General features: G+C 71.5%; 52 protein-coding genes, 1 tRNA gene, 1 other RNA gene and 1 pseudogene (2 of these 55 only partly in view). 18 read left to right on the top strand and 37 right to left on the bottom strand.

The genetic code is table 11. The features are described 5' to 3' along the window. A protein-coding gene (locus OG811_RS16005) for a class I SAM-dependent methyltransferase (protein ID WP_406075283.1) crosses the window boundary here: on the bottom strand, nt 1–874 show its 5' portion. It extends 470 nt beyond the left edge of the window; 874 of the gene's 1,344 nt are visible here — the first part of the coding sequence; the start codon lies at nt 872–874; the stop codon falls past the left edge of the window. Then, nucleotides 871–2,268: an FAD-binding oxidoreductase gene (locus tag OG811_RS16000; RefSeq protein WP_406075281.1), complete on the bottom strand. Its 1,398-nt coding sequence runs from the start codon at nt 2,266–2,268 to the stop codon at nt 871–873. The genes OG811_RS16005 and OG811_RS16000 overlap by 4 nt, the downstream gene beginning before the upstream one ends. A 93-nt stretch (nt 2,269–2,361) precedes the next feature. On the opposite strand from OG811_RS16000, the gene OG811_RS15995 reads away from it, so the two are divergent. Together OG811_RS15995 and OG811_RS15990 are read left to right on the top strand one after the other, a co-directional pair. Next, nucleotides 2,362–2,832: an aminoacyl-tRNA deacylase gene (locus tag OG811_RS15995; protein ID WP_406075279.1), complete on the top strand. Its 471-nt coding sequence runs from the start codon at nt 2,362–2,364 to the stop codon at nt 2,830–2,832. A 98-nt stretch (nt 2,833–2,930) separates the two neighbouring features. Beyond that, entirely contained in the window at nt 2,931–3,644 is a 714-nt protein-coding gene (locus OG811_RS15990; protein ID WP_406075278.1) for an RICIN domain-containing protein, read from the top strand. A 19-nt stretch (nt 3,645–3,663) separates the two neighbouring features. On the opposite strand, the gene OG811_RS15985 is transcribed toward OG811_RS15990, so the two are convergent. Continuing rightward, nucleotides 3,664–5,019 carry an MFS transporter gene (locus tag OG811_RS15985; RefSeq protein ID WP_406075277.1) on the bottom strand — a complete coding sequence of 452 codons (1,356 nt, stop codon included), beginning with the start codon at nt 5,017–5,019 and terminating at the stop codon, nt 3,664–3,666. A gap of 1 nt (nt 5,020) precedes the next feature. Here OG811_RS15985 and OG811_RS15980 point away from each other — a divergent pair, with 1 nt between their 5' ends. Beyond that, nucleotides 5,021–6,028, top strand: a complete 1,008-nt coding sequence (locus tag OG811_RS15980; RefSeq protein WP_406075275.1) for a GlxA family transcriptional regulator — start codon at nt 5,021–5,023, stop codon at nt 6,026–6,028. Nucleotides 6,029–6,393: 365 nt separating this feature from the next. Here OG811_RS15980 and OG811_RS15975 read toward each other — a convergent pair. Beyond that, a pseudogene (locus OG811_RS15975) lies at nt 6,394–6,720 on the bottom strand (hypothetical protein); the annotation flags it as partial. Nucleotides 6,721–6,894: 174 nt separating this feature from the next. Between OG811_RS15975 and OG811_RS15970 the strand changes: the two are divergent. Beyond that, nucleotides 6,895–8,766, top strand: coding sequence for an FAD-dependent oxidoreductase (locus OG811_RS15970; RefSeq protein WP_406075757.1), 1,872 nt, complete (start codon nt 6,895–6,897; stop codon nt 8,764–8,766). A 72-nt stretch (nt 8,767–8,838) separates the two neighbouring features. On the opposite strand, the gene OG811_RS15965 is transcribed toward OG811_RS15970, so the two are convergent. The 11 genes from OG811_RS15965 to OG811_RS15915 form a co-directional block, all read right to left on the bottom strand. Then, nucleotides 8,839–9,222 (bottom strand): DoxX family protein, encoded by a 384-nt coding sequence (locus tag OG811_RS15965; protein WP_405426987.1) that lies wholly within the window; start codon nt 9,220–9,222, stop codon nt 8,839–8,841. Nucleotides 9,223–9,357: 135 nt separating this feature from the next. Beyond that, a complete protein-coding gene (locus tag OG811_RS15960; protein WP_406075274.1) occupies nt 9,358–10,542 on the bottom strand; it encodes an NAD(P)/FAD-dependent oxidoreductase in 1,185 nt (394 codons plus the stop codon). 245 nt (nt 10,543–10,787) lie between these two features. Continuing rightward, complete coding sequence (locus tag OG811_RS15955; protein WP_406075273.1) at nt 10,788–11,858, bottom strand: CapA family protein; 1,071 nt, start codon at nt 11,856–11,858, stop codon at nt 10,788–10,790. A 40-nt stretch (nt 11,859–11,898) separates the two neighbouring features. Beyond that, a complete protein-coding gene (locus OG811_RS15950; RefSeq protein WP_406075272.1) occupies nt 11,899–12,360 on the bottom strand; it encodes a hypothetical protein in 462 nt (153 codons plus the stop codon). A gap of 28 nt (nt 12,361–12,388) precedes the next feature. Then, on the bottom strand, nt 12,389–14,341 hold the full coding sequence (locus OG811_RS15945) for a VWA domain-containing protein (protein WP_406075271.1): 1,953 nt from the start codon (nt 14,339–14,341) through the stop codon (nt 12,389–12,391). A 2-nt stretch (nt 14,342–14,343) separates the two neighbouring features. Beyond that, nucleotides 14,344–15,804, bottom strand: a complete 1,461-nt coding sequence (locus OG811_RS15940) for a magnesium chelatase (protein ID WP_406075269.1) — start codon at nt 15,802–15,804, stop codon at nt 14,344–14,346. A gap of 57 nt (nt 15,805–15,861) precedes the next feature. Further along, entirely contained in the window at nt 15,862–16,938 is a 1,077-nt protein-coding gene (locus tag OG811_RS15935; RefSeq protein WP_406075268.1) for a hypothetical protein, read from the bottom strand. Nucleotides 16,939–17,014: 76 nt separating this feature from the next. Then, nucleotides 17,015–17,665, bottom strand: a complete 651-nt coding sequence (locus tag OG811_RS15930; protein ID WP_406075267.1) for a response regulator transcription factor — start codon at nt 17,663–17,665, stop codon at nt 17,015–17,017. Beyond that, nucleotides 17,662–18,915, bottom strand: a complete 1,254-nt coding sequence (locus tag OG811_RS15925; RefSeq protein WP_406075266.1) for a histidine kinase — start codon at nt 18,913–18,915, stop codon at nt 17,662–17,664. Before OG811_RS15925 ends, OG811_RS15930 begins: the two co-directional genes overlap by 4 nt. A gap of 54 nt (nt 18,916–18,969) precedes the next feature. Then, nucleotides 18,970–19,467 (bottom strand): hemerythrin domain-containing protein, encoded by a 498-nt coding sequence (locus OG811_RS15920; protein WP_406075264.1) that lies wholly within the window; start codon nt 19,465–19,467, stop codon nt 18,970–18,972. A 5-nt stretch (nt 19,468–19,472) separates the two neighbouring features. Beyond that, a complete protein-coding gene (locus OG811_RS15915) occupies nt 19,473–20,453 on the bottom strand; it encodes an aldo/keto reductase (protein WP_406075262.1) in 981 nt (326 codons plus the stop codon). A gap of 70 nt (nt 20,454–20,523) precedes the next feature. On the opposite strand from OG811_RS15915, the gene mgrA reads away from it, so the two are divergent. The 3 genes from mgrA to OG811_RS15900 all read left to right on the top strand — a co-directional run bounded on the left by mgrA (nt 20,524) and on the right by OG811_RS15900 (nt 24,292). Then, nucleotides 20,524–21,519: an L-glyceraldehyde 3-phosphate reductase gene (gene mgrA, locus OG811_RS15910; RefSeq protein ID WP_406075260.1), complete on the top strand. Its 996-nt coding sequence runs from the start codon at nt 20,524–20,526 to the stop codon at nt 21,517–21,519. 152 nt (nt 21,520–21,671) lie between these two features. Then, on the top strand, nt 21,672–21,794 hold the full coding sequence (locus OG811_RS15905; RefSeq protein ID WP_406075258.1) for a 50S ribosomal protein L36: 123 nt from the start codon (nt 21,672–21,674) through the stop codon (nt 21,792–21,794). 407 nt (nt 21,795–22,201) lie between these two features. After that, on the top strand, nt 22,202–24,292 hold the full coding sequence (locus OG811_RS15900) for a cellulase family glycosylhydrolase (protein WP_406075257.1): 2,091 nt from the start codon (nt 22,202–22,204) through the stop codon (nt 24,290–24,292). Nucleotides 24,293–24,428: 136 nt separating this feature from the next. On the opposite strand, the gene OG811_RS15895 is transcribed toward OG811_RS15900, so the two are convergent. Beyond that, nucleotides 24,429–25,253, bottom strand: a complete 825-nt coding sequence (locus OG811_RS15895) for a tetratricopeptide repeat protein (RefSeq protein ID WP_406075756.1) — start codon at nt 25,251–25,253, stop codon at nt 24,429–24,431. Here OG811_RS15895 and OG811_RS15890 point away from each other — a divergent pair. From OG811_RS15890 to OG811_RS15880, 3 genes are all read left to right on the top strand, one after another. Next, nucleotides 25,143–25,427: a hypothetical protein gene (locus OG811_RS15890; protein ID WP_406076029.1), complete on the top strand. Its 285-nt coding sequence runs from the start codon at nt 25,143–25,145 to the stop codon at nt 25,425–25,427. The genes OG811_RS15895 and OG811_RS15890 overlap by 111 nt on opposite strands. An 88-nt stretch (nt 25,428–25,515) precedes the next feature. Next, nucleotides 25,516–25,980: a transposase family protein gene (locus OG811_RS15885; RefSeq protein ID WP_406075256.1), complete on the top strand. Its 465-nt coding sequence runs from the start codon at nt 25,516–25,518 to the stop codon at nt 25,978–25,980. A gap of 12 nt (nt 25,981–25,992) precedes the next feature. Beyond that, nucleotides 25,993–26,358: a transposase family protein gene (locus OG811_RS15880; protein WP_406075254.1), complete on the top strand. Its 366-nt coding sequence runs from the start codon at nt 25,993–25,995 to the stop codon at nt 26,356–26,358. Here the strand turns inward: OG811_RS15880 and OG811_RS15875 are convergent. The 5 genes from OG811_RS15875 to OG811_RS15855 all read right to left on the bottom strand — a co-directional run bounded on the left by OG811_RS15875 (nt 26,341) and on the right by OG811_RS15855 (nt 31,543). After that, nucleotides 26,341–27,081: a hypothetical protein gene (locus tag OG811_RS15875; protein ID WP_406075252.1), complete on the bottom strand. Its 741-nt coding sequence runs from the start codon at nt 27,079–27,081 to the stop codon at nt 26,341–26,343. The two genes, OG811_RS15880 and OG811_RS15875, sit on opposite strands and share 18 nt — an antisense overlap. A 450-nt stretch (nt 27,082–27,531) precedes the next feature. Further along, nucleotides 27,532–28,002: a GNAT family N-acetyltransferase gene (locus tag OG811_RS15870; protein ID WP_406075250.1), complete on the bottom strand. Its 471-nt coding sequence runs from the start codon at nt 28,000–28,002 to the stop codon at nt 27,532–27,534. Between the two features lie 65 nt (nt 28,003–28,067). Then, nucleotides 28,068–30,596, bottom strand: a complete 2,529-nt coding sequence (locus OG811_RS15865) for an FtsX-like permease family protein (RefSeq protein ID WP_406075249.1) — start codon at nt 30,594–30,596, stop codon at nt 28,068–28,070. 1 nt (nt 30,597) lies between these two features. Next, complete coding sequence (locus OG811_RS15860; RefSeq protein WP_406075247.1) at nt 30,598–31,374, bottom strand: ABC transporter ATP-binding protein; 777 nt, start codon at nt 31,372–31,374, stop codon at nt 30,598–30,600. A gap of 37 nt (nt 31,375–31,411) precedes the next feature. Then, on the bottom strand, nt 31,412–31,543 hold the full coding sequence (locus OG811_RS15855) for a hypothetical protein (RefSeq protein WP_406075245.1): 132 nt from the start codon (nt 31,541–31,543) through the stop codon (nt 31,412–31,414). Between the two features lie 137 nt (nt 31,544–31,680). Here OG811_RS15855 and OG811_RS15850 point away from each other — a divergent pair, with 137 nt between their 5' ends. After that, complete coding sequence (locus OG811_RS15850; RefSeq protein ID WP_406075243.1) at nt 31,681–31,938, top strand: hypothetical protein; 258 nt, start codon at nt 31,681–31,683, stop codon at nt 31,936–31,938. Here OG811_RS15850 and OG811_RS15845 read toward each other — a convergent pair. From OG811_RS15845 to OG811_RS15835, 3 genes are all read right to left on the bottom strand, one after another. Next, complete coding sequence (locus OG811_RS15845) at nt 31,935–34,937, bottom strand: AfsR/SARP family transcriptional regulator (protein ID WP_406075242.1); 3,003 nt, start codon at nt 34,935–34,937, stop codon at nt 31,935–31,937. The two genes, OG811_RS15850 and OG811_RS15845, sit on opposite strands and share 4 nt — an antisense overlap. A 129-nt stretch (nt 34,938–35,066) precedes the next feature. Then, a complete protein-coding gene (locus OG811_RS15840; protein ID WP_406075241.1) occupies nt 35,067–36,143 on the bottom strand; it encodes a flavin-containing monooxygenase in 1,077 nt (358 codons plus the stop codon). A 23-nt stretch (nt 36,144–36,166) separates the two neighbouring features. Continuing rightward, nucleotides 36,167–36,364: a heavy-metal-associated domain-containing protein gene (locus OG811_RS15835; RefSeq protein WP_406075239.1), complete on the bottom strand. Its 198-nt coding sequence runs from the start codon at nt 36,362–36,364 to the stop codon at nt 36,167–36,169. Nucleotides 36,365–36,581: 217 nt separating this feature from the next. Here OG811_RS15835 and OG811_RS15830 point away from each other — a divergent pair, with 217 nt between their 5' ends. Continuing rightward, complete coding sequence (locus tag OG811_RS15830) at nt 36,582–39,821, top strand: heavy metal translocating P-type ATPase (protein ID WP_406075237.1); 3,240 nt, start codon at nt 36,582–36,584, stop codon at nt 39,819–39,821. 32 nt (nt 39,822–39,853) lie between these two features. Then, the gene (locus OG811_RS15825; RefSeq protein WP_406075235.1) at nt 39,854–40,489 is read left to right on the top strand and encodes a DJ-1/PfpI family protein; all 636 of its coding nucleotides are present in this window, start codon (nt 39,854–39,856) and stop codon (nt 40,487–40,489) included. Nucleotides 40,490–40,871: 382 nt separating this feature from the next. Here the strand turns inward: OG811_RS15825 and OG811_RS15820 are convergent. Both OG811_RS15820 and OG811_RS15815 read right to left on the bottom strand, forming a co-directional pair. Further along, a tRNA-Ala gene (locus tag OG811_RS15820) sits at nt 40,872–40,944 on the bottom strand. An 89-nt stretch (nt 40,945–41,033) separates the two neighbouring features. Beyond that, the gene (locus OG811_RS15815; RefSeq protein WP_406075234.1) at nt 41,034–41,624 is read right to left on the bottom strand and encodes a YqgE/AlgH family protein; all 591 of its coding nucleotides are present in this window, start codon (nt 41,622–41,624) and stop codon (nt 41,034–41,036) included. 172 nt (nt 41,625–41,796) lie between these two features. On the opposite strand from OG811_RS15815, the gene OG811_RS15810 reads away from it, so the two are divergent. Next, nucleotides 41,797–42,600, top strand: coding sequence for an S-methyl-5'-thioadenosine phosphorylase (locus OG811_RS15810; RefSeq protein WP_406075232.1), 804 nt, complete (start codon nt 41,797–41,799; stop codon nt 42,598–42,600). A 154-nt stretch (nt 42,601–42,754) separates the two neighbouring features. Continuing rightward, the gene (gene mdlC / locus OG811_RS15805; protein ID WP_406075231.1) at nt 42,755–44,350 is read left to right on the top strand and encodes a benzoylformate decarboxylase; all 1,596 of its coding nucleotides are present in this window, start codon (nt 42,755–42,757) and stop codon (nt 44,348–44,350) included. Between the two features lie 10 nt (nt 44,351–44,360). Here mdlC and OG811_RS15800 read toward each other — a convergent pair whose 3' ends face one another. The 9 genes from OG811_RS15800 to pruA all read right to left on the bottom strand — a co-directional run bounded on the left by OG811_RS15800 (nt 44,361) and on the right by pruA (nt 52,595). Further along, nucleotides 44,361–45,314, bottom strand: coding sequence for a hypothetical protein (locus tag OG811_RS15800; protein WP_406075229.1), 954 nt, complete (start codon nt 45,312–45,314; stop codon nt 44,361–44,363). Between the two features lie 45 nt (nt 45,315–45,359). After that, nucleotides 45,360–45,929 (bottom strand): hypothetical protein, encoded by a 570-nt coding sequence (locus OG811_RS15795; protein WP_406075228.1) that lies wholly within the window; start codon nt 45,927–45,929, stop codon nt 45,360–45,362. 312 nt (nt 45,930–46,241) lie between these two features. After that, nucleotides 46,242–46,617, bottom strand: a transfer-messenger RNA (tmRNA) gene (gene ssrA / locus OG811_RS15790). A 103-nt stretch (nt 46,618–46,720) separates the two neighbouring features. Next, nucleotides 46,721–47,200, bottom strand: coding sequence for an SsrA-binding protein SmpB (gene smpB, locus OG811_RS15785; RefSeq protein ID WP_406075227.1), 480 nt, complete (start codon nt 47,198–47,200; stop codon nt 46,721–46,723). 148 nt (nt 47,201–47,348) lie between these two features. Continuing rightward, complete coding sequence (ftsX, locus tag OG811_RS15780) at nt 47,349–48,224, bottom strand: permease-like cell division protein FtsX (protein ID WP_406075225.1); 876 nt, start codon at nt 48,222–48,224, stop codon at nt 47,349–47,351. A gap of 67 nt (nt 48,225–48,291) precedes the next feature. Next, nucleotides 48,292–48,972 carry a cell division ATP-binding protein FtsE gene (gene ftsE / locus OG811_RS15775; protein WP_406075223.1) on the bottom strand — a complete coding sequence of 227 codons (681 nt, stop codon included), beginning with the start codon at nt 48,970–48,972 and terminating at the stop codon, nt 48,292–48,294. Nucleotides 48,973–49,090: 118 nt separating this feature from the next. Further along, nucleotides 49,091–50,212, bottom strand: a complete 1,122-nt coding sequence (gene prfB / locus OG811_RS15770; protein WP_406075222.1) for a peptide chain release factor 2 — start codon at nt 50,210–50,212, stop codon at nt 49,091–49,093. A gap of 64 nt (nt 50,213–50,276) precedes the next feature. Continuing rightward, nucleotides 50,277–50,792 carry a PadR family transcriptional regulator gene (locus OG811_RS15765; RefSeq protein WP_406075220.1) on the bottom strand — a complete coding sequence of 172 codons (516 nt, stop codon included), beginning with the start codon at nt 50,790–50,792 and terminating at the stop codon, nt 50,277–50,279. A gap of 174 nt (nt 50,793–50,966) precedes the next feature. After that, entirely contained in the window at nt 50,967–52,595 is a 1,629-nt protein-coding gene (pruA, locus tag OG811_RS15760; protein WP_406075218.1) for an L-glutamate gamma-semialdehyde dehydrogenase, read from the bottom strand. A gap of 371 nt (nt 52,596–52,966) precedes the next feature. On the opposite strand from pruA, the gene OG811_RS15755 reads away from it, so the two are divergent. Continuing rightward, the gene (locus OG811_RS15755; RefSeq protein WP_406075217.1) at nt 52,967–54,076 is read left to right on the top strand and encodes a hypothetical protein; all 1,110 of its coding nucleotides are present in this window, start codon (nt 52,967–52,969) and stop codon (nt 54,074–54,076) included. Nucleotides 54,077–54,101: 25 nt separating this feature from the next. Here OG811_RS15755 and OG811_RS15750 read toward each other — a convergent pair whose 3' ends face one another. Continuing rightward, nucleotides 54,102–54,611, bottom strand: a complete 510-nt coding sequence (locus tag OG811_RS15750; protein ID WP_406075215.1) for a DUF6912 family protein — start codon at nt 54,609–54,611, stop codon at nt 54,102–54,104. Nucleotides 54,612–54,828: 217 nt separating this feature from the next. Here OG811_RS15750 and OG811_RS15745 point away from each other — a divergent pair, with 217 nt between their 5' ends. Together OG811_RS15745 and OG811_RS15740 are read left to right on the top strand one after the other, a co-directional pair. After that, nucleotides 54,829–55,056: a helix-turn-helix domain-containing protein gene (locus tag OG811_RS15745; RefSeq protein ID WP_091393976.1), complete on the top strand. Its 228-nt coding sequence runs from the start codon at nt 54,829–54,831 to the stop codon at nt 55,054–55,056. A gap of 93 nt (nt 55,057–55,149) precedes the next feature. After that, complete coding sequence (locus OG811_RS15740; RefSeq protein ID WP_406075213.1) at nt 55,150–55,743, top strand: Rv3235 family protein; 594 nt, start codon at nt 55,150–55,152, stop codon at nt 55,741–55,743. A gap of 221 nt (nt 55,744–55,964) precedes the next feature. Here the strand turns inward: OG811_RS15740 and secA are convergent, their stop codons facing one another. Then, nucleotides 55,965–56,471, bottom strand: the 3' portion of a protein-coding gene (gene secA / locus OG811_RS15735) for a preprotein translocase subunit SecA (RefSeq protein ID WP_406075211.1). 2,421 nt of this gene lie beyond the right edge of the window; only the last 507 of its 2,928 coding nucleotides appear in the window; the start codon falls outside the window, past its right edge — the gene reads right to left on this strand; the stop codon is at nt 55,965–55,967.

Below are 56,471 nucleotides of genomic sequence, written 5' to 3'. Positions count from 1 at the left end.
ACCCGATCGAGGAGACGGCGTCGAACTGCTCCGTCGGCGCGTCCCGGTAGTCCATGTGCCGCACCTCCGCCAGCCCGGTCAGCCCCTCCCGGTCGATCGCGGCCTGCGCCCACTGCGCCTGCGCCTTCGACAGGGTCACGCCGAGCGCCTTGACGCCGTACTCGCGTGCGGCGTGCCGCACCATGCCACCCCAGCCGCAGCCCACATCCAGCAGCCGCATCCCCTTCTTGAGCGCCAGCTTGCCGGCCACCAGGTCGTACTTCGCCGCCTGGGCCTGCTCCAGCGTGTCGTCCGGAGACCGGTAGACCGCGCAGGTGTACGTCATCGACGGGCCGAGCACCTTTTCGTAGAAGGCGTTGGAGACGTCGTAGTGGTGCGAGATCGCCGTGCTGTCGCGGACCCGCGAGTGCCGCAGCCCGTTCATCACCCGCTTCCACCGCGGCTGTGCCTCCTGCGGTGGCGCCGGCGGCGGCATCAGCCGCTCCCAACCCAGCCCCCGGACCAGCGCCAGCCCATCGGCCAGCGACGGTGGGCGCAACCGCAGCTCGTCCTTGAGCACCCGCAACGCCTCGTACGGGTCACCCGGGTGCACCCCCTGCAACGCCAGGTCGCCACTGACGTAGGCCCGCGCCATGCCCAGGTCGCCGGGCGCGGTGAGCAGGTACGACAGCCCTCGCTCGGAACGAATCGCCAGGGTGAGGCCGGCGTCGGACGGGCCAACGGAGCTGCCGTCGTACCCGGTGATCCGCATCGGCAACGACCCCGTGGTGACCGTGCGGATGACATCCGCCACGGTCGGAGCGGTGCGTCCGCCCCCCGCTGGCGGGGTGGCGGGGACGCTCGCCGCCCCCTGATCTCTGTCGGTCAGGCTCATGCTCGTGCTACCGCCTTTTCGTACAGTCCCGTCAGCCGGTGGTCCGGGTCGTAGCGGTCTTTCACCGCTCGCCACGTGTCGCCGCCGTACAGACGATCGAAGGCGTCCCGGTCGTAGTACGCGTCGGAGTAGAGCGACTTGTGCCCGCCCAACTCCGACACCCTGCGTTCGATCGTGCGGTTGACGTCGCCGTCGGCGGCGCCCGGGGCGATCGGCACGCTCCCCCAGAACCCGATGTTGACGTAGTCCTGCCCCGCGTGGAGTGGATACAGCGGCCACGACCGCGCCGAGCCGGGGCCCGTCGGCTCCCGCAGTCGCAGCGGGCACAGCCACACCGGGTTCATCCCCACCCTGGCCGCGAACCAGCGCAGGAAGTCGGCCGTCTGGTTCAGCGGGATCTCCACGTCCTGCACGACCCGCTCCCGGGCCGGCTGCCCGCGCAGCCGGTCGATCCGGGCCGCCACCTGATGCCGGTGCTCAAGCCGGACCAGCCGATGGTAGAAGTCGCTGCGCCGGTAACGCGCCGGCCAGAACCTGCGCACGACCGGGTGCTGCGCGCCGAACGCCGCCGAGCACCAGAACCAGTCGGTGTCCCAGCGCCAGAGATAGTCGTACGTGGTGAGCACGTCCCGGGTGCGCTGGCGCAGCGACCGGTAGTAGATCGCCTGGCCGGTGTAGTCGCTCGGCGGGTCGGCCGTGTCGGTGAACGTGGCGAACACCAGGTACGCCTCGCCGGGGCTGAACATCACCCCGTCCATCGCGTCGACCGGCTCCCCGGCCCAGGACCGGGTCGCGCTGACCTCGGCGATCGCGTCGGTGAGCGCCGCCAGTTGGGTGAACCGGACGTTGCGCAACGCCACGTACCGGCCAACCGGTTGCAGCTCGATGCGTAACCGGGTGGCGTAACCGAGGCTGCCCAGCGAGTTGGGGAACGCGGTGAACAGATCGGCGTGCTCGCCGTCGGGCCGGGCGGTGATGATCTCGCCGGAGCCGGTGAGCACGTCCAGCTCCCGCACCGACTCGTGCGGCAGGCCGTTGCGGAACGACGTCGACTCGATCCCGAGGCCGGTCACCGCGCCGCCCAGGGTGATGGTGCGCAACTGCGGCACCACCAGTGGCATCAGCCCGTGCGGCAGCGTCGCGTCGACCAGGTCCTCATAGGTGCACATGCCCTGCACATCGGCGGTGCGGCCGGTCGGGTCGACCGACAACACGCCGTTCAGGCCACTTACGTCGAGCCCCGGAACCCGGGGAGCGGATCGAGGGCGGAACAGGTTGGACGTGCGTTTGGCGAGCCGGACAGGCTCACCCGTGGGCACCGCGGCGTACGACCGCCGCAGCGTGTCCACCGCTTGATTATGGTCAATTGGGTGATCCACACGCTCAGCGCGCATGTGATCACCTTACGCTCGCCTTTCAGGAAACCGTGGGATGTCAGCGATGGGTGTTTCCCGTCCGCGACAGGCCCGACGATTACCGTGGCGGGCATGCCGTCGCCCGCGATTGCCGCCCTGGACTCCGCCGGCCTGCCCTACCGGCTGATCCCGCACGGCGCGGTCGGCAGCCTGGCGGAGGCCGCCGCCGTCCGCGGTGTGGCCGTCCCCGACGTGGTCAAGACGATCGTGGTCCGCCGGGCGGCGGACGACCACCTGTTCGTGCTCACCCCCGGCGACCGGGTCATCTCCTGGCCCAAGCTGCGCGCCCTGCTCGGGGTGCACCGACTCTCCATGCCGGACGCGGCGGGCGCTCTCGCCGCCACCGGCTACGAACGCGGCACCATCACCCCGTTCGGCGCGAGCACCGCCTGGCCGGTGATCGCGGACGAGCGGCTGCGCGGCCGGGAGATCACCCTCGGCGCCGGCGAACGCGGCCTCGCCGTCGCGGTCGACGCCGACGCGGCGATCGCCGCCCTCGACGCCACCGTGGCCGACGTCACCGACCCGCAACCCACCCGCTGAGCCGTCGCGACCGATGTCGCCGTCGGCGCCACGCCCTTCGGGTCGTCGACTGACGCCGGACTGGCACCGGCCCGCTGACGTGGGTGAGGATGGCGCCCATGTCCGCACCCGAGGAACGCCCCAACTCCGCCGGCACCATCTACGGCGGTCGCCAGGCACCCCGCCCCGGGCCGCTGGCCGATCCGCTGCTGCGGGTCGCGTTGGCGGTCGGGGTCGTCGGCGTACTCCTGGGGGTGGTCTTCGCGACCGGGCTGTTCGGCGGTGACGACGAGCCGGTCGTGCCGGCGACGGTCGGCGCACCATCCAGCGCGGCGGAGCCCACCACCCCGGCGGCCGAGCCGAGCCCGACCGCGCCGGCCGAGCCGTCACCGAGCCCGTCGGCCAGCACCCCGGCCGCCCCGCCCACCGGGCCCAGGGTGCTGCGCGCCGCCTCGGGGCTCTGCCTGGGGCTCGACGGCGACGGCGAGAAGGCGGAGGCCGAGTTGGCCGCGTGCAGCGGCGGCCCGGAGCAGCAGTGGGTGGTCAACTCGGCCGGCGCGGACGTGCTGACGTTGACCAACGCCGCGCACGGGCAGTGCCTCGACGTCGAGGGCGGCAGTACGGACGACGGCGCCCGGATGATGCAGTTCACCTGCCACGGCCAGGCCAACCAGCAGTGGCGGCTGAGCCCTACCGGCACCGGCCCGGTGCTACTGGTCGCGGCGCACAGCGGGAAGTGCGCCCAGGCCGACGACGACGGCGTCGAAGCCGGCGACGAGATCCGGCAGCGGCCCTGCGACGGCCGGACAGCCCAGCAGTGGACCCTGGGCTGAACGGCCGACCCATGCCATCTCAGCCCCGGAAGCTCCAGTCCCTGGGTGCGGTCGCGGCGGCCAGCACGGCCTCCGGCACCGGCCGGCCCGGTCGCCGGAGCAGCAGCAACGACAGCCCTGCGGCACCGATCGACAGGGCGCCCGCTACGTACCAGGCCATTGCGTAGTCACCGAGCCGGTCCCGGACCAGCCCCGCACCGGTCGCGGCGACCGCCGCGCCGAGCTGGTGGGCGGCGAACACCCAGCCGAACACCACCGCCCCGGCGCCACCGAAGTATTCCCGGCACAACGCCACCGTCGGCGGCACGGTGGCCACCCAGTCCAGGCCGTAGAAGACGATGAACACCAGCATGCTCGGCTCGGCGGTGCCGGAGAACAGGCTCGGCAGCACCAGCAGGGACGCCCCGCGCAGCGCGTAGTACATGCCGAGCAGCAACCGGCTGTCCACCCGGTCGGTGAGCCAGCCGGAGGCGATGGTCCCGACGATGTCGAAGAGCCCGACCAGGGCGAGCAGGCCGGCGGCGGTGGTCTGGGCCATACCGTGGTCGTGTGCGGCCGGGACGAAATGCGTACCGACGAGGCCGTTGGTGGTCGCGCCGCAGATCGCGAACCCCCCGGCCAGCAGCCAGAACGGCCGGGTCCGGGCCGCGGTCGCCAGGGCGCCCAGCGCCCGGGTCGCCGCGCCGCCGGTCGCCGGCGGCGCCGCGACGACCTCGGTCGCCCCGTAGGCGGGTAGGCCGAGATCCGCCGGGTGCTCGCGCAGCAACCACACCACCAGGGGTACGACCGCCAGCGCGGCTCCGGCCACGACGAGTGCGGCGGTACGCCAGCCGTGGTCGCGTACCAGGATGGCGATCAGTGGCAGGAACACCAGCTGTCCGGCGGCCCCACCGGCGGTCAGCACTCCGGTGACCAGGCCCCTCCGGTGCACGAACCAGCGCCCGGTGATGGTGGCCACGAACGCCAGCGCCATCGAGCCGGTGCCCAGCCCGACCAGCACACCCCAGCAGAGCAGTAGCTGCCAGCTGGCGCTCATGAAGACCGTCAGTCCGCTGCCCGCGACGACCAGCAACAGCGCCACCGAGACCACCCGGCGGATGCCGAACCGGTCCATCAGGGCAGCCGCGAAAGGCGCGGTGAGCCCGTAGAGCAGCAGGTTGACGGAGACGGCCGCGGAGATCGTGGCCAGTGGCCAGCCGAACTCCTCGTGCAGCGGGTGCAGCAGCACCGACGGGGTGGCCCGGAAGCCGGCCGCGCCGACCAGCGCCACGAAGGCGACGGCGGCGACCAGCCAGGCGGGATGCAGGCGGCGGTTCTTGGTCACGCGACAAGTCTGGGCGGGGCGGTTCACGGCGACGAGTGGCCGGAAAGCCATCATGCGCAAGAATCGGGCCATGACCGTTCGCCCGCACCGGATCGCCGTACTCGCCCTGGACCAGGTTGTCGGCCTGGACCTCGGCACCCCGTCGCAGGTCTTCGGCACCGCCCGGGCCGCCGACGGGACAGACTTCTACGACGTCCGGGTGTGCACCCCGGGCGGGCGGCCGGTCCGCAGCACCGCCGGCTTCCAGGTCCTCCCCGACCACGGGATCGATCTGCTCGACACCGCCGACACGGTGATCGTCCCCGGCATCCACGACGGCAGTGCGCTGACCTCGGGCACCGTCGAACCCGAGGTGGCCGACGCGCTGCGGGCGGCGTACGAGCGGGGCGCCCGGATCATGTCGATCTGCACCGGGGCGTTCGTGCTGGCCGCCGCTGGGCTGCTCGACGGGCGTCGGGCGACCACCCACTGGGCGTACGCGGAGCAGTTCCGCCGCCTGCACGGCCGGGTGGACCTCGACCCGGGCGTGCTCTTCATCGCCGACGACGGGGTGCTCACCTCGGCCGGAGTCGCCGCCGGCATCGACCTCTGCCTGTACGTCATCCGCCTCGACCACGGCAGCGAGGTGGCCAACCGGGCGGCCCGGCGCTGCGTGATGCCGCCGTGGCGGGACGGCGGCCAGGCGCAGTACATCGAGCGGCCGGTGCCGAAGGCCATCGACACCAGCACCGCGGGCGCGCGGGAGTGGGCACGGCAGCGGTTGCACGAGCCGATCGCCCTGCGCGACCTCGCCGAGCAGGCGCGGATGAGCGTGCGCACCTTCACCCGCCGCTTCCGGTCGGAGACCGGCCTGAGCCCGGCGCAGTGGCTGCTGCAACAGCGCACCGACCACGCGAGGCTGCTGCTGGAGACGACCGACCTCACCGTCGACCAGATCGCCCACCGCTCTGGTTTCGGCACCACCGCCGCCCTACGCCAACAGCTCCACCAGCGCATCGGCGTGGCCCCGTCAACCTATCGCCGCACCTTCCACCCCCGCCCCGAGCTAATCGGCAGCTAATCCCCCACTCCGCACCGCACCCCGCACCCCGCACCCCGCACCCCGCACCCCGCACCCCGCACCCCGCACCCCGCGATCTTGCACTTACGGTCGCCAGCTTGCCCCTTACGCCCTCTTTGTCGCGACAGAAAGTGCAAGATCGCAGGAGGCAGGAGGCAGGAGGCAGGAGGCAGGAGGCAGGAGGCAGGAGGGCGGGGGGGGCGGGGGGCGGGGGCAGGCTTGGCCCGGCCTCGCCTCGGCCGGAGGCATCACTACTGCGAGCGTGATGCCTGTGAGTCATAAAAATGATTCACAGGCATCAACCTCAACAGACCAGGATGCCTGCGCTGCGCCACGCCGACCGGCCAGCGCACCATCGACGCCGCTCAGGAGCGGAGAAGGTGGAGTTGGACCTGGTGCTTGGGTAGGTGGACTCGGGCATGCAGGTCGAGGGTGCGTGACCAGGGCAGCGGCTCGTCGACGATGAGGTCGAAGCCCTCGCGTAGGTGGGTCTCGACCGAGGTCTCCGCCGCCAAGCCGAGCCGGTCGACCAGCCCGCACAAGCGCTCGCTGGTGCCGTGCAGCAGAGCGGTCAGGCCACGCAGACCACCCTGCTCGGCGACCAGCGCATCGAGCTGCGGACGGTGAATGTCATCCAGGTCGTAGTAGGCGAACGTCGACCCGGCCAGCAGCGCCTCGGTGGCCTGGATCATCGGCCCGGTGCTGCTGGTCGCGGTGCACAGCGGCAAGTGCGGCCACCCGGACCATCGGCGTCAGGGAGATCGCCGCCGTGCGACCAGCTGGGAATACGGCTACCACGAGTAACTCAGCCCGATCCGAAATCCGCGTGTCAATCCTCGGCAGGCCCTAAGTTGATTTGGAGAGCCATGACCGAAATTGATCGTGCGGAGGACATCGTGGTCAACAGTTCGAGTCAGCACCGTGGCTCCATCGGGACCGTGTCACAGCGCGGCATCCCCGAGGAGGTGGATGTTGCAATCGTCGGCTCCGGCGGGGCAGGGCTGATGGCCGCGCTCAGCGCCGCGAAGCAGGGGGCACGGGTCCTCGTTGTGGAGTCCCAGCCGATCGTCGGTGGCGCCACCGGGATCTCCGCGGGTGCGGCCTGGATCCCGAATCATGGTTTCTCGAACAAGGACCTGGGGGTCAGCGACGACCTGGACAAGGCGCGGCGTTACATCTATGGCGAGGGCCGGGACAAGATTCTTGACCATGAACTGGTGGAGAAGTTCCTGGAGACGGGGCCGCAGGTCGCCCGATTCATAGAAGAGCACACCTCTTTCGGGTGGATCCCGACGATCTGGCCGGACTACCGCTCCGACATCGATGGCGCGTCGGTCGGGCGGGCCCTCTTCCCCGGCCCCTACTCCCCCAAGGGATTGGGGGAGGCCGCCTCGTTCGTGCGACCAGCCCTGACGACCGGCATGGCCAGGAATCCGCTCCCGTTCTGGCTGCTGGGTGGGATCAGTAGTGATGCCGTGTGGCTCGCCGGACCAGCGTTGGTCGGCGCCCTGCTCGAAGCGGTTCTGGGTGACGGCGTCGACGTGCGCGTCCAGGCGCCCGCGGTCCGGCTCATCACGGATGAGTCGGGGGTGCGGGGCGTCGTCGTACAGGATGATGACGGCGTCGAGCACACGGTGCGTGCCGCCAAAGGCGTCGTGCTGGCCAGCGGCGGGTTCGAGGGGTCGACCGACCTCACCACGAGCCACCTCCACGCACCCTTCGCAGTGCAGGTTTCGCCGCAGGGGCACGAGGGCATCGCGGTGCAGCTGGCCCGGGACGTGCACGCCGACCTGACGGGTATGCAGGACGCCTGGTGGATGCCCGCGGTGCAGGTGCCCGGCGAGACGCTGGAGGGCCGCCCGCTCAGCCGGGTGTTCCTGGGTGAGCGTTCGCTGCCGCACAGCATCATGGTGAACCATCAGGGTGAGCGCTTCGCGAACGAGGCTCTCCCCTACGACCAGCTCGGGAAGATCATGCACGAGGTGGACCCGAAGACGGGCGCCATGCCGAACGCCACGGCATGGCTGATCTTCGACCACAACTACTGGACGAAGTTCGGAATCTTCGGCATCACGCCCGGCGGGCCGGTGCCCGACTACATCCACCGCGCTGACACGCTGGCGGAGCTGGCGGCTCAGATCGGAGTCGACGAGGTGGGGCTACTCCGGACCGTCGACCGGTTCAATCCCGAGGCCGGACGAGGCCACGACCCGTACTTCGACCGCGGTGGCACGTTGTTCGATCGGTACTTCGGCGCCTACTACCCCCGGCTGAGCAAGAGGTCCCCCGACGCGCTGTTCCCAGCCGCCACCGCGAAGGCGCGGATGGCCATCGCGAAGGCGATCGGACCGATCGTGAGCAAGGTGGCGGCACGTGCGGCGAAGAAGAACGACCCCGAACGCCTGCGCTCCCTCGTGGTCAGGCCCATCACGAAGATCGTACGACCGATCCTGAAGAGCCCGAGGTCAAGCGTCCTGGGGCCCGTCAACACCCCGCCGTACTACGCGCTCAAGGTTGAGGCCAGCGCGCTCGGCACCGTGGGTGGCCCGAAGACTGACGCACACGGGCGCGCGCTGAACACCGACGGCAAGGTCATCCCAGGCCTGTACGCCGCCGGCAATGCAGGAGGCGCACCAACGAAGGGGTTCTACGGGGGCGCCGGAGGGACGATCTCGCTGGGGCTGGTGTTTGGTTACCTGGCGGGACAGGAGGCAGCACGGCGGCAGGATGCTTCTTGAGCCGCCAGGGCGGCCCGTGCCGGGTTCACCCGCGCCAACACGACACCGCCCCCCGTCAGCGGCACATCTTCGTCAGGCGGTGAAAGGCTCAAGGCCGAAGCGGCCCCACGCGATGAAGGCCGCAAGCGCAACGTAGCCCACGTTCACCATCACCAACTTGAACTGACCAAGGCGGCCATGGATGATCGCCGCGCCGACCATGAGCAAAATCCAGCAGGCGGCGGTCACCGGCACCATGAACGGTGCGATGTCGAGCACGGCGGGCAGGATCAGGCCAACCGCGGCCAGGAGCTCGAGGACCCCGATGGTCTTGATGAAGCCGGCGCTGGCGTGCCGGGTCCATTCCGCGCCATTGAGCGCAGCCAGTTTCTCCTTGGGTACGAACGTCTTGGTGATGCCGCCGGTCAGGGAGACGACTGCCAGCAGGCCGGCAGCAATCCAAAGGGCGAGGCTCATGCGGTTTCCTTGCCTTGTGTAGGTGACTCCGGTGTCTTGGGACCATCCGGCACGGGGCGGAGCTCCAGTGGGACACCCTCGGTGGTTGGTGGCCGTTCGAGCTGGGATCGCCGACGCGTGGCCCAGGCTGTCCGTTCAGCGGGGGGCCAGGGCATCACCGCGCTTGGCCCGTAGCAACTCCTGGCGCTTGTCATCCTTGACCCAGGTGAGCGAGCCGGGCCTGCGTGCCTCGTCCGCCAGGTGCTTGACGGTGTGCTTGCAGACGAACTCCTTGAGCCTCGCGCCCGGGCCGCCGCCGATGTACAACCCGTTCGCGGCGTCGTCCCTGGAGGCGAACTGGAAGATGCCGGCGCGACGCCCCAGGCTGATGCACTGGCCGAAGAACCCCAGGTTGATGGGCGCCGGCTGCCCACCCGCGATCCGAGCCAGCACCGTGTCGGCGGCGTGCGCGCCGACCCTCGTCGCGGCCTGGCAGCTCATCCGGAACGGCAGGTCCGACGGTGCCGCCGAATCCCCGGCCGCGACGACGCGCACGTCGTCCACGCTCGTCAACGTCTCATCGGTGAGCAGGCGGCCCAGCGTGTCGGTGCTCAGCCCGCTGCGGGCGGCCAGGTCCGGCACGCCGAACCCGGCGGTCCAAATGGTCACCTGGCTCGGCAACTCGCGGCCGTCGCTGAGCCGCACGGCATCGCGAGTCACCGCCGTCACCTTCGCGCCGGGGCCGTCGAGCACTGTCACACCGAGCCTGGCCAGCCGCTTGGCAACCGAGCGCCGACCCCGTCCGTGCAGATACGGGCCGAGCACCCCACCGCAGACCAGAGTCACGGTACGGCCCGCCTCCGCCAACTCGGCGGCGGTCTCGATGCCAGTCGGACCGGCTCCGACAACCGTCACCGGGGCCGTTGTGGGAGCGGCGTCGAGGACCGGCCGTAGCCGCTGCGCCTCCTCCAGGCTGGCAATCGGGTAGGCGAACTCGGCCGCTCCGGGCACACCCGGGTCGGCGCTGCCACTGCCCACCGCATAGATCAGGTAGTCGTAGCCGACCGTGCCGCCGGCCGCCAACGTCACCCTGCGCTCGGCCGCGTCGATCCGGGTCACCGTGTCGACCACCAGCCGGACGCCCTCGGCCAGGACCTCCCGGTAGTCGACGACCGCGTTGTCGGACCCGCCCACCACCTGGTGCAGGCGGATCCGCTCGACAAACGTCCGGCGCGGATTGATCAACGCCACAGTCACATCGTCGCGCTGCGTCAGGCGATTGGCCGCCATGACACCGGCGTACCCGCCGCCGACCACGACCACATCAAAGTTCTCAGTCATAGTGGCTCCTCCGTTTTCAGGGGTTCGGCCACAAGACACCGACTGACCGATCGTTGTGACAACGTGTGAGGCAGACCACTCCACAGGCGTGGGCTCGGCACGCCTGGTCAGGAAGGTGTCGACTTCGGCGGGTCAAAAGGCTTGGTCTTCTGCCGGTAGATCGTCCCGTGACGGGCCAGCATCGCGACGAAACTCGCGCCGCTTGCTGGCTCGCGTCGTACGACGGCTCTCCCCTGCCGGCGGTCCTATCCGGCGGGGGTCGCGGCGAGTCCGGTACAGCCGCGCAGATCCGCATACTCCCCGAGGATGCGTGCCGCGTCGTCGCCTCCGGTGGCGAGCTCGGGTTGGCCGGTGCGGCGGGAGATCAGCGCGGGCACCAACTCCGTTTTCACGATCTCCGGGCCGCGCAGGGTGACCCGCAGGATCCCGGTGTCGTTGCTGTACGCGTCGTCGCGCCACCACAGGAAGTTGCCGAGCCCGTACTGAACGAAGGTCCTGCCGATCCAGCCGTCACCGAGCAGCAGGTGCGCGTGGGTGCCGACGACGAGGGAGGCACCCGCCCGGGCCATCTCACCGGCGAACGCCCGCGCGTCGGCGGGCGGACAACTGTCGCCCTCCGCGCCCCAGTGGACGTACACGACGACGACATCGGCCTGCTGGCGCGCGGCGCGTACTGCGGCGACGGCCCGCGTCAGGTCCCTCGTCATCGCGATTCCGGCACGGGTGTCGGTGGCCCTCCACTGCGACCACAGTTCGTCGACCTGGCTGAATGCCAGGAAGGCGATCCTCGTGCCGCCGATCCGGGTCGTCCAGGGCGCGTACGCCGCCGCCGCGTCGGTGCCTGCCCCGACGGTCGGCACCCCGGCGGCCCTCGCCGCGTCCACGGTGTCGGCCAGACCCACCCGTCCATAGTCCAGCGTGTGGTTGTTCGCGATCGACACGACGTCGACCCCGGCCGCCTTCACCGCGTCGTACGCACTCGCCGGAGCCCGGAAGAGGAACTGCTTCGGCTCCGGGGTGCCACGCGTGGTAACCGCGGTCTCCAGGTTGACCATGGTCAGGTCTGCGGCGGACAACGCCGACGAGATCGACCCGAACGCGGTCGCCGGATCGTCCAGCAGACCCGCCGTACGACCGGCGAAGTGCACGTCGCCCGCGAAAGCCAACGTGATCTCGGCCGGCACGGCCGGCGACGGGGACGCCACCGCAGCGGAGCGGGTCGGTTCACCGGCCGGCGGTGTGGGCCCGACCCGGCATGCGGTCAGCGCCACGGTCAGAGTCGTCGCCACCGCGACGAGGGATCGTGCCCGTCTCACCTCAGGCAGCGTACGCGGCGGATGAGGCGGCGGGGCGGGATCAGGCGCGGAGCATGTGGAGTTGGGCCTGATGTTTGGGTAGGTGGACGCGGGTGTGCAGATCCAGGGTGCGTGACCAGGGCAGCGGCTCGTCGACGATGAGGTCGAAGCCCTCCCGCAGGTGGGTGTCGACCGAGGTCTCCGCCGCCAGGCCGAGCCGGTCGACCAGCGCGCAGAGCCGGTCGCTGGTGCCGTGCAGCAGAGCGGTCAGGCCACGCAGACCGCCCTGCTCGGCGACCAGCGCGTCGAGCTGCGGGCGGTGCATGTCGTCCAGGTCGTAGTAGGCGAACGTCGACCCGGCCAGCAGCGCCTCGGTGGCCTGGATCATCAGCTCGTCGTTGGCGACCAGGTGCGCGACGATCTGCTCGGCGCTGAGCTGGCCCTCCGGCGGCGGACCGAACCCCGCAGCGTCGAGCTCCGCGAACACCGCGTCGTACGCCCGCCGCAGTCCCTCGCTCTCCACTCCCCCAGTCAACCCCGCCGGGCGAGGGTTAGCGGCGGGATTGGCGGGAGCGGAGGTAGTCGGACACCACGTACTCGCCCAGGTCGTCGGTGTCCGGCGTGAACATCCGACCCCGGCTGCGCCGGGCCACCGCGTCGACGAAGCGGCGCAGGCCCGGGTCGTCGCCGAGCATGAACAGGTTGAGCGTGGCGCCGTATCGGCTGAGCCGGTCCACCTCACGGACCGTCGCCTCGATCGTCTCCGGCAGCGGCGGCCAGTGGAACAGCGCCTCCCCGTCGTCCGGGTCCAGGTGGGCCGTCGGCTCCCCGTCGGTGACCACCAACACCACCGGCTCGGCGTCCGGATGCCGGCGCAGGTGCCGACCCGCCAACCGCAGCGCGTGCTGAAGGTTCGTGCCCTGCTGCAGGTCCGGCTCCACGGCGGCCAACTCCTGCTGGGTGAGCGTCGTCGCCTCCCGGCCGAAGCCCACGATCTGCAGAGCGTCCTGCGGGAAGCGCGTCTCCATCAGGTGCGCCAACGCCAGGGCGGTCTGCTTCATCGGCCCCCAACGACCCTGCGAGATCATCGAGTACGACAGGTCGACGCAGAGCACGACCGCGGCCGAGGCCCGCTTCTCGGTCTCCACCACCTCGAAGTCGTCCACCGCGAGCTGCACCGGAACCGTCGGCCCGGCCCGGCTGACCGCCCGGGTCAGCGTCCGGACCACGTCCAACGGCTGTTCGTCGCCGTACTCCCAGGATCGGGACGCGCCGCTGACCTCGCCGGCGGCCCCCGCCGAGCGCAGGTCGTGCTGGCCGCGCGGCCCGGCGGTCAGATCGGCGAAGACCCGCCGCAGCGCGGTCCCGCCGAGCCGGCGCAGCGCCTTCGGGCTCAGCGTGAGCCCCTCCGCGTCCCGGCTCACCCAACCCTGCCGCCGCAGCTCCCGCTCCAGATCCCGCAGCCGGCGTACGTCGTCGGCCGCGTCGCGGCCCAGCGTGCGGGCCACCACGTCGACGTCCACGTCGTCCAGGGTCGCCCCCGGGTGTTCCTGGTCGAGCTGGTCCAGCAGGTCGTCCAGCTCGCCGATCTCACCGAGCGCTCCGGCCGCGTCGGCGTAGTCCAGTGGCTGTTCGCCCCGGACCCGCTCGCCGCGCCCCCAGCGCAGGTCAGGTCGCAGTGCCCGCAGGTTTGCGTCGAGCGCGGACAACTCCCCCGCGAGGCGGTCGCCGAGCGACTGCTGCATCAGACCGGCCAGCTCGGCGCGCTGCCGGTCGGAGAGCGAGTTCATCAGCCGCTCACCGGCCGCCGAGCGGCGGGCCAGCACGTCGATCAGCTCGTCGACGGTCGACGGCTTTTCCGGGAAGAAGTCGCCGTGTCTGCGCATGAACTCGGCGAACGCGTCGGTGGTGTCCTCCGCGCGGCCGTGCCGGGCCAGCAGGTCGTTCAGGTCGCCCATCATCTCGGCGAGGCGCCGCTGGACGGCCAGGTCGGCGGAGGCTCGCGCCGCCTCACGCAGCCCGGCGAACCGCTGACCGAGGACGTCGTCCCGGAGCTGGTCGAGGATCCGCTGGTACGAACGACGGGCGTCCTCGCTGGCCCACTGGTAGCCGGACAGCTCCTCCACCGCCCGCGCGGTCGAGCGGGGCAGGTTGTCCAGCACCGACTCGGCGAACCGCGCGTCGTCGTCCTCGCGGCCCCGCAGCTCGTCCCGCTCGGCTGCGAGGGCCTGGTCGAGCAGGGCCTGTGCCCTGGCCACCGCGCCGTCCAGGTCACCCCGACGAAGCGCCTCCCGGCGCAGCCGTCGAGCTCGGGCGGCCAGGTCGTCCAGCCCACCCCGTCCCTGCGGGCCACGGCGCAGCAGGTCGCGCAACGCCTCCCGCAGGCTGCCGCCGGCCAGCACTTCGGCGCCGACCGCGTCCACCGCCTCGCGCACGTCGTACGGGGGTGCGAGCGGGTCAGGCCCACCGTTCCACTGCCCGTACCGGAACCGGTTGCCGGCCACGGTCAGCCCCGGCCCCCGTAGACGGTGCGCCCGGTATCCGTGACGTCCTTGCCGAGCCGCCGGGTCAGGTGCAGCCCTTCCAGCACGAACTCGACGGCTGCTGCCGCCTCCTCCGGGGTGGGCGCGTCGCCCAGGCCGAGCCGATCGAGGACCTTCGCCAACCCGGGCACGGTGCCCACCTGACGCAGCAGCTCGGCGGCGCCGACCAGCTCACCGGTCTCGATCGCGGCACCCTCCTCGACGAGAGCGGTGAAGCCGGACAGATCCAGTCCGGCGAGGTGGGCCCGGAACGTCTCCGCGGTCGCGGTCCGCAGCAGGTGGGCGAGAATTTCGATCTCCCGCCCCTCCTCGCCGCTCTCGAATTCCACCTTGCCGCGCAGGGTGCTGGTCACCGACACCGCGTCGCCGACCCGGGCCACCGCGGCCTCCAGGCGTCCATCCGGGGTGCCGGCGGCGGCGAGCAGGCCGGCGCGACGCAGCGCGGCACCGGCGACCGTCTCGGCGGCGGCGATGGCGAACCGGGCGGAGACACCGGAGCGCGGGTCCACCGACGGGGACTCCCGCACCGCGCGGGCAAACCGGGCCAGCACCTCCAGGACGTGCTCCGGCACCTCGGCGACCAGGTCGGCCTCCTGTCGGATCAGTGCCAGCTCCAACTCCAGGTCGACCGGGTAGTGCGTGCGGATCTCCGCGCCGAACCGGTCCTTGAGCGGGGTGATGATCCGACCCCGGTTGGTGTAGTCCTCCGGGTTGGCGCTGGCCACCAGGAGCAGGTCCAGCGGCAGCCGCAGCTGGTAGCCGCGGACCTGGATGTCCCGCTCCTCCAGCACGTTGAGCAGGGCCACCTGGATCCGCTCGGCCAGGTCGGGCAGCTCGTTGACGGCGAAGATGCCCCGGTTGGTGCGGGGCACCAACCCGAAGTGGATGGTCTCCGGGTCGCCGAGGGTGCGGCCCTGGGCGATCCGGATCGGGTCGACGTCGCCGATCAGGTCGCCGACGCTGGTGTCCGGGGTGGCCAGCTTCTCGCCGTAGCGCATCGAGCGGTGCAGCCAGCCGACCGGCTGGTCGTCGCCGGCCTCGGCGACCTGGGCGCGGGACGCCGGGGTGAGCGGGTGCAGGGGGTGCTCGTTGAGCACCGAACCGGGGATGACCGGGGTCCACTCGTCGAGCAGCGCGCCGAGCGAGCGGATCAGTCGGGTCTTGCCCTGGCCGCGCTCGCCGAGCAGCACCATGTCGTGCCCGGCGAGCAGCGCCCGCTCGACCTCGGGCAGCACGCTGTCGTCGTAGCCGACGATGCCGGGGAAACGGGCCTCGCCGGCGCGCATCCGGGCCAGGAGGTTGTCGCGGAGTTCCTGCTTGACAGTGCGGTAATGGTGACCGGCCGCCCGTAGCGCGCCGAGCGTGCCGGGCAGGTCGGCCGGTGGAACCGGGATTACCGGGGAGGGCGCAGTCACCCAACCCACGCTAGCTCACCTTCGCAGGGGTGCCCCGGGCATCAGGGGGCACCCCCACTACCGCCCTCAGGCGCGGGCGCAGCGTTGGCAGGCGCCGCGGCGGCGCAGGTGGTACGCGTACGTGGCGGCGCCCAGCGCCACCCCCCAGAACGGCCAGAGCAGCATCGGCGCGCCAGCCAGGCTGAACCCGTGGGTGAGCTGCCAGAACTCGGGGTTGCTGAGCAGGCCCAGGGTGGCCGCGGTCACGGCGATGGCGACCAGGGTGGCCGGCACCACGGCCAGCTTCACCGGCACCCGACGGCCGGCCAGTCCGAGCATCCAGCGGGGGAACCGCTCGCCCCAGCGCTGCACCAGCCCGAGGGTGAGAACCGCGCCGACGGTGGCGAACGCGCCCAGCCCGAACCCGGCCCACACCACCCCGGTCTCGCGCATCTCGGCCAGGAAATCGTCGGAGATGCCCAGCGGGATGCCGGCCGCCCAGGCGAACCGGGTCAGCGCGTACATCAGTGGGATGCCGGCGGCGATCCCGGCGGCCCACCGACCCCAGCGCGCGGCAGCGGCCGGGGTGGTCCAACCCCGGTCGGTGTCGCGGCGGCCACAGCCGACGCAGGCCCCGGCGGTGCGGCGCTGCCAGGCGAGCACCGCCCCGGCCAGCAGCAAGCCACCGACCAGCGCGGCGAACCGGGCGAACAGCGCCCAGTTGAAGACCTCGGTGTAGTCGACCGGCGGCCAGCCGAACGGCGCCCCGATGATCAGGATCGGCAGGTAGCCGAGGATGACCAGCACCCGGGCGTCCGGGACGACCACGGCGAGCACGAACGCGACCGCCCAGCCGTAGCCGGCGAGCAGCGCCCGCAGCGGGCCGGGGGTGCGTACCGCCGGTCGGCTCATGACCAGCGCCGCCACCGCGGCGGTCAGCAGCACACCGGCGAAGATCGGGGTGGCCAGCTCCACCGGCACCAGGCGCAGCAGGTTGGCGTCGCCGCCGTGCGGGTCGTTCGCACCGAACGGATAGCCGGTGCCGGTGAGCGTGCCGAGCAGGGCGAGCACGCCCCACAGGCCGAGCCAGCCGGCTGCCAACGGGGCGAGCCGGTCCGGCCAGCGGGAGGCGGGACGGGGTGGGGAGGCAGTGATCGTTGTCATGCTCTCAGCCTCGGCCGACGGCCGGCCGGTTCCCTCCCGGGTGGCGGTGAACCCGCTCCCCCGACGGAGGGACCGGTCAGCCGGACGGGGTGACGAAGCCGGACTCGTAGGCGGCGATGACCGCCTGGGTGCGGTCGCGGACGCCCAGCTTGGCCAGCACGTTGCCCACGTGCGTCTTGACCGTCTCCACCCCGACCACCAGGTGCGCGGCGATCTCCGGGTTGGACCGGCCGGTGGTCATCAGCCGCAGCACCTCGGCCTCCCGCTCGGTGAGCCGGGCCGGGCGCAGCCGGTCGCCGCCCGCCGGCCCGTACGCCCCGATCAACTGGCGGATCGCGGCGGGGAAGAGCAGCGACTCCCCCGCCGCGACGACCCGGACCGCCTCCACCACCTCTGCGGGCCGGGCCCGTTTGAGCAGGAAGCCGGAGGCGCCGGCGCGCAGCGCCTCGTAGACGTACTCGTCGTTGGCGAAGGTGGTGACCACCAGCACCCGGGGCGGGTCGGCGGAGGTGGCCAGCAGGTGTCGGGTGGCCTGGATGCCGTCGATGCCGGGCATCCGCACGTCCATCAGCACCACGTCCGGCCGGTGCCGGGCGACCAGCGGCGGCACTTCGGCGCCGTCGGTGGCCTCGGCGAGCACCCGCAGGTCGGGTTGGGCGTCGATAATGGTCCGCAGCCCGATCCGGATCAGCTCGTCGTCGTCGACGATGAGCACGCCAGTGCTCATCGCGTCGTCTCCTCGTATGGCAGGCGGGCCCGGATCAGCCACCGGTCGCCGTCCGGCCCCACGGTGAGCTGGCCGCCGAGCAGCAGCACCCGCTCCCGCATGCCGTCCAGGCCCCGGCCGCCCCGGCCCGGGTCGGCGCGGTCGGGGTCAGCGCGGCCCACCGTGTTGATCAGCTCCAATTCCAGCGCGTCGGGGTTCAGGTCCAGCCGCAGCGTGACCGGCCCGTGGCCGTACCGGGCGGCGTTGGTCAGCCCTTCCTGGAGGATTCGGTAGCCCTCTCGGGACACCACCGCGGGCACCAGCGCCGGGTCGCCGGCGCGGTGCTCGTGCACCGCCAGCCCGGCCGCGCGGGTGTCGGTGACCAGCAGGTCCAGGTCGGCGAGGGTACGCTGCGGCGCTTTCGCGGGCCGGTCGCTGCCGGTTTCCCGGAGCAGCCCGAGCACGTGGTCCAGCTCGTCCATGGCGGTCCGTCCGGTCTCCTCGATGGCGGTGAGCGCCCGCCGGACGAACTCCGGGTCGGTGTCGAGCACCTCGCGGGCCGCGCCGGCCTGGAGGGTGGCCACGGTCAGCGCGTGGCCGACCGAGTCGTGCAGCTCCCGGGCCAACCGGTTGCGTTCGGCGAGCCGGGTGGCCTGCGCTTCGAGGGCGGCGATCCGCTCCGCCGGAGCCGGGCCGAGCAGCACCGGCGCCATCGACACGGCGAGCGCGCCGAGCCCGGCGACGGCGTAGCCGAGGCCGACCAGCAGGGCCACCCCGGTCAGGGTCAACCAGCCGGTGTCCCGCCCGTCGATCGGCCCGAACCGTTCCCGGCTGGTCAGCTCGGCGCCGATGCCGAACTGCTGGGCGATGAAGGCCAGCGCCATCGGTAGGGCGCTGAACAGGGCGATCAGCAGCAGCCCGCCGACGATGAGGTGGGTGACGATCCAGAGCGCGCTGCGCAGCCGGGTCTCCCGGTTGCCGTGGTGTCCGGGTGACGGCTCGGGCAGGTCGACGCCGAGCAGCGCCCGCACGGCGGCGATCTCCAGTGCACGGCTGCCGTCCAGTAGCAGCGGCACCACGGCGATCAGCACCGCGATCACCAGCAGGGCGGTCACCAGCGCACGGGGGACCTCCGAGTTGGCGAACATTTCGGCGAAGGCCACCGCGAGCAGCCCGTACGGCAGCGCCAGCACCCCGCCCAGCAGCAGGAACACGCCGCGCCGCCAGGTGGAGCCGGCAACCAGTGGGGCCAGCGCCGCTCGGAAGGTCACCTCGTCATTGTGCTGCTGACTCGGCCTGCGTGACTCCCCCGTGTCGGGGAGATCTCAGCGGTGGTCGGCCACGTACCCCTGCGGGTCCTTGTCCCGGAATGGCAGGTCACGCCCGTTCTTGTGCTCGCCGTAGAAGGTCAGCCAGCGTCGGCCCAGCTCGGCGCGCAGCTCGGTGCCGGCGTGCCGGCGGAAGTCGGGCAGCGCCTCGTCCTCTTCCTCGGCCAGGTGCTCGCTGTTCTCCCGGCGGGCCGTGCCGACCGCCGCCCACCAGCGTTCCGAGCCGACCGGGTGCAGCTTCGACTCGGCGACGGCGTCCCGGATCTTGTTGTGGTCGCCGATCGCGTCGGCGGTCTCGTCCTCGCCGTCGTCGCCGTGCTTCACCAGGTGCGGGTAGAGGATCGCCTCCTCCGCCTCGGCGTGGATGTTCAGATGCAGCGCGAGCGCGTCCCAGATGGCCAGCAGCTCCTGCTCATCGCGGGCGTCGTCCAGCCGGGCGAAGCCGCGCCGGAAGGCGGCGTGGTCGTCCAGGATCAGTGCGGTGATGTCGTCCACTGTGCTTACTTTCCCGTCGGGCCGGCCAGCCGGGCGCGCAGCATCTGGGGCATTGCGGCGAGTCCGGTGATCGGGCGGAACCGTTTGGCGGCTTCGGCCAGCGCGGCATACTCGTCGTCGGCGAGGTCGATGTCCGCGGCGGCGGCGTTGCGTTCCATCTGCTCCACGCCGGACGCGCCGGGAATGGCCAGCACGTTCGGGTGGCGCAGCAGGTAGGCCAGCGCGATCTGACTGGCGGTGGCGTCATGGGCGTCGGCGACCTGACGCAGGGCGTCGATCAGCACCGCGCCACGTTCCAGATTCTCCGGCAGGAAGTACGGGTTGGCGCGCCGGACCGCCCCCGTCGGAGGGTTCTTCGCGTCGTAGCGGCCGGAGAGGAAGCCCTGGGCCAGCGGGCTGTACGCGATGATCACCCGGCCAGCCTGTCGCGCGTACGGCAGCAACTCCTGCTCGGGTGCACGATCCAAGATGCTGTAGCGGACCTGGTTGCTGAGCACCCGCCGGCCGAGCGCCGCCTCGGCGACCTGCCAGCGGCGCAGCCCGTAGTTGCTCACCCCGACCTCGCCGACCAGCCCGACGTCCTGCAGAGCCCGCATGCCACGCATGGTGGTGTGGTCGGCGACGAGCGGGTTGGGCTGGTGCACCTGGTAGAGGTCGATGCTGGTGACGCCGAGCCGGGCCGCCGAGGCGACCGCCCGCTGCTGCACCACCGCGGCCACCGGCAGAACCGGCAGGATCTTGGTGGCGACCACGACCTTGGGCCGGTCGTCGCCGAGGGCCGCACCGAGGATCCGTTCGCTGCGCCCGAAGCCGTAGATCTCCGCGCTGTCGAAGACCGTCACGCCCAACTCCACGGCCCGCCGGACGATCTGCGCTGCCTGCTTCTCGAAGTCCGGGCCGTACCCCCATTCCCGGGAGCCGAACTGCCAGGTGCCCAACCCGATTTTGGACAGCGGTTTGGGCGTGTCGAGTGCAATGAAGCGCATGGCGTCGAAGCTACCCCGATGTCCGGGTTCGTACGCCCAATCTCGCCCAGATGAACCCCGGGCTAGGCTCATGATCGTGACCTATCTCGCCGCGGATGACCGCTACGACACCATGACTTACCGGCGCAGTGGGCGCAGTGGCCTGCGGTTGCCGGCGATCTCCCTCGGGCTCTGGCACAACTTCGGTCCCGACCGCCCCTTCGAACGGCAGCGCGACATCGTCCGACGCGCCTTCGACCTGGGTGTCACCCACTTCGACCTGGCCAACAACTACGGGCCACCGCCCGGTGCGGCCGAGGAGAACTTCGGCCGGCTGCTCGCCACCGACCTGAAGCCGTACCGGGACGAGCTGGTGATCTCCAGTAAGGCCGGCTACCTGATGTGGCCCGGCCCGTACGGCGAGTGGGGCTCGCGCAAGAACCTGATCTCGTCGCTGGACCAGTCGCTGGGCCGAATGGGGCTGGACTACGTCGACATCTTCTACTCGCACCGGTTCGACCCGGACACCCCGCTGGAGGAGACGATGGGCGCCTTGGACGCCATCGTCCGCTCCGGCAAGGCGCTCTACGTCGGCATCTCGAACTACAACTCGGAGCAGACCGCGCGGGCCGCCGCGCTCCTGAGTGAGCTGGGTACGCCGCTGCTGATCAACCAGCCGTCGTACTCGATGCTCAACCGCTGGACCGAGTCCGATGGCCTGCTCGACATGCTGGAGCGGGCCGGCGCCGGCTGCATCGCGTACAGCCCGCTGGCCCAGGGCCTGCTGACCGACCGCTACCTGGGCGGCATCCCGGCCGACTCGCGGGTGCGCACCAGCGTCTTCCTCAACGAGAGCGACCTCAGCGAGGAGAAGATGGCCACCATCCGAGGGCTTGGCGTGGTCGCCGAGCGGCGCGGCCAGTCGCTGGCGCAGTTGGCACTGGCCTGGGCGCTGCGCGACCCACGGATGACCAGCCTGATCATCGGGGCGAGCAGCGTCGAGCAGTTGGAGACGAACATCGCCGCGCTCGACAACCTCGACTTCACCGCCGACGAGTTGGCCGAGATCGAGCGGCACCTGGGCTGACGCCCCACCGGGCTCCGGGCGGGTCGGGTCACCAGATCCGGCGCCGCCCGGCCCGGTGAGGATGACCTCCGCCCCCTGGTACGGCCGGCGGGAATCCGGTGGGTGGGTGGGGCGTTTCGATAGTCGGAACCGCTTGCACCGAGGAGGCAGCCATGAAGGTACGTAGCTCGTTGCGTGCGCTGAAGCAGAAGCCGGGTTCGGTGGTGGTCCGCCGTCGCGGCCGGATGGTCGTGGTGAACCGCACCAACCCGCAGTGGAAGAGCCGCCAGGGCTGATCAGCCCTCTACTGACATATAGTCGAAAAATGCCCTGACCGGATCACTCCGGTCAGGGCATTTTCGTGTCCCCCGCCGACCAGGCAGGGCAGCACCCCCTGACTTAGAATTACGTGCGTCTATGGGTTGTCGGTGTTAGCGATAACAGCTAGCGTCGGCCGCAGAGGCGAAGGGCACGCTTCCACGCTTCATTCGACCCCGCGCGCCGGCCGCTGAAGCGGTACGGGCAGCAGGGCTGGTCACTCCGGGCAACCTGGTTGGCATTCGCACGCCGCCGGGTCAGGCTGACCGCCCGCCTGACCCGGCGCCACAGCGACCACACACTCCCCGGATCCGGCGGGACGGGCTCAGGCCGCCCCATCGCCGGCCCCACCATCACAGCCGCCACCATGGCGAGGAGTTCCCTGATGATTTCGAGACACATCCGAAAGGCACACCGACGCGTCGCTCTCGTCGCCGGTGCGGTGGCCACGCTCCTGGTGGCCGGCACGATGGTCGCCGGCAACGCCCAGGCGGCAGCGGGCTGCCAGGTGGCATACACCGCACCAGCGCAGTGGCAGGGTGGCTTCACCGCCGACGTGACGGTCACCAACCTCGGCGACGCGATCAACGGCTGGAGCCTGACCTGGACGTTCCCGTCCGGCCAGCGGGTCACCCAGGCATGGAACGCGACGGTCACCTCGTCGGGCGACCAGGTCACCGCGAGGAACCTGAGCTACAACGCGGCCATCGCAACGAACGCGACGGTCTCCTTCGGCTTCAACGGGTCGTGGTCGGGCAGCAACACCGCACCGACGTCGTTCGCCCTCAACGGGGTCACGTGCACGGGAAGCGTGGGCGGTACGCCGACCCCGACCCCCACCGTGCCCCCGTCGCCGACCCCGACAACCTCCCCGTCGCCGGGCGGCGGCGACGCGATGGCGACGGTGGCAGCGATGCAGCCCGGCTGGAACCTGGGCAACACCCTGGACGCCATCCCCAACGAGACCGCCTGGGGCAACCCACTGGTGACGCAGGCACTGCTGCACCAGGTGAAATCGCAGGGCTACAACAGCATCCGGCTCCCGGTGACCTGGAACGACCACCAGGGACCAGCCCCGGCGTACACCATTGACGCGGTCTGGTTGAGCCGCGTCCGTCAGGTGGTGGACTGGGCGCTGGCGGAGGGCCTCTACGTGATGATCAACCTGCATCACGATTCCTGGCAGTGGATCAACGGCTATCCCGGTGACCGCACGAACGTCATGAACCGTTACACCGCGCTGTGGACCCAGATCGCCACCACGTTCCGCGGTCACTCGTCGAAGCTCGTGTTCGAGAACATCAACGAACCGCAGTTCACCGGCACGTCCGGAGACGCCCAGAGCGACGAGGTGCTGCGTGAACTCACCGTCGCGTTCGTCCGCCTCGTACGCCAGTCCGGCGGGAACAACGCCACCCGGCTGCTCGTGCTACCCACCCTGAACACCAACTCCAACCAGAGCCAACTCGACGCGCTGGCGACCACGATCAGCCAGCTACGCGACACCAACATCGCGGCGACCGTCCACTTCTATGGATATTGGCCGTTCAGCGTCAACATCGCCGGCGGCACCCGCTACGACGCCAACGTCGAGCAGGACATGGTCGATGGCTTCAACCGGGTACGTGACACCTTCGTCGCCAAGGGCATCCCCGTGATCATCGGCGAGTGGGCCCTGCTCAGCTATGACTACACCCGGCCCGGCATCATCGAGCGCGGTGAGCTGCTCAAGTATTTCGAGGCCGTCGGCTACCAGGCCCGGATCAGAAAACTCACCACCATGCTCTGGGACGCCGGGTCGTTCCTCAACCGCAACGACCTGCAGTGGCGGGACCCCGGCCTGTACGCGCTGATGAAGGCGAGCTGGACCACCCGCTCCGCGACCGCGTCGTCGGACCAGATCTACGTACGTCGTACCGGCACCATCACCAGCAAGTCCCTCACCCTGAACCTCAATGGCGCCTCGTTCCAGAGCTTGCGGCAGGGCAGCACCGTCCTGACCAACGGCAGCGACTACACCGTCTCCGGCAACACGCTGACCCTGACCACCGCGGCGGTGACCCGTCTGGTCGGCAACCGCGCCCCGGGCGTCAACGCCAACCTCGAAGCGCACTTCTCGCAGGGCGTGCCATGGCCCATCAGCATCATCTCCTACGATCCACCAACCCAGTCCGCGGCGACCGGCACGACCAACTCGTTCCTGATCCCCACCCAGTTCCGCGGTGACCAGCTCGCCACCATGGAGGCCAGGTACGCCGACGGCAGCGCCGCCGGGCCGGCCAACTGGACCACCTACAAGGAGTTCTGGAGCAACTTCCAACCCGACTACGGCGCGAACACCATCATCCTGAAGCCGGAGTTCTTCGCCGAGGTCAGGGACGGCGCGGTCACCCTCACGTTCCACTTCTGGAGCGGCACACAGATCACGTACCGCGTGACGAAGACCGGGACTTCGGTCACCGGTAGCGCCACCTGACCCCGTAGATCGGGTAACGACAGGCAGCGGCCCGGTTGATGATCATGAACCGGGCCGCTGATCTGCGTTCGCCGCGGTGGGGCGATCTCATCCAAGCCGGGCAGGAACGATCGGGCTCGGTCCGGACCAAACTGAATCAGTTCGTCCGCTCGAGTAACCGCGCCGAAATCTCCCGTGCCTTGTCATGCAGACCGAGCGCCGCGAGGATCTTGATCAGATGCGCTGCGGCCCGCAAGGTCTCCGGGTGCCCGTCACCGAGAACGCTTCGGTAGCGTGCCAACGTGTTCTCCTGAAGTTCCCGAGCGCGATCGTCGTGGCCGAGTTGGTGCAGTGTCTCCGCCAGGTTGCGCGCCGCACGCAGGCTGTCGGGATGAGCCTCCCCAAGGAGCCGCACATACCGCCCGAGGATGTCCTCCTGCATTTGCCAGGTCAATTCATATCGGCCGGATAGGTACAGTGTCTCAGACAGACTGTTCGCCGAGTACAGGGTATAGGGGTGGTCCTCTCCCAGCACCCGGCGACGCCGAGCGAGAGTGTCCTCCTGCAACCGCCTGGCCTGCTCGTGCTGTCCAAGGTTGCGCATGTCGACCGCCAGATTGTTGGCCGAGCGCAGAGTGTCCGGGTGGTCCTCGCCGAGCACCCTCCGATACTGGGACAACGTCTGCTCGTGCAATTCCCGGGCGCGATCGAACTCGCCAATCTCACTCAGATCCACGGCCAGGTGGTTCGCCGAGTGCAACGTGTGTGGGTGATCGACACCTAAGGTTCTTCGGTAGCGTTGGAGAGTGTCCTCCTGCAGATCCCGTGCCTCATGATAACGACCAAGCATTCTTAGATTGATGGCGCAGCCATGAGCCAGTCGAAGAGTGTCGGGATGGTCATCACCCAACTCCCGACGGGAGAACATGAGGGTATCGTCATAGATCTTGCGGGCCTGTTCGTAACGGCCCTGCTCACGCAGCGCTCGGGCAAGGCATCGCCCTATCCACATGGTGTAAAAATCAGCTGGGCCAGCGGTCGCATGCCAGTTTTGGTAAAGGTCTTCCGCAAGTCGCCTGCTGGTGTCGGAGGCGCCCTGTTCAATGAGGTGATCTCAGCAAGGTTCGGCGGCCGAGTGGGGATGACACGGGCGTAACGTCCATACCGGACGGTGTTGGATATGGACGTGGAGCCATCGTTAGACAGGTTCTTGCGACAGAATCCAGTCTTCGAGAGGGCTCCACGTGATCGCCTATTCTGCCAGGCTCGACGTGCCCAGGGAACTCGTACAGCACGTGGCGCGGCTGCTTCGTGCCGAGCGTCGGGCGGTGGGCACCCGACCGGGAACCCGTGCGCTGACGTGCTTCTACCAGGCGATCCTGGTGCTGGTGTGGTTCTGCAAGGGTGAGGACAAGACCACCCTCGGGGCGGGGTTCGGGGTCTCGCGGGCTACCGCCTACCGGTACGTTGCCGAGGCCGTGCGGGTCCTGGCGGCGCAGACACCCACCCTGCACGACGCGCTGCGCCGGGTCGCAGGCGACGGCTGGTCGCACGTGATCCTCGACGGGAAGCTGTTCGACACCGACCGCCTCGCCGAGACCACCGTGAGCGTGAAAGGCGAGACGATCGACGCGTGGTACTCCGGGAAACACCGCGACTTCGGGGCGAACATTCAGGCGGTGATGCGCCCCGACGGGCTGCCGGTCTGAACCTCGGATGCGATGCCCGGGCATCTGCACGACCTGACCTGCGCCCAGCGTTTGGACGTCACCGGCGCCCTCTACTGGGCGGCCTCCGAACTGCGGCTGCCGACCCTGGCCGATTCAGGCTACGAAGGCGCTGGCCAGGGCATCCACACTCCGTACAAGCAGCCCGCCGACGGCCGACGGCTCGCCGTCGACAACCGGACCTACAACGCCGTCCTTCGATCCATGCGGTGCCTTGGAGAACGCGGCTTCGCGATCCTCGTCAGCCGCTGGCGGACCCTGCGTCACAGCACAGCCAGCCCACGCCAGGTCGGCGACATCGTCCGCGCCGCTCTCCACCTCACCCATTACGAATACCGATACCTACCGGATTCTTGTTGAGATCACGTCAATGAGGTACCAGGTGCCCGCGCAGGCGATTCTTTTGAGATTCGGGTCATCTGCCGTAGCCGGGTCGAGCGCCATCAAATGAGGGATCACGACCGCCCAATGTGGCCACACGCTCGGGTCCTCGGGATCGCCCGGATCCAGGCTGACCAGGATATCGCGAGCCCACTTCTGGACCAGCTCCACACGGTCCACAGGAATCTGGTGCCGGATGATGCTCTGCACCAGTCGGTGCAATCGAAGGCCGTCCCGACTAACGGTCGCCAGCCCAAATCGGTTAATGAGACCGACACTTCGCCGCACAGCCACCGGGCTTTCCACCGCAGCCGCGAGCGCGCCGAGTTCTCCGTCCAGGTTCTCACGCTGCGAGCGGACGTTCGACAGCCAGCGCACCGGTATGGCATCTGGGGCGAAGAACGCGCACACGCGCAGAATTCCCAGCGCCACGGGGTCGGATGCCGCGAGTTGAGTGGTGCTCAGCTCGATAGCGGCGGCCAGTGGTCGCGGGTAGTCGCCGGTCCCGCCTTCGCTGAGCACCGCTCCAGAGTGGTCGGAGAGCAGGTGAAGATACTCGTTGACGCTGGTGGCGGTCTCCGCGAGGAAGCCCGCCGCCTGGGCCAGCGCCAATGGCAGATCGCCCAGAGCGTGCGCAAGTTCCTCGGCCTCATCCGCATCGAGGTCGGAATGGTGATTGCGCAGCAGTGCGACGGCCTCCACGCGAGCCATGACATCCAGAGCTGCTTCATTTGGTTTGCGTGGGAAGTGCGCATGACCCAACCCGCCGACAGGTCGTCAGCATCAGAAGGAGCAAGACGCTCAAATCGGCTTTATCCGAAGGTTCGAGCTTCAGTTGGTCCCGTAAAGGAAGCAGCCCAGCGAGGCGTAGGAGTTGAAGATCAGGCCAGTCGACATTGTCGACTGGCCTGATCTTGCAAGGGGGGAGCCGAGGGGACTCGAACCCCCGACCCCCACACTGGCAGTGAGCGAAGCGGCATGCCGGGCCTCCCGAGGCGTGCCGTCAGATGCCGCACCTGCAGGTCAACGGTGGTCACCGGTCCGGGTCGGCAGACGCCGTGCCGGCCCGTCCCGGGTCATTCGTGAGACAGCTGTGAGAGATTTCGACGGGCAGTCCACCCCTACCGGAGCGCGCCCTACCCCTACGATCGGTCAGCTCACCAGCGGTAGGTAGCTCTCCGGACGCCAGCCGGCGATCACCTTGGTGAAGAGCGTTGCGCCGAGTCGGCGGTAGAACCGCTGCGCCGCCTCGTTGTCGGGCTTCACCTCCCATCGAATGGTGAGCCGGTCGGCCGCGGCGTACCGGGCGAGCGCGGTCATCAGTCGATGCCCCACACCGCCGTCCCGGCCTTCGGCGCGGACGTACAGGTCGTCCAGGGCGAAGATGTCCCCGCCGCTCCACAGGTGCAGCCGGCGCTGCGCGGAGACGTAGCCCAGGGATTCGCCGGCCCGCTCGGCCAGCAGGACCATGACGTCGGCGCGGCCGAGCAGCTCGCGCCACCCCTCGGCGGCAACGGTGACGTGCGCGCTGTCCCCCTCGTGGGCGGCCATCTCCCGGACCAGGGTGTCCACGAGCGGCGCGTCGTCCGGGCCGGCCCGGCGGATGTGGATGGTGTCGTTCAAGGTGCTCTCCTTCGGAATCGGTTGGCCGGACGGCACCGGGCGGGCTCGGCGCCGCCCGGAACGGGTCACGGGGTGCCGATGGCGGCGAGGACGTCCAGCCGGGCGGCGCGCCGGGCCGGCAGCAGCCCGGCGAGCAGGCCGGCGGCGAGGGCGACGGTCAGCACCACCAGCAGCCGGCCGGGCGGCACCGCGAGCACGGTCGGGGCGTCCCGTCCCAGCGCACGGACCGTGGCGGCCGCGAAGCCGACGCCCAGCGCGATCCCCAGGACACTCGCCAGCGCGGCGACGAGCACCGCCTCGCCCCGGATCATCCAGCCCAGCTGCCGGCGGGTCATCCCCACCGCCCGGAGCAGCCCGATCTCGGCGGTGCGCTCGGTGATGGACAGGGCGAGGGTGTTGGTGATGCCCAGCAGGGCGATCAGCACGGCCAGCATCAGCAGCACCGTCACAAGGCCGAGCACCTGGTCAATCATCTGGGTCCGGCCGGCGACCGCGGCGGCCTGGTCGCGCAGTTGCGCGGTCGGGGTGTCGGCCAGCGCCGTCCTGATCGCCTGCTCCGCGACGGCCCGGTCCGTCCCGTCGGCGGTCCGGATCAGCACGCTCGCGTCCATCTCCTCGCTGTAGAGCCGGGCGAAGGTGTCCAGGGAGATGAGGTAGTCGGTGGAGAGGGCTCGCGCGTCCCCGTCCCGGAGCAGGCCGACCACGGGAAGGCGCTGGGTACCGGGGCGAGAGAACGTCATCGGCAGCTCGTCCCCGACGGCCAGGCCCCGGTCCCGGGCCACGTGCTCCGCCAGCACGATCCCTCCGCCGGTCAGCGCCGCCAGGTTGCCGGCGGTGACGTGCAGGGACGCCACCCGAGGCAGCGTCGCCGGGTCCACGGCGGTGAGGGCCTGGGTGACCTCCCCGTCGCGCCAGTGGCCGTACTGCAGCCGGGACGCGACCGCGACCTCGGGCAACCGGCTGACCCGGTCGTACACGGCGGGCGAGAGGCCACCGAGCATCTCGTTGCGGGCGCTTTCCACCACGTGGTCGGCGGTGATGACCTCGGCGTACGACCGCCGGACCGAGCTCTTCACCGAGGTGCCGAGGACGGCCATGAAGCTGATCAACGCGAGCCCGAGGGCCAGCGCCAGCGCGGTCGTCGCGGTCCGCCGCGGGGTGCGGGCCGCCGAATCGGTGGCCAGGCGGCCGGTCACCCCGACCGCGGCCAGCGGCCGGCCGACGAGGCGTACCAGGACCGGGGTGATGGCCGGCCCGAGCAGCGCGAGCCCGCCGACGACGCCCAGCGCGGCCGCGCCAAGCAGCGGGACCGGCGCGTCCGCGGCGAGCACCGCCGCGGACGCGGCCAGACCCCCTGCGGCGGCCAGCGCACCGGCGACCATCCGGACCCGCCCGGTGCGGGCGGCGGCGGCCTCGCGCAGCGCCGCCACCGGCGCCACCGCCGCCGCGCGCCGCGCCGGGCCGACCGCCGAGCCGACCGTGACGAGGACGCCGACCGCGAACGCCACCAGCACGGTACGGGCGGTCAGCACGAGCTCGCCCTCCGGCAGCGGTACGCCGAACGCCCCGGCCAGATCCCGGATGCCGGCGGCCGCGGCGACGCCGAGCCCGAGCCCGACGGCCGAGGCGGCGAGCCCGACCAGCAGCGCCTCGCCGAGGACCGAGCGCAGCACCTGCCCGCCGGTCGCACCGGCGGCCCGGAGCAGGGAAAGTTCCCGGGTCCGCTGGGTGATGACGATGGAGAACGTGTTGGCGATCAGGAATGCGCCCACCAGCAGAGCGGCCGCCGCCAGAGCGAGCAGCACCGTCTGCAGCCAGCTGAGCTGGTCTCGGGCGGCCGCCGCGCCGGCGGCCGCGATGTCCCGGCTCGGGGCGACCTCGTAACCGGCACCGACCGCGGCGGTGATCCCGTTCCGCAGGTCCTCCGGAGCGACGTCGGGCGCGGCCACGACGGCCACCTCGGAGACGTCGGAGCCGAGCCGCAGCAGGCGCTGCGCCGACGGGAGGGTGACCAGGGCGACGGTGCTGTTCGGCAGGCCGCCCAGGGCACCGAACCCGGCCAGTCCGACCACCCGCAGCCGGGCGGTCTCGGTCGCCCGGACGGTGACGGTGTCGCCGAGCCCGATGTGGTGAACGCGGGCGGTGGCCTCGTCGATCACCACCTCGTCGTCGGCCGCCGGGGGCCGGCCGCTGCGGACGGTGAACGCACCCACGGGCGCCGGCAGCCACGAGGACAGCACGGACGCGCCGCTCGGCACGATCGGCTCGCCATCCACCTCGAGCAGGCCCTGGCCGCGGACCAGCGGCCGGGCTGCGGCCACGCCGGGCACCGCGCCGATCCGGTCCGGCAGGCCCGCCGGCAGCGGGTCCCGGGCGACCTCGACCCCCATCCCGGAGTCGAAGGCGACCGCGTCCCGCACGGTCAGGTCGACGCCGGCGGTCGCGGTGCGGAACTGGTCGTCCAGCAGCTGGCCGGAGGTGTCAGTGAGGATCAGGCCGCCGGTGGCGAAGGTGACGCCGAGGACGACCGCGAGCAGGGTCAGCGCCAGCCGGGTCCGGCGGGCGAGGGTGGTACGCAGGGTCAGGCGCCACATGTCAGTTCGCTCCGGTGGCTGCGGGCGCGGCCAGGCGCGCCATGCGGGACAGGATGGCCGGCGCTGTCGGGGCGTCGAGTTCGCCGTCGATCCGGCCGTCGGCGAGGAACACCACTCGGTCGGCGTACGCGGCGGCGTGCGGGTCGTGGGTGACCATGACGATGGTCTGTCCGAGCTCGTCGACGGCCTGCCGCAGGAAGCGGAGCAGCGCCTCGGCCGCCTGCGAGTCGAGATTGCCGGTCGGCTCGTCGGCGAAGACGATCTCCGGGTTGGTGACCAGCGCGCGGGCCATCGCGACCCGCTGCTGCTGGCCGCCGGAGAGTTCCCCGGGCCGGTGCCGTAACCGGTCCGTCAGGCCGAGCGTGGCGACAAGGTGGGCCAGGCGCTCGGGGTCGGGCCGGCGGCCCGCGAGGGTGAGCGGCAGGAGGATGTTCTCCCGCGCGGTCAGGGTCGGCACCAGGTTGAAGGCCTGGAACACGAAGCCGATCCGGTCCCGGCGCAGCAGGGTGCGCTGCCGCTCGGTCAGCTGGCCGAGGTCGGTCCCGCCGAGCAGGATCTGCCCGGCGTCGACGGTGTCGAGCCCGGCCAGCGCGTGCATGAGCGTGGACTTGCCGGAGCCGGACGGACCCATGATCGCAGTGAATCGGCCGGCCGGGATGAGCAGAGTGGCGCCGTCGAGGGCGCGGACGGCGGCGTCGCCGCGACCGTAGCAGCGGACGACGTCTCGGGCCTGCACGGCGACGGTGGTGGTGGGTGCGGGGGCGGTGCTCGTGGTCATCGGGAATCTCCTGGCGGATGCGTCGGGGGCGGGTGGCTCAGCGGGCGGTGCAGCGGGGCAGCGGGGCGCGGGTCGCGCGTACCGTCGCGGCGTGCCTTTCCCGGCGCAGCTGGCGTACCAGCTCGGCGTGCTCCAGCCGAGACAGCTCAGCGGTGAGCAAATGGTTCATGTTGACTCCTCGATCAGGTTCCGATCTGTGACACGAGGAGAGTCGCTGGCCGTGCTGTCCGGGCGCTGGCTGGTCACCGCGTGGGGCGGACAGCGGGTGGACAGACCGCCGCCAGCGATGGCGATCAGGCTGGCGGCATGATGGAACGGAAAGACCCGACGGAACCCGCCGCGGACACGACGCGGGTGGTGACGGTGGGCCTGCCGCCCGGGATGTGCCGGCGGTGCGTACGCGTGCTCAGCCGGCGGGTCAGTGACCTGCCCGGGGTGGTGTCGCTGGAGTTCGACGTGGCCGCCGGCGTGCTGCGCGTGGGCGGGAGGGTGAATCCGGCGGTCCTGCGCCGGGCCGGCCTGGTGCCCTGCCCAAACGACCCGGACTGCCGCCGCCTCGGTTAGCGGCCCGCCACCAGGTCGGCGGCGGCCCGCCGGGCCGCCTCAGCCTCCCGGGGCCGGCCCGCGGCGGCGGCCGCGGCGGCGGTCAGCGACCAGAGCCGGTGCCGCGCCCACGGGAACTCCCGCTCTTGGAGCAGCTCCACGGCTCGGCGGCACTCGTCCGCCGCGCCGGTCGCGTTGCCGTCGGCGTACGCGATCCGGGCCCGTCCCCATGCGGCCCAGGCCTGGCACCGCGGGTTGCCGCTGCGGCGGGCGGTCTCGTCCGCCTTGGCGAGCATGGCCGGCACGCCCTCGACCTCACCTCGGTCCAATCGGGTGTGCGCGAGCTGCACGAGGGTGAAGGCGATCGAATGCGGGGAGTGGTTGATCCGGGTCTCGCCCACCGCCTCCTCGAGCGTGGCGATCGCCTCGTCGGGGCGGCCGGCCTCACGTAGCGCGATGCCGAGGTGCGCCAGGATCCCGGCGGGCAGGAGGCGGTCCCCCGCCTCACGGGTCCATTCGAGGCTGCGGACCCACCGTTCGGCGGACCGCTCGAAGTCGCCGGTCCGCAGATCCAGCAGCGCTTCGACGTAGCAGACCGTGCCGTGCCACCACGGGTCGTCGGTGTCGCCCCGCTCACGACAGGCCTGGGCCACCATCGCCCGGTACCGGTCCGCGTCGCCGTCATACTGGCCCTCCCAGGCGACGACGAGCCGCGAGGTCGCGGTGTTGACGGTGTCGCCCAGGCACTCGAACTCCACCAGGCTCTCCCGGGCCGCGGCCCGGGTCTGCGCGGTGGGGTAGTAGACGCCGAGCAGGCCGATCCGCTGCAGGGCGGCGGCCCGGGCGGCCGGGGCGGGCTCGCCGGCGGCGAGCAGCGCGGTCAGGGCGCGGATCCCCTCGTAACGCGGCCCGTAGTTCCAGAACAGGAAGAGGGCGTCCGCCAGCCGCAGGCCGACTCCGATGCCGTCCGCGCGTTCCAGGCAACGGTCCACGGCGGCCCGGAAGTTGTCGTGCTCGTCCGTCAGGCGCGCCCAGGCGTCGGCGTCCGTCCGCGCGTATGGGCCGTGCCGTTCAGCCAGCTCGGTGAAATGCCCGAGGTGCCGGTCGCGGGCGGTCTCCGTCTCGCCGGCCTCGGCGAGACGGGCGGCGGCGTACTCCCGGATCGTGACCAGCAGCCGGAACCGCCCGGTGGTCGGGTCCGGCACCACCAGGGACCGGTCGACCAGGCGGAAGAGCAGGTCGAGGACCTCGTCCGCGGCCAGGCCGTCGAACGCGCAGATCTGCTCGGCGGCGGCGAGGTCCCAGCCACCGAGGAACACCGTCAGCCGGCGCAGCAGCCGTCGCTCGGCCTCGGACAGCAGGTCGTGGCTCCAGTCGAGGGTGGCCCGCAGCGTGCGGTGCCGGACCTCGCTGGTCCGCGCTCCCGCCGTGAGCAGCGCGAACCGGTCGTGCAGCCGGGCCGCGATCTCTCCCGGCGGCAGCGCCTTCACCCGCGCGGCCGCCAGCTCGATGGCCAACGGCATGCCGTCGAGCTGCCGGCAGATGTCCGCCACCACTGGCGCGGTCGTCTCGTCGAGGACGAAGCCGGGGCGCACCGCCCGCGCGCGATCGACGAAGAGGGCCACCGCCGGGCTGTCGCCGAGTCGTGCGAGATCAGCCGGCCCGTCGGGTACGCCCAGCGGCGCGACCGCGAACTGGGTCTCGCCGGGTACGGCCAGCGCCTCCCGGCTGGTGGTCAGCACGGTCACCGCCGGGCAGGCCGCGACGAGTTGCTCGACCAGTTCGGCCGCCTCGTCGATGACGTGCTCGCAGTTGTCGACCACGAGCAGCGCGCGGTCGGCGCCGAGCCAGGCGACCAACGCGGCGGTCGCGGCCGGGCCCGGCCCACCGGCGGCCACGCCGAGCTGACTGGCGACCGCCTCGGAAAGGTCGGTGCCGCTCGGCAGGGCGGCCAGGCGGACCAGATGCATCCGGTCAGCCAGGGCGTCGTCGGCGTGGCGTACCGCCTCGAGGGCGAGGGTGGTCTTGCCCACGCCGCCCGGTCCGGTCAGCGTCACCACCCGTGCCTCGCGCAGCCGGTCGAGCACGCGGTGCACGTCGTCCTGGCGGCCGATGACCGAGGCGAGCCGGCGCGGCAGGTCGCCGCGCTGCGGTGCCCGGTTGGCGGGGGTCGGGGCGGGTGCCGCCGGGGGCCGGTCGGCCGGCCGAGCCGGGGGCGGGGCGGCTGCTGTCGGAGTTGCCGGGGCAGGCACCTGCTGGCGCAGGATCGCCTCGGCGAGCGCCTGGAGTTCGGGGGCCGGGTCGATGCCCAGCTCGTCGGCGAGGTGGTGCCGCAGCGCGTGGTACGCGGTGATCGCGTCCGCCTGCCGCCCGCCCCGGTAGAGCGCCAGCATCAGCAGCCGGTGCAGCCGCTCGCGCAGCGGGTGGGCGGCGACCAGGCGTTCCAGGTCGGCGACCGCCTCGGCCTGCCGGCCGGCCTCCAGCAGCAGTTCCAGCCGGTCCTCCACCGCGCCGAGCCGCAGTTCCGCCAGGCGGGCGGCCTCGGCGAGGGCCCACTCGGCATCGCCGAGGTCGGCCAGGGCCGATCCCCGCCACAGCCGCAGCGCCTCGTCGTAGCGAGCCAGCGCCGCGGCCGGTCCGTCGCCGGTGGTCGCGTCGCGGGCCCGTTCCAGCAGCCGTTCGAAGCGGTACGCGTCCACCGCGTTCGGGGCGACGGCGAGCTGGTAGCCGGGGGCGCGGGTGATCAGCAGGTCGCCGCCGGCCCCGGCGGCCACCAGGGCCCGGCGCAGCTTCGACACCCGCAGCTGCAGCGCGTTGGTGGCGTCGGCCGGAGGGTGGTCGCCCCAGAGCGCGTCGATCAGTGCGTCCGCGGAGACCACCCGGCCCGCGGCGAGGACCAGCCGGGCGAGCAAGGCGCGGACCGCCGGGGCGAGGGGCGTGGCGGGGCGGCCGGCCACCTGGAGCTCGACGGTGCCGAGCACGTTGAAGCTCACCGTGGTGTGCCCGCTGTCCCGGCTCATCGCACTCCCGTCCGCTGCGGCGTCGACCCAGGGGCCCGCCCCGGTCGCCCGGCGGCCGCCCGGGCGGGCACATGGTACGTCCCGACGGGCGCTCGAAACGATCATCCGAACGGCGGTGAGCTGCTCCGATCAGGCCGGGACGGCCGGCGCCGGTCGGGCTGGTGCCGCCAGCCGCTCCTGCGCCAACCGGCCCGCCAGCGCCTCGGCGTCCCGGCCCACCCAGCCCAGCACCGCCGAGCCGCGGGCGCGCTGCCACGGCAGGCCGAGGAAGTACAGCCCGGTCCGGTCCGTCACGCCCGCCCGCTGCACCGGCGCGCCGGACGCGTCCAGCACCGGCACCTCCAGCCACGGGTAGTGCGGGCGGAAGCCGGTGGCCCAGACCACCGCGTCCACCCGGCGCCGCCCGCCGTCGGCCAGCAGCAGCTCGTCACCGGCGGCGTCGACCACCCGGCCGACCCGGTCGACCCGGCGCAGCAACCCGGCGACGTCGGTACCGATGACCGGGTTGCGGGCCGCTGTCCGGCGGCCCAGCCGGCTCTCGGCGCTCAGCCGCATGGTGCCCAGCCGGGAAAACCACCAGAAGATGTCCCGGCCCAGCCAGCGCTGCGGCAGCACCGGGCCGAGGGTCGGCGCGGCGAGCACCACCCGGCGGCCGTCGTCGGCGAGTTCGGCGGCAATCTGTACGCCGGTGTTGCCCCCGCCAGCCACCAGGACGTCGTGCCCCGGCAGCTGGTCGGGCCGGCGGTACCGGCTGCTGTGCAGCTGCGCGACCCGCGGCGAGAGCTTCCCGGCCACGTCGGGGATCCGGGGCGTGTGGTACGCCCCGGCGGCGACCACCACGCGCGGGGCGTACAGGGTTCCGGTCGACGTGTCGACGGTGAAGCCGCCCGCCGCGCCGGGACGGACCGAGGTGACCCGGCAGCCGAGCCGCACCGGCAGGTCAAAAAGCGCGGCGTACGCGGCCAGGTAGTCGGCCACCTCGTCCTTGCCGGGGTGCCCGTCCGGGTCGCCGGGGAACGGCAGGCCCGGCAGGGCGGAGAATCGGCGCGGGGTGAACAGGGTCAGCGAGTCCCACCGGTGCCGCCAGGCGTCGCCCACCCGGGCATGCACGTCGAGGATCGTGAAGGGCAGGCCGGCGCGGCGCAGGTGGTAACCGAGCGCCAGCCCGGCCTGACCGCCGCCGACGATCACGGTGTCCAGGTCCATCGGTCCGTCTCCTCTCGTACGAGTCAGGCGACCTGGTGACCGGCTTCGCCGATGGCGGCCCGGACGGCGGCCTCGTCGGCGTCGCCGTCGACCCGGACCGTACGGGTCACCAGGTCCACCGCCACGGCGCGGACGCCGGCGACCAGACCGACCTCCTCCTGGATCGCCTCGACGCAGCGGCCGCAGCTGATGTTCGGCACGGAGAGAACGAGCTCGTTCACGATGCGCTCCTTCGTTCGGCGGGCCGCCCCGTGGCGGCCCGGCTGCTCGAACCGTGCCGGGGAGCCCTGTCCGCGTCCTGTCGCGTACGCGAGGAGCGGCCGACGGGTCGAGGACAGCGGGCGGACAGCGGCGGCCGGGAACGTGGCGTCACCGGCCCACGACGACGGCCGGACCAGCCAGGGCGCCTGCGACGCCCGGTACGAGAGGAGCAGTGCGATGACGACACCTACGGTCGTCTCCGGCACGTTGGGCATCGGCGGGATGACCTGTGCGTCCTGTGTCCGGCGGGTGGAGCGGGCGCTGAGCCGGGTCGAGGGCGTGGACCGGGCCGAGGTCAACCTGGCGACCGAGACGGCGACCGTGGTCTACGACCCGGCCCGGGTGAGCCGGCCGGCCCTGACCACGGCGGTGGAGCGGGCCGGCTACACGGCCACCATCCACGCCGACGAGCTGGCTCGTCGGGACGCCCCGACGCCCGCCGCTGCAGACGAGGACGGCGAGCGGGCCCGGGCCGAGGAGCGCGAGGTCACCCGGCTCAGGCGGATCTGGCAGCTCACCCTGGCCACCGGGCTGTCCATGATGGTGCTGATGTACCTGCCGCTGTCCATCGACGCGATGGACTGGCTGATGCCGGCGCTGCTGGTCGTCGCGAGCGTGGTGCAGTTCGGGGCGGGCCGGCCCTTCTACCGGGCGGCCTGGGCGGCGGCCCGGCACGGCGGTGTCAACATGCACACCCTGGTGGCCCTGGGCACCACGGCCGCGTACGCCTACAGCGCCTTCGTCACGCTCTGGCCGGCGGTGGCCGAACGGCTCGGCCTGCCGCTGCACGTCTACTTCGAGATCTCCGTGGTGGTCATCGCGCTGGTGCTGACCGGGCGCTGGATGGAGGCCCGGGCGCGACGGCAGACCGGCGCGGCAATCGGGGCGCTGCTCGGGCTGCGCCCGCGCACCGCCCGGGTGCTGCGCGATGGCGTCGAGACCGAGGTGCCGGTGGATGCGGTGCTGGTCGGCGATCTGGTCCGGGTGCGCCCCGGCGAGAAGGTGCCGGTGGACGGCACGGTCACCGAGGGCACCTCCACGATGGACGAGAGCATGCTGACCGGCGAGAGCATGCCGGTGTCGAAGACGACCGGGGACGTGCTCATCGGCTCGACCGTCAACCGGACCGGCTCGGTGGTGTTCCGGGCCACCGCGGTGGGCCAGGACACCACCCTCGCCCAGATCGTCCGCCTGGTCCGCGAGGCGCAGGGCGCCAAGGCGCCGATGCAGCGGCTGGTCGACACGGTCTCCGGCTGGTTCGTCCCGGCCGTGATCGGGTTGGCCCTGCTCACCTTCGGCGTCTGGGCGGTCGCCGGGCCGGCCGACGGGCGGCTGACCCTCGGCATCGGCACCGCGATCGCGGTGCTCATCATCGCCTGCCCCTGCGCGCTGGGCCTGGCCACCCCGACCGCGATCATGGTCGGCACCGGCAAGGCCGCCGAGCTGGGCATCCTCATCTCCGGCGGCGACGCGCTGGAGCAGGCCCGGCGGATCACCACGGTGGTGCTGGACAAGACCGGCACCCTCACCCGCGGCCGTCCCGACGTCACCGCGGTGCACGCCGTCGACGACGTCGACGCCGACCAGTTGCTGACCTACGCGGCGGCGGCCGAAACCGGCTCGGAGCACCCGCTCGGCGAGGCGATCGTCCGGTACGCCCGCGCCCGCGGCCACGCCGCACCGGCGGCGGAGTCCTTCGCGGCGGTGCCCGGGCACGGCGTCGAGGCGCGGGTCGACGGCCGCACCGTGCTCATCGGCAACGCCGCCCTGATGCGCCGCCACGGCGTCGACGTCGCCGTCCTGTCGAGCGAGGTCACCGCCGTCGCCGCCGCTGGTGGCACCCCCGTGTACGTCGCGCTCGACGGCCGGCTCGGCGGCGTCGTCGGGGTCGCCGACACCCTGCGGCCCGAGTCCGTCGAGGCGGTGACCCAACTGCGGGCGCTGAGCCTGGAGGTGTGGATGCTGACCGGCGACAACCGGGTCACCGCCGAGGTGATCGCCCGCGAGGTGGGCATCGACAACGTGATCGCCGACGTCCGGCCCGAGGACAAGGCCGCCCGAGTCGCCGCCCTGCAGGAGCGCGGCGCGGTGGTGGCCATGGTCGGCGACGGCATCAACGACGCGCCGGCGCTGGCCCGCGCGGACCTCGGCATCGCCATCGGCACCGGCACCGACGTGGCGATCGCCGCCTCCGACATCACCCTGGTCGGCGGGGACCTGCGCGGCATCGTCTCGGCCATCGCGTTGTCCCGGCGTACGGTCACCACCATCAAGCAGGGCCTGGGCTGGGCGTTCGGCTACAACATCCTGCTCATCCCGGTGGCCGCCGGGGTGCTCTACCCGGCCTGGGGCATCCTGCTGGACCCGTCCCTCGCGGCCGCCGTGATGGCGATGAGCTCGGTCAGCGTGGTCACCAACGCGCTGCGGCTGCGCCGCTTCCGCCGGCCGCAGACGGCCGCCGCGCTGCGACCCCGCCTGAGCGACCGGCTCGGCGAGTGGGCGTATCTGACCGGGGTGGCTGTGCTCGCGCTCGCCGTAGGCGCCGGCTTCACCGCGCTGAGCCGCACCGACACCGCCGCCCGCGGCATGAACGGGGTGCTGGCCTGGACCCAGGGCACCGGCATGCCGATGCGGCCGGCGATGAGCACCATGATGGCCGCCGAGACCGAACCGGTGCACGCCGAGGACGCCGGCGTCCGGGTCGACATCCGGCTGCCTGCCGACGTGGTGCCCGGCCGGCAGACCACGGTGCGGATCAGGGTCACCGACGCCGAAACCGGCCGCCCGATCCGCGACGTAGGACGCAGCCACGAGGCCTGGATGCACCTGATCGCCGTCCGCGACGACCTGGCCAGCTTCGCCCACGTCCACCCCGAGCCGGCGGGCCCGCCCGGCGAGTTCGCCGTGACCCTCACCTTCCCGACCCCCGGCCGATACGTCGTGAACACCGAGTTTCGGCGCAAGGGCGAGCTGACCGACGTGCTGGAGCAGCACGAGGTGGCGGTCGGCGACCCGGCCCAGGTCATCCACCAGCCACCGGCGGTGTCCGGGCGGCAGCAGGTCGTCGACGGCGTGCGGGTGACCCTCGACGGGACCGCGAAGGTCGGCGGCAGCCGGTTCACCTACCGCTTCGCCGACGCGGCCACCGGCCGGCCGCTGACCGGGCTGCGGCCGTACCTCGCCGCCGCCGGGCACGTGGTGATCATGTCGGCCGCGGGCGACAGCTTCGCCCACGAGCACGCCGAGACCGAGGACGCCGACGGCCGGCCCGTCTTCGCCCTGCCTGGCCAGACCTACGGGCCGGAGCTCGACCTGCACGCCGAATTTCCCCGCCCGGGCCGCTACCGGCTCTGGGGCCAGTTCCGCCTCGCCGACGGCCACGTGATCACCGTCCCGTTCACCGTCGACGCCCGCTGATCGTCCCGCCGCACCTCAGGAAGGAAAACGCCATGCAGATCGCCGTGCTCCTCTTCGACCGGTTCACCGCCCTCGACGCCATCGGCCCGTACGAGGTGCTCGGCCGGCTCCCCGGCGCCCGTACCGTCTTCGTCGCCGACCAGTCCGGCCCAATCACCACCGACGTGGGCACCCTCGCCCTGACCGCCACCGCCTCGCTGGCCGAGGTGACCCGCCCGGACGTGCTGGTGGTCCCCGGCGGGCCCGGGCAGATCGCCCGGATGACCGACGCGCGGCTCCTCGACTGGCTTCGCACCGTCGATACCTCCACCACCTGGACCACCTCGGTCTGCACCGGTTCGCTGCTGCTCGCCGCGGCGGGGCTGCTCGACGGGCGCCGAGCCACCTCGCACTGGCTGGCCCTGGACCAGCTGCCCGCCTTCGGTGCCCAGCCGACCGGTGACCGGGTGGTCCTCGACGGCAAGTACGTCACCGCGGCCGGGGTCTCGTCGGGCATCGACATGGCGCTCACCCTGGCCGGCCGAATCGCGGGGGACGCGGTCGCCCAGACCATTCAACTCGGCATCGAGTACGACCCGCAGCCGCCGTACACCGCCGGTTCGCCCACCACCGCTCCCGGTTCGACGGTCGCCGCCCTGCGGGCGAATCCCTCGCTGGTGCTCGGCTGAGGACCCGCGTCCCCGGCACTGACCTACTGCGGTCAGGGCCGGGGACGCGGGCGTGTTCGTCGACTCGCAAAGCTCGGACGGCGCTCCTGTGGGCCACCTCGACGTCCACACTGCTGATGTGGTGCGGTGCCTGCTCGATCATCTCGGCCAAGCGCACGCGATGGGGTCCGGACTCGCGCAGACATCGCAGTCACCACGGGATTCCGCCTCGAACGTCAGGACGGCTCGGGTCGTGGTCACCGAGCTCGTGCTCGCCAGATCCGGACATGCCGATCGGAGCCAGACGATGTTCGAGAAGCCGTGTCACAAGACATGTGACACAAACAGGTCAGTGCCGTAGTCATTGATCAAGCGACTACGGCACTGACCTGCGAAAACAAGGTGGAGCCGAGGGGACTCGAACCCCTGACCCCCACACTGCCAGTGTGGTGCGCTACCAGCTGCGCCACGGCCCCTTGCTGTTCTCCCGGTCGCCCGGGCACTGGGAAAACTATACACAGACCTGCCGGCATGGTCATCTCGCGGGGTCCCCCGCCGAGCCAGGTCAGTTGAGCGCCACGTCCGGCGGGAAGTGGGCGACGGCGGCCATCATCCCGCCCTGCCGACGCAGCACCATCGGCCACAGGTCGTCGGGCCGGTCGACGAAGGCGTCACCGGGCAGCCCGTCCAGCACGAACCAGGAGCCGTCGGCAATCTCCTGCTCCAACTGCCCACCGCCCCAGCCGGAGTAGCCGGCGAAGACCCGGATGCCGCCGATGCTCTCCCGCAGCCGCTCCGGGTCGACCGAGAGGTCGATCGTGCCAACCGCTCCGGAGACCTGGTGAAAGCCCTTCAACCGGCGCATCGGGTGCCGCATGCGGGCCAGGCAGATAGCCGAGTCGGGCTGCACCGGGCCGCCCTCGAAGAGCACCGCCGGGTAGCGGGCCAGGTCACTCCAGTCGCCGAGCACCTCGGCCACCGGCACCTCGGTGGCCCGGTTCAGCACCACGCCGAGCGCGCCGCCCGGTTCATGGGCGACCAGCAGCACCACCGTACGGTCGAAGTTCGGGTCCTTGAGCGCCGGAGTCGCGACCAGCAGCCGTCCGGTCATCGACTCCATCGCTCGTCCGCCGATCGCCTGGCCCTCTCCCTGCATCCCACACACCCGTCAACCGTGAGCCCGCGCCGGGGATCGGTCATCTACCGGATCCGCCCGGTGCACCGGGATCAACCGATCTGTCAACGCCATGCCTGGCACGATAGCCTGCGCCCCGGGTGCTGGTTAAGGTCTGGCCGGCGGGTGATCAGACAGTTGAAACGGAGGGTCGATGGCACCGACGGCGGACATCGCGGTGATCGGTGGGTCGGGCCTGTACGCCCTCCTCGACGGCATCACCCATGAGCTGGAAACCCCGTACGGGCCACCGTCGGACGCGGTGACCATCGCCGAGGTGGCCGGACGGCGGGTCGCGTTCCTGCCCCGGCACGGCCGGGATCACCGGTATCCGCCCCACCTGATCCCCTACCGGGCCAACCTGTGGGCGCTGCGCTCTCTCGGCGTACGCCAGGTGCTGGCACCGTGCGCGGTCGGTGGGCTCCGCCCGGAGCTGGGCCCGGGCACATTCGTGGTGCCGGACCAGCTGATCGACCGGACCAGCGGCCGAGCGCAGACCTACTACGACCAGGGTGCGGTGCATGTGCCGTTCGCCGACCCGTACTGCCCGAACGGCCGGCGGGCCCTGCTCGCCGCAGCGGCTGGTCGGGACGTCACGGCCGTGGACGGCGGGACGGTGGTGGTGGTCGAGGGCCCGCGGTTCTCCACTCGGGCGGAGTCCCGCTGGTATGCCTCTATCGGCGGCACTGTCGTAAATATGACTGGTCACCCGGAGGCGGTGCTCGCCCGGGAGTTGGCCCTCTGCTACTCCTCGATCGCGTTGATCACTGACCTGGACGCCGGGGTGCAGGCCGGCGAGTCGGTGACCCAGGATGAGGTGTTCCGGGTCTTCGCGGCCAACACCGATCGACTGCGGGGCGTCCTGCTGGATGCGCTGGCGGCGCTGCCCGCCACGCGGGACTGCGTCTGCGGCCAGGCGCTGGACGGCATCACTCTGCCCTTCCCGCTGCCAAGCTGATCCGGGGCCCTGTCCGCCCGACCGCCCTGTCCGCCCGACCGCCCAGGCCACCGACGGCGGGGAAACACCCGAAAGGTCCGTCACATCCGGATAGATTCGGCTGATCGGAGGGCGACCGCGGTCGTCCCTGCCCACGACACGGAGGCGGGTGGCGATGGCAACGGTCCGGGAAGCGACGTACGACGTGCTCCGCACCCTCGGCATGACCACCATCTTCGGCAACCCCGGCTCCACCGAGGAGCCCTTCCTGCAGGACTTCCCCGCCGACTTCCACTACGTCCACGCGCTGCAGGAGGCGACGGCGGTCGCGATGGCCGACGGTTACGCCCAGGCCAACGGCACTCCGGCCCACGTCAACCTGCACACCGCCCCGGGCACCGGCAACGGCATGGGCAACCTGGTCACCGCCTGGCACAACAAGACCCCACTGATCGTCACCGCCGGCCAGCAGGCCCGGAAGATGCTGCTGCTCGAACCGCGGCTGGCCAGCCGCCGACCCACCGAGCTTCCTCAGCCGTACGTCAAGTGGGCCTACGAGCCGACCAGGGCGCAGGACATCCCCGCAGCGGTGCTGCGGGCGTACGCGACGGCGGTGCAGCCACCGGCCGGGCCGGTCTTCCTCTCCCTGCCGTTGGACGACTGGGCCCAACCCGCCGACCCGCCGCCCGCGCCGCGTTCGATAGCCACCCGGTTCGCACCGGACCCGCAGCGGCTGGACGAGTTCGCCCGGGTCCTGGCCGGCAGCCGCAACCCCGTCCTGGTGTACGGGCCGGGGGTGGACCGCTCCGGCAGTTGGCCGGCGGCGGTCGCGTTGGCCGAGCGGTTGGCCGCACCGGTCTGGGCGTCCCCCGCAACCGAGCGGGCCGTGTTCCCGGAGGACCACCCCCACTTTCGCGGTGTGCTGCCGTATGCGATCGGTCCGCTGGCCGACGCGCTGCGCGGGCACGACACGGTACTGGTCATCGGCGCCCCGGTGTTTCGCTACTACCCGTACGTACCGGGCGGGCACCTGCCCGACGGCGCCCGGCTGCTGCACGTCACAGACGACCCCGACGAGGCCGCGCGTGCCCCGGTCGGGGACAGCCTGCTCGGCGACCCCGGGCTGACCTTGGCCGCGCTGGTCGAGCGGGTGCCGCCGGCCGACCGGCCGCCGCCCGCGCACCGGGATGCGCCGACACCACCCGAGGTCACCACCCCACTGAGCGCCGACGCCCTGTTCGCCGGGCTGGCCGCGCACTGGCCGGCGGACGGCGTGCTGGTCCAGGAGTCACCGTCCAATCTGTCCGCGCTGCGTCGGCGGCTGCGGATCACCCGCCCGGCGTCCTACTTCACGATGGCCAGCGGAGGTCTCGGCTACGGCCTGCCGGCCGCCATCGGGGTGGCACTCGCCGAGCGGGACAGCGGGCGGGGCCGTCCGGTGGTGGCGGTGGTGGGCGACGGCTCATTCCACTACTCGGTGCAGGCGCTGTGGACGGCCGCGCGGCTGTCGCTGCCGGTGGTGGTGATCGTCCCGGTCAACCAGCAGTACGCGATCCTCAAAGCGTTCGCCGAACTGAAGGAGACGCCCGGGGTGCCCGGACTGGACCTGCCGGGGTTGGACATCACCGCGATCGCGGCCGGCTACGGCTGCGCCACCGAGGTGGTGGAAACCCCCGACCAGCTCGGCGCGGCGCTCGCCACCGGGCTGCGCGCCGACCGGCCCACCGTGTTGCCGGTGCCGATCAGCACCAAGCCGCCCAGCATTCTCTGAGCCGGCTCCGTCAGCGCGCGGCGATCGACAGTGGGGCGCCGGTGGAGATGTCCAGCACCGGCCGGGCGCCCAGCGGTGCCGCGAGGGTGACCGTCGCCGGCTCCAGCTTGAGCAGGTCCAGGCACGTACCGGTGGCCCGGATGACGCTGCCACCGACCACCACGACGTCCGGCCGCTCCCAGACCAGCGGCGTGATCCCGGTGTCGCAGGCACCGACGCCGAGCCGCACGGTCAGCCGGGCACCGTCGACCGCCGCGAGGTCCTGGGCGGCCACCAGACCGTCCGGCAGCGGCCGGGCCGGCGCGGTGGGCTCGGGGACCGGCGCGACCGCCGTCGGCGCGACGGCGAGCCGGACCACCGGGGTAGCCAGCTCCTTGATGGTGAACAGCCAGGCCGGGACCTGCGCCTCACCCCGGCTCGTGCGGACCGGCACGGTGTCGAACGTGACTCCGGTGACGGTGAGCGGGAGGCAGGCGGTCTGCGTTGTGCTGGTGGCCCACCCATCCGGCCCTGGTTCGACGATGGGGCCGCCGGGGGTCGGCAGGCCGGGCCGCTTCGGCCGCCCCGGGCAGGGCAGCGGGTCGCCCTGGTGGAGCTGCCGGTACGCCTCGGCGGCGCTGACCAACGGCAGCGTCAGCCGGCCGTCCGAAAATCGGATCACGCCGCCGACCCGCATGGGCGGTATCGGGACCTGCGCGTGGTACCAACCGGCCCGGAAAGCCGCCTCGGTGTCGGGGGTGAAGCGCGGGTCACCGGTGAGCAGCGTCGGCCCCTCCAGCGGGACATACCCCGTGCTCCAGCCGGAGCCGGGCCGCCACGCCTCGGCGACCTGGGTGGCCCGCTGGTCGAACGCCTCCGCGCGGTGCGTCGGGTCGCTGCGCCCGTCGGCCGGATCAGCACGGGTCGGGGCGCAGCCCGCCACGAACAGCAACGGAAGTACGAGCAGCAGGGCCGGTCGACGCATGGACGGTTGGACGTGGCCGCCGACCCCCCGGTTCCCGGCCTGGGCTCAGGTCTCGCCACCCAGATCCGTCTGGTACGCCTCCCAGAGCAGGTCGGCGCCGCGCCGCCGATGCCGAGCCAACCTCCGCAGCAGGTGCCGGGCTCGATGCCGCAGCTCGTCGGGGTGCGCCTCGGGCTGCTCGGCGATCTGCTGAACCGCCAGGATCGCGGCGACGACCGCCGCGTGCTCCCGGGTCAGCAGCCGCACCCCGTGGTCCAGCCGCGGCGACTGGGTGAGCAGCTCCCGGTAGAGGCCGGCGGGGCCTTCGGTGACCCGGACGTGCTCCGCGAAGCCCCGCCCCACCGGACGCAGCCGGAGCAGGATCTCTTCGCGCCAGCGCGGCTCGGTGCTGTCGACGGCGACGGCCCGGCCGAACGCGTGTACGTCACCGGCGAGCCCGGCCGGGCGCGGCTCACCGGGCAACCCGATGGGATGCGGATCGTCGGGAACCCCGCTCGGGTGCGGCTCCGCGGACTGCTCGCTGCGGCGCGGATCGGCGGGGAGCCCCGCCGGGTGCGGGTGCGCGGCGCGCGGCCGGGCGCCGAGTGACGGCTGCTGGACCGGACCGGTGACCATGGCACCTCCCGCGCGGCGCTGCTACCCCATACCGCGATGGTGAGCCCGCCCGGCCCGTCCTGTCCAGGGCCAAGGCCAAGCTCATCTGCCCCATTCGCCCCAATGACCCCGCAGGCCCCACTGGACCTCCCTCCGCCGCCCGTCGACGACCGAGCTCCTGTCACAGGGGCAGCGTAGCCAGTGATCACTTGATGCTCAGAAGCTTCAGAACGACCCTGGCAACTACTCAGCATCAAGTGATCAAGAAGCGGCCGGGACGGCAGGGGCACAACAAAGCGCCCCGGCTGGTGGGCCGGGGCGCTTCGTTCGAGGTGGTGGAGGTGCCGGGAATCGAACCCGGGTCCTTCGCCGGTTTGTCAGGGCTTCTCCGAGCGCAGCTCGCTGTGCCTCTACTCGGCCCCACCGCTCACGCGAGCAAGTTGGTGTGACGGGCCCAGTCGCTGATTAATCTCGCCGCACGGACCCCGCGACCGGGTCCGATTGGCCAGCCTCCTAGCTGATGCCGGCTACTGGGACGAAGGCGTTCCCAGGCCGACAGACTTAGCTACTCGCCTCAGGCGGCGAGAGCGAAGTCAGCGCGAGTGTTCTTGGCGCTTATAAGTTTCCGACGACCGATTCTCGAGACGACGTCGGCTTCCTCGGCTCGCTTCCCCTGTCGCTGCGTACGAAGTCGAAACCAGTCACCCCCTCGACAGGCCGCTGATGTGGCGGCACTGACAAGACTAACGCCTGCCGCAACAGCTTTCATCCCGAGCCCCGGGCCGGCGCGCCGATCCGGACAAACGGGATGACTAGTCGTCCATGCCCTTGCCGCGTCGACCGGACACCCGGGCGATCTCCCGGTCCGCGTCCCGCTTGGCGAGGTCCTGACGCTTGTCGTACGACTTCTTGCCCTTGGCCAGGGCGATCTCGACCTTGGCCCAGCCGTCGGAGAAGTAGACCTGCAACGGGACGATCGTGAAACCGCCCTCCCGGGTCTTGCCGACGAGCTTGTCGATCTCGACCCGGTTGAGCAGCAGCTTGCGCGTACGCCGGGGCTCGTGGTTGGTCCAGGTGCCCTGGGTGTACTCCGGGATGTGCATCGCGTGCAGGAACAACTCGCCGTCACGTTCCTGGGCGAACGCGTCGACCAGCGACGCTCGCCCGGCCCGCAGCGACTTGACCTCGGTGCCGGTCAGCGCCATGCCCGCCTCGTACGTGTCGAGGATCGCGTAGTCGTGGCGTGCCTTCTTGTTGGAGGCAACCACCTTGCGCCCCTTTTCCCGTGGCATCGGTGCCACCCCCTCCCGCACGTCCGTGGCCGGGCCCACCCCGGCCGGACAACCGATCATGCTACCTGAACGACAAGGACCCTCCCGCGCCGTTTATTTCCGGCTGCGAGAGGGTCCTCGGGAGACCACGGGACGACCCGTACGGTGCCTAGACCCGCAGGTAGAAGCGCAGGGTGATCCAGGCGGTGCCCGCGCTGACCAGACCACCGACGCCGGCCATCAGCGGGAAGATGAACAGGATGTCGCCCCAGGTGATCGGCGAGAGCAGACCCTGCAAGGCGCTCAACGACCCGTCGAAGAGCAGGTACTTCGCCGCGACCAGGGCAACCAGGCCGAGCAGCGAGCCGATCAGGCCGGCCACCACGGCCTCCAGCACGAACGGCGCCTGGATGAACCAGTTGGACGCACCGACCAGCTTCATGACCGCCACCTCACGCCGCTTGCTGTACGCGGCCACCTGAATGGTGTTCGCAACCAGCAGCAGTGCGGCGATCGCCATCACGATTGCGGCAGCCAGGGCGATGTTCTGGATCGAGGTAAGAATGTTGAAGATCTTGTCGAGCAGTCGACTCTGATCGATGATCTCGTCGACACCCGCAGTGTCCTTGTACTGGTCGTAGATGTTCTTGTACTGCTCGGGGTTGTTCAGCGTGATTCGGAACGACTCGGGCAGCTGGTCCGGCTTGACCGCGTTCACCAGGTCCGGCGCGTCCTGGTACATCTCCTTGAAGCGCTTGTACGCCTCGTCCTTGTTGACGTAGAGGACATCCTTGACCAGGGGGTCACCATCCAGTTTGGTGTTCAGGTCGGTGCGCTCCTGCTCGCTCACCTCCTGGTTCAGGAAGATCGAGACCTGGATGTTCTTGTAGTAGGTGACCTTCATGTCGTCGACCTGGCGGTACATGAGACCGCTGGCGCCGAGCATGGTCAGCGAGACCGCCATCGTGATGATCATCGCGATGGACATGGTCACGTTGCGCCACAGTCCGACCAACACCTCGGACAGGACGTATTTCACGCGCATCGGGATTTCCTCCGGGTCTCCGGCATGAAGAGTTCGTCGTCAGGCTGCGCAGGGGTGGAAAGCCGGCTCACCCGTAGACGCCGCGGGCCTGGTCACGCACGACGCGACCGCTCTCGATCTCGATGACGCGGCGGCGCATCTGGTTCACGATGTTGGAGTCGTGGGTGACCATCACGACGGTCGTTCCGGTGCGGTTGATCCGGTCCAGCAGGCGCATGATCTCAATCGAGGTGTCCGGGTCCAGGTTTCCCGTGGGCTCGTCCGCCAGCAGGATCAGCGGACGGTTCACGAACGCCCGGGCGACGGCGACCCGCTGCTGCTCACCACCGGAGAGCTCGTGCGGGTAGCGGTGCTCCTTGCCACCGAGCCCGACCAGCTCCAGCACCTCCGGCACGACCCGGCGGGCAACCGCCTTGGTCTTGCCGATCACCTCGAGGGCGAACGCCACGTTCTCGTAGGCGGTGCGGTTCGGCAGCAGCCGGAAGTCCTGGAAGACACAGCCGATCGAGCGCCGGAAGTGGGGTCGCTTCCAGGAACGCATCGACGTGACGTCCTTGCCGTTGACGACGACGCGCCCCTTGTTGGGGGCCACCTCGTGCAGCAGCATTTTGATGATCGTGGACTTGCCGGAGCCGGATGGACCGATGAAGAAGACGAACTCGCCCTTCTCGATCGAGACGGACACGTTGTCGAGCGAAGGCCGGGACGCCTTCGGGTACGTCTTCGTCACTTGCTCAAGCTGAATCACGGGTGCTGAGTCTACGCGGTGTAACAACTGAGCCAAGCCCCACGCCCTGCAGAACCGGCGCGAGTCGTCGAATCAGGCCTCTACCTGGAGATCGATGACGCGCTCCGCCCGCGTGTCGTCACGCACCGTCGTCGGCGAGTTGCCGCTGCTTGCGCCAACGGATGCCAGCCTCGATGAAACCGTCCACCTCGCCGTCGAAGACCGCGGTCGGATTGCCGGTCTCCTGCTCGGTTCGGAGATCCTTCACCATCTGATACGGGTGCAGGACGTAGGAACGCATCTGGTCGCCCCACGAGCCGGCCGCGTTCTCCTTGAGCCCTTCGAGCTTGGCCTGCTCCTCCTGACGCTTGCGATCCAGCAGCCGGGCCTGGAGCACCCGCAGCGCGGAAGCCTTGTTCTGCAGTTGGGACTTCTCGTTCTGACAGGTCACCACGATGCCGGTCGGGATGTGGGTCAGCCGGACCGCCGAGTCGGTGGTGTTGACGCTCTGCCCACCCGGGCCGGAGGAGCGGTAGACGTCGACCCGTACCTCGTTTTCCGGAATGTCGATGTGGTCGGTCTGCTCGGTGACCGGCAGGACCTCGACCCCCGCGAAGCTGGTCTGCCGGCGGCCCTGGTTGTCGAACGGGCTGATCCGGACCAGCCGGTGGGTGCCCGACTCGACGCTGAGCGTGCCGTACGCGTAGGGGACCTTGACGGCGAAGGTGGCGGACTTCAGGCCCGCCTCCTCGGCGTACGAGGTCTCGTAGACCTCGGTCGGGTAGCCGTGCCGCTCCGCCCAGCGCAGGTACATCCGCAGCAGCATCTCGGCGAAGTCCGCCGCGTCCACGCCACCGGCGCCGGCCCGGATGGCGACCAGCGCCTCCCGGGAGTCGTACTCGCCGGAGAGCAGGGTGCGGACCTCCATCTCCTGGATGGCCTTGGTCAGCCCGGTGATCTCCGACTCGACCTCGGTCAGCACGCCCGGGTCGGCTTCGGCCTCGGCCAGCTCCAGCAGCACCTGGGCGTCGTCGAGGCCGGAACGGAGGCTGCCCAGCTTGCTGATCTCGCTGTTGACGTACGACAGCTGCGAGGTCACCTGCTGAGCCTTGGTCTGGTCGTCCCACAGGTCGGGGGCGGAAGCCTCCTGCTCAAGGCGCGCCTTGTCCTCGTGGAGCCGGTCGAGGTTGAGGACGGCCTCGATGTTTCGCAGGGTCGCGTCGAGTTCCTTGAGCTGTTCGGCGTAATCGGCAGCGGTCACGACAGCTAAGCGTACTGTGCCGCAGGCAGCTCAGCTCGTCCCGTATGCGTGAACCCGCCGATCATCACCCGACGGGGGCGGTCTTCAACCACGACAGGGCCGCCCGGTGGTAGGCGACCGCGAACTCCAGCGCGCTGGCGTCGTACGTCTCGCCGTCCCGTTTGGCGTTTTTGACCTGCTCCCGGACCTGGGCGAGAGCCTCGGTGTGGTATTCGTTGGCCGAGGCGTACAGGCTCTTCAGCTGGCTGGCGGAGTGCAGGTTGCCGAAGGCCATCCGGAGCGCTATCGGGTTGCGGATGGTGTCCCGCCCCGGATTCTCGGTTAGCCAACGGGAAAATGTCCGTTTCCCGCTGGCGGTGAGCGCATACGGCTGGCTCATCCGCGGCCCCGGCTTGCCGAGCCGCACGAAACCCCGCTCGGCCAGCACCGGCAACTCGCGGTAGACCTGACTGCGGGTCATCGACCAGTACGGCGCCAGACGGCGCTCAGCGGCGGCCATCAACTGGCCGCCTGTCATCGGGCCCTCGTGGAGGAGCCCGAGCAGGGCCGCCGCCGTAGGGTTGACTCCGGATTCCGCCATGCCCACTACGCTGCCACTTTGCGCACCCGGCGTCCAGGATTTGCCAGTTTGCCACTCGACAGGACTTCCTAAGTGCACTGTCGGCGGCAGACTGTCCGTTGAGGACTATCGATGGGTGCGGCATTCGGCCGACCGCCGGCGGCGCCACGCACGCCGCCGGCGGGTCGTCGCCGGTCAGCCCATGTGGGGGTACGTGTGGTCGGTCGGCGGCACGAAGGTCTCCTTGATCGTCCGCGGCGACACCCAGCGGACCAGGTTGAGCCAGGAGCCCGCCTTGTCGTTGGTGCCGCTGGCCCGGGCACCGCCGAAGGGCTGCTGCCCGACCACCGCGCCGGTCGGCTTGTCGTTGATGTAGAAGTTGCCGGCCGCGTACCGCATGCGCTCGGCGACCGCGTCGACCACCCGGCGGTCGTCGGCGAACACCGAGCCGGTCAGCGCGTACGGGGCGATCGACTCGGCCTGCGCGACCACCTCGTCGAAGCGGGCGTCGTCGAACACGTGCACGCCCAGGATCGGCCCGAAGTATTCAGTGGTGAAGGTCTCGTGGGCGGCGTCGCTGCACTCGAAGAGCGTCGGCCGGACGAAGTAGCCGACCGAGTCGTCGGCGGTGCCACCGGCCAGCACCCGGCAGGAGTCGTCGCCGGCGATCAGCTCCAACGCCGCGGTGTGCCGGGCGAACGCCTTGTCGTCGATCACCGCGCCGCCGAAGTTGCTGAAGTCCGCCACGTCGCCATAGGTCAGCGAGTCGGTGGTGGCGGCCAGCCGGTCGCGCAGCCCACCCTCCCAGATCGAGCGCGGCACGTACGCCCGCGAGGCCGCCGAGCACTTCTGGCCCTGGTACTCGTACGCGCCGCGGATCAGCGCGGTGTGCAGGGCGTCCACGTCGGCGCTGGTGTGCGCGACCACGAAGTCCTTGCCGCCGGTCTCGCCGACGAGGCGCGGGTAGCCCCGGTAGCGGGCAATGTTGTCGCCGACGGTCCGCCACAACTGCTGGAAGACCTTGGTCGAGCCGGTGAAGTGGATGCCGGCCAGGTCCGGGTCGGCGAGCACGACATCGGAGACCTCCTCGCCCCGGCCGGTGACCATGTTGATCACGCCGGGCGGCAGGCCGGCGGCCTCGAACAGCCGCATGGTGAAATGCGCGGCGAACTGCTGGGTCGGGCCCGGCTTCCAGACCACCGTGTTGCCCAGCAGAGCCGGCGCCGACGGCAGGTTGCCGGCGATGGCGGTGAAGTTGAACGGGGTGACCGCGTAGACGAAGCCCTCCAGCGGGCGGTGGTCGAAGCGGTTCCAGACGCCGGGCGAGGACGCCGGCTGCTCCTCGAGCAGGCGGCGGGCGAAGTGCACGTTGAACCGGAGGAAGTCGATGAACTCACACGCCGCGTCGATCTCCGCCTGGATCGCGGTCTTCGACTGGCCGAGCGTGGTGGCGGCGTTGAGGGTGTCGCGCCAAGGGCCGGCGAGCAGCTCGGCGGCGCGCAGGAAGATCGCGGCGCGCTCCTCGAAGGGCAGCGCCCGCCACATCGGGGCGGCGTCCTTGGCCGCCTTGACCGCGGCGCGGGCGTCGTCGTGGGTGGCGTGCGCGGTCACACCCAGCACGTGCGCGTGGTTGTGCGGCTGCACCACGTTGATCGAGTCACCGGCAGCCATCCGCTGCTCACCGCCGATGGTCATCGGCAGGTCGATGCGCTCGGCGGCGAGCTCGGTCAGTCGCCGCTGGAGCCGGTCCCGGTCGGGGTTGCCCGGCTCGTAGTTACGAACCGGCTCGTTGCGCGGCTCGGGAACGGAGAACACGGCATCCATCAAGGCTCCTGGCGATCTCGACAGCAGTGGCGAAACCGGACCCGCGGGCCCCGACCGGACGGTCGGAGACCGGGCGCCGCGCGGGAGGCCGAGCAGCGGCGGGACCTCCCGTGATTCTCCCATGAACCGCTGCCCGCCCCACCTCCACCACCGCCAACCGCCAAGGACCGGCCCACCCTTCCTCCCCTTACCGACCGGGCTCGATCCGACAACCCGTCCAGGCATCGGGCAGCCCGCCTCGCCCCGGCACCGGGCAACCGCGTCGCCGGCCCGCTCGGGGCGTACCCGTCTCGGCCGTCCCGGGGCGGCGGGCGGCCCAGCGGGCCCGCGTACCCTGAATGGTCGGTGACCTGCCGCTCGAAGGGGAGACGATGACCAAGCAGTCCGGCCGCGTCCCGGCCGCGGAGTCGGACGAGCCGGCGGTCGACGCGGCCAGCCCCAGCAGCCGGCCATTGCCCGCGCCCGGCGCCTCGGTGCTCGCGCTGCTGGCGCTCGGGTGGCTGGCCGCCATGCTCTGGTCCACGCGGGAAGCCATCACCTCGGCGGCGGCCGGGGTCACGGCGATCAGTCTTTCCGCGTTCGCCCTGCCCGGCGTGATCTCCGCCGCGCTGGTGGCCGGGGCGGCCGTCGCGCTGGCCGGCGGCAACCTGCTGGCCCGCCGGTACGGCGACCGGGCCACCCTGCGCTTCGCCGGGGCGATCGGCGGCGGAATGCTGGTCGGGCTGGCTACCGCGCTGGCCATCAACCTCACCTACTTCGACACCTCGGCCACCAACGTGATCGCCGGCACCGCGGCGGCCGCGGCGATCATCGGTGGCGCGGTGGCCGGCGCGCGGACCGCCCCGGCGGTCGGCGCGGTGGTGAGCGCCGCCCTGGGCACGTTCCTCTTCGTGGTCGCGTTCAGCCGCGCCCGCGACCCGCTGTTCGACCTCTTCGGGGCGGGCGACAGCCAACAGTCGTTGATCGACGCCGCCAAGTGGGTGTCCCGCACCGAGTCGCTCATCGCCGGGCTGCTCGCCGGGCTGCTCGCCTTCGGCTACCTGACCTGGGCGCGGCGTCGCGTCGTCCGCCGCCACCCCGAGGCCCCGGCGCTGCGCTGGCCGGCGTACCTGCTCGCCGGGGCCGGGCCGGGGCTGCTCCTGCTGCTCGCCGAGGTGATCATCCGGATCGGTGGCCGGTCGCTGCTCGATCTGGCCAGCGCGCTCAGTGAGGCGGACGCGGTCGCACAGACCTCGCTCGGCACCTCGCGGGTGGACAACGGCATCTGGGTGCTCTTCGTGGGGGCGCTGGCCGCGCTCATCGCGTTCGGCCGCACGCTCGGCCCGGCCCACACCGACGACGACGAACCAGCCGACGGCCCAGACACCGTCGCGGACCGGGTCGACCAGGAGGACGACAAGCCGGGCTCGGCCAGGGCGTTCGATGCGGACCCGGCTGAGACGTTCGATGCGGACCCGGCGAAGGCGGACCCGGCCCGCTGACGTCGGACGGGGACCGGTGTCCGGCTCAGCCGGCCGCGCGTAGCAACTGGTCCAGCTCCGTCACGTCGTACCACTCCAGCTCGTGGTCCTCGGCGCCATCGACGGTGAACTGGGCATCGGGGTCACCAGCGGCCGCCTCGACCACCACGTCGACAGCTGCGGCGACCTCCTCGACCGCGTCCGCGCCGTCCACGTGGATGGCCGCAACGGCACCCACCGGCACGGCGTCGGCCAAGGTCACGGTGCTGGAACCCAGCTCACCGTCGCCCCGCCCGAGCGCACCCGCCGGCAGGTCGACCGAGACGACGACGCGGCGGCGGGGAGCGGTCGGGTCGGCCCGGAGCAGGTGCAGCGCGTCCTGGGCAGCCCGGGTGAACGCGACGTACTCCAACTCCTCCTCGTCGCCCTCGGCGTACCACTCGCGCAGCGCCGGGGTCACGGCGTGCGCCTGGTCGGCGGCCAGCCCATCCTCACGCAGCCGGGCCACCATCGGTACGGTCGCCGGCACGTACACCCGGACAAGTTCGTCGGTCACCGGTCGTCTCCCCCGCTTCGTCCTCCACCGGCGGCCGCCGGCTCGGGCGCAGATCATGCCGCACGCCGTGACCGTCATACACCCCGCCTCCGGCCGGCGGAAGTTCCCGGCCGGTGTGTCCCGCGTGGTCGGCCTGCCGCCAGGGCCGTCCGGGTGCTGGGCGGCACGGGCTGTCGGTGGCAAACTGAGTCAAACGACATCAACCCCGGGAGTTTCTGTGGAGCCGAGGTTCCTGCTGCTCTCCGACGTTGCCACCGAGCTGAACGTGTCGGACTCGCAGGTCTACCACATGGTGCGCAGCGGCGAACTGCCGGCGATCAAGATCGGCGGACGCGGCCAGTGGCGCGTCGAGCGCGCTCGCCTGGAGGAGTACATAGCGCGCAAGTACGACGAGACCGCCGACTGGGTGCAGAGCAACCCGCTGGTCGACCGCGACCCGGAGTAAGCACCCCGCCCGGCCCATTGACCGAGGCCACTTCATCGCCCAGAATCGAGCTTGTCGGAAGCAAACGAAGGTAAACGCAAGATCAAGGGGACCATGATGAGCGAGGCGCGACCCGGTCCTTCCCGGCCACCCGTGCGGCTGCGCCCCGTCCCGCCCATCGACCCGCCATACGCTGACGAGACCGACGGGCCGTACTGGCCAGCGCCGACCCACGGTCAGCTCGCCCTCGACCTGTTCGCCTCGACCCGGCCAGACCCCGTCCGGCCGCCGGATCGCCGGGCCGCCCTCCGCCCGGTGCCCAGCCGGTCCACCACCCACCCGATCACGCCCTTACCGCCGGCGACCGCCCCGGAATCCACCCGGGCCGCGCATCGCTTCGTCGGCACCTGCCTGGAGGTCGTCAACGGCTACCGTTCGCCGGCACAGGTGCGGGCACTGCTGGACCCGGCCCGAGCGGGTGACCTGCTGACCGAGTTGGCCCGCGCGTCCGGGCGGGCCGGGGCACCTCGCCGCCGCGCCGGCCGGCCAGTGGTCCGGCTGCTCCGCCTGCGCGTCTGTGAGCCCAAGAAAGCCGCGGTGGAGGCGGCAGCCGTCCTTACCAGCGCCGGTGGTCGGAGCTGGGCGATGGCGCTGCGCCTGGAGCATCGCCGGGGCCGCTGGCTCTGCACCGCCCTGCACGTCCTCTGACCACAGCCGACCCGGACGGTCCCAACCCGGACGCGGGTGCCGGGCAGGGTCGGGCGTGGGTTGATCGACTCGGGTTCCGGGAAATTGGGGCATCGGCTGGCGGCCCAGACACCCCGCTTTCCGTGCAGCCGAGGTGATCATGGGGTGCGGAGCCGGACGCGCTGGAGACGCCGACGGGCCCCGGCCTCGTCGGCCGGGACCCGTCGGTCAGGTGCTGTCGGTCAGTTGCCGCCGTTGGGGGCGCCGTGGCAGCGCTTGTACTTGCGGCCCGAGCCACACGGGCACGGCGCATTGCGGGACGGGCCGTTGCTCGCCTCCGCCTGGTTCGGTGCCGGCCGACGGGAGCCGGCCGACGGGAGCGCCGGGCCGCGCAGCCCGGAGGCCGGCCGCTGCGGGGCGGACGGCGCACTCTGCCCCGGCGCCGCCGGAGCACCCGAGGCCGGTCGGCCCACACCGAGCGCCGGAGCCTGCTGCTCGGCCTGCTCGACGGCAACTGCGCCAGGGCTGGCCTCACCGTCGATGGTGGGAGCGGAGTATTGCAGGCCCTGCCGCCGCGGGGCCTGGTTGAGGCCCTTGGCCCGGATCTCCACCGGCTTGTCGAGCAGCGCGACCTCTTCGGACCCCGCATCCGGCTCCGGTTCGGTCACCTGGACGTCGACGTTGTAGAGGAAACCGACCGTCTCCTCCTTGATGCCCTCCATCATGGTGGCGAACATGTCGAAGCCCTC

It is taken from the genome of Micromonospora sp. NBC_01638 (assembly GCF_045209745.1).
Classification (GTDB): domain Bacteria; phylum Actinomycetota; class Actinomycetes; order Mycobacteriales; family Micromonosporaceae; genus Micromonospora.
Note: the sequence above shows the minus strand (reverse complement) of the source record. Positions and strands in the feature narration are given on the sequence as shown.

What these genes read in the sequence shown, in the direction of transcription:
- OG811_RS16000 (WP_406075281.1), bottom strand. Translation starts at nt 2,268, where the DNA reads ATGCGCGCTGAGCGTGTGGATCACCCAATTGACCATAATCAAGCGGTG.
- OG811_RS15995 (WP_406075279.1), top strand. Translation starts at nt 2,362, where the DNA reads ATGCCGTCGCCCGCGATTGCCGCCCTGGACTCCGCCGGCCTGCCCTAC.
- OG811_RS15990 (WP_406075278.1), top strand. Translation starts at nt 2,931, where the DNA reads ATGTCCGCACCCGAGGAACGCCCCAACTCCGCCGGCACCATCTACGGC.
- OG811_RS15985 (WP_406075277.1), bottom strand. Translation starts at nt 5,019, where the DNA reads ATGGCTTTCCGGCCACTCGTCGCCGTGAACCGCCCCGCCCAGACTTGT.
- OG811_RS15980 (WP_406075275.1), top strand. Translation starts at nt 5,021, where the DNA reads ATGCGCAAGAATCGGGCCATGACCGTTCGCCCGCACCGGATCGCCGTA.
- OG811_RS15970 (WP_406075757.1), top strand. Translation starts at nt 6,895, where the DNA reads ATGACCGAAATTGATCGTGCGGAGGACATCGTGGTCAACAGTTCGAGT.
- OG811_RS15965 (WP_405426987.1), bottom strand. Translation starts at nt 9,222, where the DNA reads ATGAGCCTCGCCCTTTGGATTGCTGCCGGCCTGCTGGCAGTCGTCTCC.
- OG811_RS15960 (WP_406075274.1), bottom strand. Translation starts at nt 10,542, where the DNA reads ATGACTGAGAACTTTGATGTGGTCGTGGTCGGCGGCGGGTACGCCGGT.
- OG811_RS15935 (WP_406075268.1), bottom strand. Translation starts at nt 16,938, where the DNA reads ATGACAACGATCACTGCCTCCCCACCCCGTCCCGCCTCCCGCTGGCCG.
- OG811_RS15930 (WP_406075267.1), bottom strand. Translation starts at nt 17,665, where the DNA reads ATGAGCACTGGCGTGCTCATCGTCGACGACGACGAGCTGATCCGGATC.
- OG811_RS15915 (WP_406075262.1), bottom strand. Translation starts at nt 20,453, where the DNA reads ATGCGCTTCATTGCACTCGACACGCCCAAACCGCTGTCCAAAATCGGG.
- mgrA (WP_406075260.1), top strand. Translation starts at nt 20,524, where the DNA reads ATGATCGTGACCTATCTCGCCGCGGATGACCGCTACGACACCATGACT.
- OG811_RS15905 (WP_406075258.1), top strand. Translation starts at nt 21,672, where the DNA reads ATGAAGGTACGTAGCTCGTTGCGTGCGCTGAAGCAGAAGCCGGGTTCG.
- OG811_RS15900 (WP_406075257.1), top strand. Translation starts at nt 22,202, where the DNA reads ATGATTTCGAGACACATCCGAAAGGCACACCGACGCGTCGCTCTCGTC.
- OG811_RS15890 (WP_406076029.1), top strand. Translation starts at nt 25,143, where the DNA reads ATGAGCCAGTCGAAGAGTGTCGGGATGGTCATCACCCAACTCCCGACG.
- OG811_RS15880 (WP_406075254.1), top strand. Translation starts at nt 25,993, where the DNA reads ATGCCCGGGCATCTGCACGACCTGACCTGCGCCCAGCGTTTGGACGTC.
- OG811_RS15865 (WP_406075249.1), bottom strand. Translation starts at nt 30,596, where the DNA reads ATGTGGCGCCTGACCCTGCGTACCACCCTCGCCCGCCGGACCCGGCTG.
- OG811_RS15860 (WP_406075247.1), bottom strand. Translation starts at nt 31,374, where the DNA reads ATGACCACGAGCACCGCCCCCGCACCCACCACCACCGTCGCCGTGCAG.
- OG811_RS15855 (WP_406075245.1), bottom strand. Translation starts at nt 31,543, where the DNA reads ATGAACCATTTGCTCACCGCTGAGCTGTCTCGGCTGGAGCACGCCGAG.
- OG811_RS15850 (WP_406075243.1), top strand. Translation starts at nt 31,681, where the DNA reads ATGATGGAACGGAAAGACCCGACGGAACCCGCCGCGGACACGACGCGG.
- OG811_RS15845 (WP_406075242.1), bottom strand. Translation starts at nt 34,937, where the DNA reads ATGAGCCGGGACAGCGGGCACACCACGGTGAGCTTCAACGTGCTCGGC.
- OG811_RS15840 (WP_406075241.1), bottom strand. Translation starts at nt 36,143, where the DNA reads ATGGACCTGGACACCGTGATCGTCGGCGGCGGTCAGGCCGGGCTGGCG.
- OG811_RS15830 (WP_406075237.1), top strand. Translation starts at nt 36,582, where the DNA reads ATGACGACACCTACGGTCGTCTCCGGCACGTTGGGCATCGGCGGGATG.
- OG811_RS15825 (WP_406075235.1), top strand. Translation starts at nt 39,854, where the DNA reads ATGCAGATCGCCGTGCTCCTCTTCGACCGGTTCACCGCCCTCGACGCC.
- OG811_RS15815 (WP_406075234.1), bottom strand. Translation starts at nt 41,624, where the DNA reads ATGCAGGGAGAGGGCCAGGCGATCGGCGGACGAGCGATGGAGTCGATG.
- OG811_RS15810 (WP_406075232.1), top strand. Translation starts at nt 41,797, where the DNA reads ATGGCACCGACGGCGGACATCGCGGTGATCGGTGGGTCGGGCCTGTAC.
- mdlC (WP_406075231.1), top strand. Translation starts at nt 42,755, where the DNA reads ATGGCAACGGTCCGGGAAGCGACGTACGACGTGCTCCGCACCCTCGGC.
- OG811_RS15800 (WP_406075229.1), bottom strand. Translation starts at nt 45,314, where the DNA reads ATGCGTCGACCGGCCCTGCTGCTCGTACTTCCGTTGCTGTTCGTGGCG.
- OG811_RS15795 (WP_406075228.1), bottom strand. Translation starts at nt 45,929, where the DNA reads ATGGTCACCGGTCCGGTCCAGCAGCCGTCACTCGGCGCCCGGCCGCGC.
- smpB (WP_406075227.1), bottom strand. Translation starts at nt 47,200, where the DNA reads ATGCCACGGGAAAAGGGGCGCAAGGTGGTTGCCTCCAACAAGAAGGCA.
- ftsX (WP_406075225.1), bottom strand. Translation starts at nt 48,224, where the DNA reads ATGCGCGTGAAATACGTCCTGTCCGAGGTGTTGGTCGGACTGTGGCGC.
- OG811_RS15765 (WP_406075220.1), bottom strand. Translation starts at nt 50,792, where the DNA reads ATGGCGGAATCCGGAGTCAACCCTACGGCGGCGGCCCTGCTCGGGCTC.
- pruA (WP_406075218.1), bottom strand. Translation starts at nt 52,595, where the DNA reads ATGGATGCCGTGTTCTCCGTTCCCGAGCCGCGCAACGAGCCGGTTCGT.
- OG811_RS15755 (WP_406075217.1), top strand. Translation starts at nt 52,967, where the DNA reads ATGACCAAGCAGTCCGGCCGCGTCCCGGCCGCGGAGTCGGACGAGCCG.
- OG811_RS15740 (WP_406075213.1), top strand. Translation starts at nt 55,150, where the DNA reads ATGATGAGCGAGGCGCGACCCGGTCCTTCCCGGCCACCCGTGCGGCTG.